Consider the following 41,656-nt stretch of genomic DNA (forward strand, 5'->3'; position numbering starts at 1 on the left):
AATCGTGGGTCTGGGCACAGGCTCGAAGCCCCGCAAAAGAAGTGATCACCTGCCGAAAAGGAATTCCTCTCACCGACTTTCCAGCTCTGTCTCTGATTGTCCGAAGACCTTCTTGCGTCGTGTTGACGGCCTCTTTTTCCTGCAGGTTCTGGGCTGTCGGCCCTACTAAAAGATTGCCGTGAACCGTGGGTGTCACAAGTACTCCTTTCCCCAGTTCATCGGGCAGCCGGAATATCGTATGAGATACATGTCCTCCCACGGTCTTGTCGAGCAGCATATATTCTCCCCTTCTCGGCGTGATGTTCATCTTTTCCTGACTGACCATATTGTGGAAGACATCGGCATACACCCCGGCGGCATTGACAACATAGTCGCTTACATATTCCCCTTGTGTCGTCTCCAAGAGGAAGCCGTCTGGCCGCCGTGTTATCCGTGTTACCTCGGTGTCAAAATAAAACTCCACTCCGTTCGTGTACGCATTTTCTGCCAGCGCAATATTCAGTCCAAAAGGACAGACGATTCCTCCTGTTGGCGCATACAGCACAGCCACGGTGTCCTCCGTAAGATTCGGCTCCATCGCCAATGCCTCTTCCCTTTCGAGAATACGCAGGTCCGGTACCCCGTTCTTTTCTCCCCGCTCTAACAGCTTTTGCAAATCCCCACGCTTTTCTTCCTCTGTACACACTACCATCGAACCGTTTCTCCGAAACTCAAAATCAAGTTCCTCCGACAGCGGCTCCATCAGTGCATTTCCCCGCACATTCAACTGTGCCATCAACGTCCCCGGCCAAGCGTCATGCCCCGCATGGACAATTCCGCTGTTGGCCTTCGACGTGCCGCAGCAGACATCTTCTTCCCGCTCCAGCACACAGGCCTTTACACGATAACGGGAAAGCTCTCTGGCAGTGGCACATCCCGATACCCCGCCTCCAATAATTATCACATCATATTTCATCCTATTTCCTCCTGCCTTGATAAATTTTTAAACCAAAGTGAAACAGTGCACTTTATGTGCCAAACAAAAAGCACGGACAAAAAACATACCTCTTCCGTATGTTTTCCGCCGTGCTCTCAACTCTGGCTTCTCTGATTCAATTATATCTCTTCTTTTGCCCAGCCGTATGCATATTTTACGGCTTTGTTCCATCCATGGATGCGCTTCTCCCGCTCTTTCTCCGCAATAGAAGGCTCAAACGTTCTGTCGATCGCCCAATTCTTGATGACATCTTCCTTTGTCCCCCAGTAGCCCACCGCGAGCCCCGCAAGATATGCCGCTCCCATGGCCGTCGTCTCCACGCATCGTGGACGTTTCACAGGTGCACTGCTCAAGTCCGCCTGCGTCTGCATTAAGAAATCATTGGCGCTGGCGCCTCCGTCTACTTTGAGCGCCTCCAGCTTGATTCCCGAGTCCGCCTGCATTGCCACTAGAACGTCATTGACCTGATATGCCAGCGACTCCAGCGTGGCCCGGATAATATGATACTTGTTGACTCCTCGGGTCAGCCCTACTATGGTACCTCTTGCATATTGATCCCAGTGGGGAGCACCTAAGCCTGTAAAAGCGGGCACAACATAACAGCCGTTCGTGTCTTTTACCTTTTTCGCCATATATTCTGAGTCCGCAGCCGAATCAATGAGCCGCATCTCGTCCCTCAGCCACTGGATGGCCGCGCCTGCCACAAAAATGGAGCCCTCCAGCGCATAAGTTACCTTCCCGTCCAATCCCCAAGCTATCGTGGTCACCAAACCATTCTCTGAAAATACCGGCGTATCTCCGGTATTCATCAGAAGAAAGCACCCGGTACCGTATGTATTTTTCGCCTCTCCTGCCGTGAAACAAGTCTGGCCGAACAGGGCCGCCTGCTGGTCACCCGCCGCCCCCGCAATGGGAATGGCCCCGCCAAAGAAGGAGGAATCCGCCTCGCCGTAAACACAGCTTGACGGTCTCGCCTCGGGCAGCATACACTCCGGGATATCCAGTTCATCCAATATCTCCTTATCCCACGTAAGCTCCCGAATGTTGAACAGCATCGTTCTCGAGGCGTTGGAATAATCCGTCACATGGACTCTGCCCTTGGTCAGCTTCCAAATCAGCCATGTCTCCACCGTACCGAAGAGGAGTTCTCCACGCTTGGCCCGTTCTCTCGCCCCCTCAACATGGTCGAGAATCCATTTTACCTTTGTGCCTGAAAAATAAGCATCTATGATTAATCCCGTTTTCTCCCTATAGATATCCGTAAGCCCTTTCGCCTTCAGGCTGTCACAATACTCGGATGTTCTCCTGCACTGCCAGACAATCGCGTGATAGATAGGTTCTCCCGTTTCCTTGTCCCAGACGATTGCCGTCTCCCGCTGATTCGTGATTCCAATAGCCGCAATGTCCTCCGCCGTCGCGCCAATTTTGCTCATTGCCTCCACCGCAACGCCCAGCTGGGTAGACCATATCTCATCCGCATCATGCTCTACCCAGCCCGGCTTCGGAAAATACTGGGTGAACTCCTTCTGTGCCACGCTGCACATTTCTCCCTTTTCATCGAACAGGATACAACGGTTGCTCGTCGTCCCCGCATCCAGTGCCATTACATACTTCGCCATTTGTATATCCCCCTTGATTATGTATAATAGTCTATGCAGATATCTGCAGCCGAGTTACATGAACCACACATCCCGGTTCGTCGTAGAGACAGAAATCGCCCCGGCGTCCAGCGCCGACACCACATCCTCTTTGTCCATAATCAGTCCCCCGGCAATAATGGGTATCCTGCTCTCCCTGCAGATTCTCCGAATGATCTTAGGCATCACACCGGGAAGAACCTCAATAAAATCTGGCCTTACACTGGCATACTGCTTATGGATATTAGAAAGGGCCATGGAATCTATGATGAAGAACCGCATCACGGTATATAACCCCAGCTCCTTTGCCCGCTTAATCATAGCAGGTCTGGTAGTGATAATCCCGTCCGCCTTCGTCTGATAGCAGATGTAATCTGCCGCAATCTCCTTGGCGCTCAATCCATTGATCAAGTCCATGTGAACCAATACCAGCTTTCCGGCTTCCTTGGCCCGCTCCACGATTCCTGATATACTCAATACGTCTCCATAAAGGATAAATAATACCTGTATATCTTCCGAGCTCAAAGCCGCCTCAAGCCCCGTCTCATCCTTCACCGCCGCAATCACCGGATTGCCTTCCACCGCGTCATAAAAACGTTGTTCCATGCCTGTCTCCTATGTTATAAGAAAAGCGCAACTATTGAACTGGCATCTCTGCCAATCAATCCTTGCGCTCTCCGTCTCAGCTACTATTTGTATCTATGTCAAGAATAACATAAATCCCCTTGTTTGACAATGAAAATTTATTCGGGGAAGGATACCTGTACCTGTATCATTCCGTTCTCATAGCCAGCTGTTATGATGCCACCCATCTGCTCTGTCAGGGACTTTGCTATAGAAAGTCCCAGCCCCGTAGATTTCTTTGCATTTTCCACCGTATAAAAGCGGTCGAACAATCTTCCCACCTGTACTTCATCCAGTCCGGAAGCATGGTTGGCAAATAGAATGCTTCCCGTCTCCGACAATGTAACCCGCAGATCACCGTCACTATATTTTACGGCATTGCTTATAATATTTGCAAAAATCCGTGACAAGGCGGCTTTATTTAGTGAACGTACAATTTTTTTCTCCGGCATTTCGATGGACGGCGTGATACAGCAGCCTTTCAAAACCGCATAATATGCGGAAATGCTCTCCTCCAATACCCGGTTCAGCTCCAACTCCTCGCGGCTCATATCCTCCGGCCCGGAAGCGGCAATGGAATAACGGAACAGTTCTTCCGCCAGTTGCTTTAGGGACTCCGTACGTTCTTCAATGATACCAAGATAACGCTCCACAGTTTCTGATTTCTCCTGCTTTGACAGTAATTCTAAGTAGCCGGAAATGGCGGTCAATGGGGTCCTAAGATCATGGGATATCCCCGTCACCGCCTCCTTCAGCTCCATGTCCCCCTGTTGAAAACGCCGGCGTTCCCCCCGGAGCAGACGCAGCTGGACATTGAGGCTTTCGGCCAGATTGCGCATACAGGCATCACGGCTGGAAATATCAATCACTACATTGGTGTCCTCCGTCAGCCTGTCGGAAAGCGCATTCCTTATTTCATCTGCCGCTTTACGCAGTAAATAAATCTTAACTTGTAAGATGACTATAATTGATAAGAGAACAACGGCAAGTCCCCAGAGCCATACATCCATATTCCGAACTCCTCTACTTTATATCTTTTCTTCTAAATATACTAATACCGATGACATTGGTTACTACTGTGACAAGTCCGGAATACGCTATCATCCTCAGTGGATGAATTTCGTTATGGTTCACAAGCATCATGGCCTGTCCGCTGGGCAGCAATTCCAGCATATTCTGATATATCTCTCTTTTAGTCCCCGACAGATAATTAGAATTTTTCACGGTCTCCAGCATACTTTCCCCATTCTTCATGACCAGATGTTCTACAAACTCCGGCTGTGACAATTGAGAGAAAAGCAGGATACCAATAAATACAATGGCGAAAGCTGCCAATATACAAAGAACTGCCCCGTTCGTCTTGTTGGAATTTATCATTGCAATCATATTGAAAATAGAAATATACGCGATGCCAAGACAGATTCCATTGAGCAGAGTGACTGCAAACTGTGCCGCTCCCATTTCCGGTGTGCCAAACAGCGGTATTCCAAGTCCAATATTCAATATATAAGCAGTTATAATAATAATCATACCGCCTGCAGTACAAATAATCAGGTTGGATAAATAGATTCCCGTTCTTGACATTCCCACAATCAACTTATTCCGTATTGTGCCATCGCCGTATTCCGTCCCCACATACAGGCCGATGAACACAGAAAAGACAACCCCTATCATGGTAAGAAAATTGAAAATCAATGGGTCAACCGTCAGCTCGTATCCATATTTTACCTTATTGAAATACTGGGTGGCATTTACAAAAATACAGTACAGCAAAACGCCTGCCAGACATACTGCGTAAATCCTACTTTTCTTAAATCTGTAAAATCCTGCATGTAATAGTTTATTCATGTGCATTACCTCCCACCAGACTGACATAATAACTCTCAAGACTTTCATCATGTTCCTGCACCGAGATAATATCACATTTCTCATCAGCCAGTGTGAGCACCAGCTGTGAAACATTAATTTTCGCATAAACATCCGCAAGCGTGTTGGACAAAACCTCATATTCTATATCCATACTGTCCAATACCCGGGACAGTATCTTTGTGTCGGATACCTGTATGCGCATACATTTGCGGCAGGCCGATTCCAGTTCTCTGGCGCTGATTTCTTTTACAATGTGTCCATTGTCAATAAATCCATAATGCGTCGCCAGTCTGGACAGCTCATCTAAAATATGGCTTGAAATCAAAACTGTTATCTGGCGCTCCCGATTCAGCTTCAGAATCAGTTCCCGCATCTCAATGATTCCCTGTGGATCCAGCCCGTTTACTGGTTCGTCCAGTACGAGAAAATCCGGCTCTCCCGCCAACGCGATGGCAATGCCCAGCCGCTGCTTCATGCCCAGCGAAAAATTTTTTGCTTTCTTGTTTCCGGTATTTTCTAACCCCACAAGTTTTAGGAGTTCTGGTATATTCTCAAAGGAAGGAATCCCTAAAATCTGATACTGTTCTTTCAGGTTCTCCTCCGCCGTCAAATCAGAATAAATAGATGGACTCTCAACTACAGCCCCCATCCTCCTTCTTGATTTAACAATCTTATCCTCTGTGTTTTTGATTCCATACAGGGAATACCCGCCTGCCGTCGGTTTCTGCAGTCCGCATATCAGCCGGATCAAAGTAGTCTTTCCTGCACCATTCTTTCCCACAAATCCATAAATGGAGCCCTTCGGCACATGCATAGAAAGATTGTGCAATGCTTTAAAATGCCCGTACTGCTTACACAGGGCATCCGTCGTTAAACAAAAGTCCATAATTTTCTGCCTCCTTTTTATACCTTTGCTGTCTCTATGATTGTATAAGTAAATGGTTAAGGAAGCGGTTAAGAAAACAGTTAAGAAAAGGTAAAGATTATTCTTCCTTCATCTTGAAACCGATGCCCCAAACGGACTCAATATAGTCTTTCCCCCCGGCGGCCCTCAGCTTCCTCCTCAGATTGCTGATATGCACCTTCAGAGAACCTTCCACACAATCCGGGGTGTCCTCACTGATACGGTCGAGTATGAGGGATTTCGTGACTACCTGAGAAGGATTCTGCATGAGCAGCTTTAAAATGGCATACTCCGTCTTCGTCAGCCTGACCGGCCGCCCCCCAACGCTGACATTCAGCGCAGAAATGTCGACTGCGATATCGGCAAAATGAAGTACGGTTCCCCCGCTTCCGCGATGGCAGTCTCTGAGCTGAACCGCTATCCTTGCAAGCAGTTCTTTTGGGGCAAAAGGTTTCGTGATATAGTCGGCGGCCCCATTCATGAGCAGCTCCACCTTATCGTCCACATCGACTTTAGCGCTCACTACAATAACAGGAATACCGCGGATTTCTTTCAGAACCTCTTCCCCATTCAATCCTGGCAGCATCAGGTCCAGCAGCACAAGGTCAGGCTTGGCAGACGCGAGTACAAGCAGCGCCTCCGTCCCCGAATATGCGCGCGTCACACGATACCCCTCCTCCGAAAGCAGTTCTTCCAGCATATTTCCTATATTCATATCGTCATCAATAATCATAATATTTTTCATTTTCTTTCTCCGGGGCTTCTATCATTTAAGTCTATCTATTGTAAAAATACAATAAATATTCTATTGTTGTCAAATACATATTGGGGACTGCCCTTAAAATAAGAACAAAGTGCGGCTGCGAAGCAGCTTTCCTCTGCACATTGTGTGCATCCCCCCGGAGGGTTTTTGTCATATAGGAAAGTTCAAAGGACTTTCCTATATGATAAAAACAGCCCCCGGCATTACTGCCAGAGGCTGTTCGGTAAACCTGACGGTTATCCTTCAATCGCTATATATTTTTGCTGTTCTACCTGCTTTGCGTCTGCTTTTGGTACTTTTAATCTGAGGATACCGTCTTCAAACTTCGCCTGTATATCCTCCTGCTTTACACCTTCCCCGACATAGAAGCTCCGTGTACACTGGCCGGTATAGCGCTCTCTGCGGATATATTTGTCCTGTTCCTTCTTTTCTTCCTTCTCTTCATTTCTAGAAGCATTGATAGTAAGATATCCATTGTCAAGCTTTGCGGAGACATCTTCCTTCTTAAATCCCGGCAGCTCAATGCTTAATTCATAGACTCCATCCGTCTCCCTTACATCCGTCTTCATCAACTCTGTTCTATTGTTTCCGCCAAATGGGCTGCGTCTTGTGAAGAACCGATCATTGAACGGGAAATCCATCATCTCATCAAATAAGTTTTCTCCAAAAATACTAGGCATTAACATAAGTCATTCCTCCATTCTTATATTTGACATTTTATAATGCTTTTCATTTGTTCTATATGTACTATAACACTTATAATTATCACTGTCAACCCCCGAGTGCTAATTTTTTTAATTTTTTTGAAGAAATTTTATAAACTCTGAAACTGTCCGCAGTAAATATACGCGTCCTCCAGCGTGGCCTCCGCCAGTGCACATTCCACCTCTGGTTTTTCTTCACTGAGCAGTTTCATCTGTAAGCCACCATCAACATACTGTTTTGCAGAAACGTGATATTTGGTTTCCAACTCTCTTGCCTGCGCTTCGTTCTTGACAGTACATATCCATACATGCCCCCTGACTTCACTTACCAAATCCCTGACAGCCCCGCTGTAGATCATGGCTCCCTTTTTCATAATGGCAATCTGATTACAGGTCGCCGCCAAATCCTCCACGACATGAGTGGAGAACAGCACGGTCCTGTCTCTTGAAAAGTCAACAAGAAGATTGCGGATACGGATGCGCTCCTCCGGATCCAGCCCGGTCGTCGGCTCATCTACAATCAGGAACTTCGGCTCATTCAAAAGAGCTTGAACAAGCCCAACACGCCTCTTCATCCCCCCCGACAGCTGACGGTTCTTTTTATGCTGGTGTTCTGCCAGACTTGTTTTTTCTAGATAAAAATCAATCCTCTTTCTGCATTCCCGTTTTTCAATGCCCGACAGCTCGCCCATATATTCCAGACATTCTCTCACCGTCAGGTTCGGATAGAGATTAAGCTCCTGCGGCAGATACCCTATTTTTTTCTGTAATCTTCTATAGTTCTGTTCCCCATATAAGACGCCATTCATTGTGATGCTTCCTGAGGTTGGCTTAAGAACCGTTACAAGCACACGCATCAAGGTCGTCTTTCCCGCGCCGTTTTCACCAAGCAGTCCATAAATACCTGAACCGATCGACAGGTTTACATGATCGACTGCCGTTACTTTGTTTTTAAAGGTCACCGTTAAATCATTGATATTAATCATCATTTTATCAGCCTCTTTTCTTCATAATATATGGAATCAATCCAATCATGAGCATCGCAGACAGCGCTCCAGCTAATTTACCGAACAGCCAGCTTACATCATGCACCTCCATAACATTTCTAAATCCATACGCAAAGATATTAAATTTCCCTAACACGTCTTGACCATACATAGAATTTACTACCATCCAAATAATAAGGCTGACCGCGATTCCGCCCCACTGGTTTCCAAAAAGATTAGAAATGGTCATAGACAACGTACTCCAGAATAAAATTGTCCCCGTTACCGCCAGCATATAAGTTCCATACTCATACCAAAACGATATCCCTATCATATTCTGAGGCCTCTGCCAAAAAAAGAAAAAGAACCCGATATAGGAGAGGAGATACAGATATAGATTCTGTATCAGCAGCCTCCTCCGTACTGCCTTTACTCTGTTCTTTACCGGAAATAATCTAAATATCTCTCCTCGTCCTCCGCTTTTTTCCATCACATATGTCTCTGCGCAAAATACAATTGCCAGCAGTGCGATATTCGAGTCCAGCGCTCCCCCTATTTCAAATACTGTCGAAATGCCCCGGACCAGACTCAAGATTATCAAAAACATAACTGAATACACTAATTTGTAAAGCGGAAGACATATTTTTATGTCCTGCTTCAATAGACTCTCCTCCTTCTCCATATTTCAGTCGTCAGTATCATAATCAGAAATGCCGCAAAAATAAGTGCAATCTGGTTAAGAAGTGCCATGGGCGGCGGTGAAGTGTCAAAGAATTTACCCGGAAAGCGCACCATAATGGCAAACGGCCTTCCATAATAGCCATATTCCCCGTCCGGTCCCCTGCTCCCCATATTAGAATAAATAATATAGAGAAATATGAGCGGCACGGCAGGCAGTGGATTTTTAAAAATTAATGCTGCCGCCGCATAAATACAAGTTATCATCAGCATGTTTGGCAGAATATAGCCAGCGGCTGTCTTCAGAAAATCCCACATGCTTACCGGAAATCCAGCCCTTCTTCCATAAAATTCACACAGTCCTCCAAAAATCATAACAAGAATTCCCCACACTACCATCATTGCTAAAAAGCCGCCCCCGATTTTCCCACATACATAACCTGCCGCGCTCACAGGCTTCGTGTGCAGCAGCTCATACATATCTTTCCTTGTATCACGGATGAACAAAAATGCCAGAAGTACCGCAGAAAAAAAGCCCATTAATAGTCCGCAGAAATCAGCAAATTTTCTGGAAAAATAGAAGGAAAATGAGTGTTCTTTCATATTCTCATCTATATACTGGTTGGCTTCTTCTACACTGGCTTTGCGGTACTCGGAAATTTGGAAATAATACTTAATGCCGTACTTCCCATAGAATTCATACTTATCAATGAGCTCTGCTTCTATCTCTTCGGCAGACATTTTCTTCTGCAGCATTGCATTCAAAATTTGTTCGGCTTCCTGCTCCTTCATCCCCAGCATTTTCACCATTTCTTTTTTTACGAGCCTGCAGGCCAGCTCCATCTGCTCTTCTTCTGTAGATTCCACGTATCCCTCACTGATATCCGCATCATCAATGTTTTTCGGATGAAGTCCTTCCATTTCCCGCTCTGACTGAAAATAATGAATCTTCAAGTATGGATTCAGCATCTGATACAACATGAGTATTACAACGATAAGTCCAAGCCATAAAACCGGATTCTTCAGATAATTTTTTAATTCACGCTTAATGACCGCTTTCATGTTCTCCCACCTTTCTTTCTATTCTAAAGACAGGATACATTCCAATTAACAACAAAAAAACAATGCAGGAATGTTTTATGAGCATTCCTGCATTGCTGTTGAAAATACGGCCTTCACGCTGGCCCCGCCGGCCCTGCCGTTGGATACCAGCAGTCTTCCGCCATGATTCTCACAATAAATCCGGCTGATATACATTCCCAGTCCAAAATGATGGAGATTATCCTGTGGATTGGAGTGATAATAAGCCTCCGTAACTTTGTCAGTGTCTCCTTTAAATCCACATCCATCGTCAGAAACGGAGATGGACAGTTCCCCTTCGTCTGCCGTAATGTCTACATACACCTCATGCGCGGCATAGCGGAAAGCATTAGACAGCAGGTTGTCCGCCACTTCAAGCACGGCTACCTTATCTGCCCAAAGTTTTCTATCCGGTGATTTTTGTCTCACGAAGCCTTTTTTCTGCGTATCCTTCTCAAATACTTTCATACTGCTTTCAATCTGTCTCGTCAAGAAATTAAGTGTAACTTCACTCCTATCCATAGTCCGCTCCTCCAGCCGGGGAAGTTTACGCATGCTTTCGATAAACTTTTCCATGCGCTCTATTTGGTTCCTTCCGGCATCTAGCATTTCTACGATTTTTTCCTTCTCAATTTGTCCTTCAGGGACAAATTCTATCAACATTTCCTGATAGCCTTTCAAAATCGCAAGGGGTGAACGAATATCGTGGGCAATGGCGGCACGCAGCGCCTTTTCTTCCTCGATCATCTTCCACATATGCCGGTTATTTTCGGCCAGCGCCGCCCGCATTTTATCGAATTCACCACACAATCTGCCCAACTCGTCACGATTCGAGTAAGTAACTTGAAATTCCAGTTCGTTCTTCGCAATCATTTCCGAGGCAGCAGATAATTCGGCCAGCGGTATTGCTATTTTGTTACGGTAGAACAATACAACCGCCACAATCATACTGATCACTGAAAGAACAAGAATGCTGTATGTCTGTAAAAAATCGCACAGCTCCGAAAAAAAGACATCTTGCTCCGTCATATCATACTGGCTGACGCGGGCTACCTTAACTTCATAATTATCATTTTCCGAGGCCATGGCCCTTTCATATTCTTCATCATCAATGTATTTATGCCAAATCATCTGCTGGGCATCCTCTGCTGCCCCCATGACCAACGCGCCGCATAAAAACCCGAATACCAAACTGACCGTTAAATATAGTATAATTGATTTTTTAATAGACAGGTTTCTTATTTTTTCCATCGATATCCCATCCCCCAAACAGTCTCTATATATTCAGTTTCTGTAAGATTCGCGATTTTCTTTCTTATCCGCCTGATTAGTTCCGTTATCACACGGCTGTCACCCTCTGCATCATATCCGCAGACTTTCTCATAGATACGCTCCTTGTCGAACACCTGCCCGGGATTCATGGAAAGAAACTCCAAAATATCATATTCCACTCTAGTCAACTGGATTTCTGTTCCCCCTAACTGCACTTTTTTTGCGCTGTAATCAATCATCAGGCCATCCCGGAATCTATATTCTACATTCCCCCGGTGACGCTCCTCCCGGTTCAAATGCGCAATGATTCTGGCTTCAAGTTCCTTCAGGCTGAACGGCTTCAAAATATAATCGTCTCCTCCGGACATAAGGCCGTTCACCTTATCTTCTTCCTCAGCCTTGGCCGTCAGAAATATGATAGGCGCAGATGTCTTGTCCCTTATCTGCCGGCACACCTCCAGTCCATCAATTTGGGGCATATTTACATCCAGAAGAATTATGTCAGGGCGCTCCCTGACTTTTTCTATAGCCTCTATACCATTTTCCGCCCTTGTTACCATATAACCTTTAATTTCAAAATAACTGCCAAGCATTTTCAACAATTCCAAATCATCGTCCACCATCAAAATTTTATACTGCATTGATTCTTCACCTCGATAATTATTATGCCACAAACGCAGAAAAGGAAGCGGCTTCTTGTATGTTCAACACATTCATGCTATTATTTTCAAAGATACCTTTCATTATCATTCATTTATTTGCAAAAGTAAAGGAAAATACATTATGACTCACTCCATATATACCGTACACGAAATAGAACCTGTCTATAACGAAGAATCCCGTATTCTAATTCTGGGAAGCTTTCCCTCCGTGAAATCACGGGAAGCCCAATTTTTCTACGGTCATCCTCAAAACCGTTTCTGGAAGGTACTGTCCACCCTCTTTCATGAACCGCTGCCCTTGACAGTGGAAGAGAAAAAGGCAATGCTGCGCTCCCACCACACGGCCGTGTGGGATGTGGTTGCCTCCTGCGAAATTACAGGTTCCAGCGACAGCAGCATACGCAATGTAGTACCGGCCGATTTAAAGCGCATTACAGACGCCTCGCCTATCCGCCAGATATTTACCAACGGTGGGACTGCGGATAAGCTATATAAAAAGTACTGTCTTCCTCAGACACAGCTTCCGGCAATCCGCCTCCCATCCACCAGCCCTGCCAACGCCGCATGGAACATGGACCGGCTTTTAAGTGAATGGACTAAAATATTAAATTTTTTATAACATATCGCTTGACATCCCGGACATGCTATTGTATAATAATTTTTGCTGTGGAACGAAAACAACTTCAGCAAAATTAATATGTGCGCTTAGCTCAGCTGGATAGAGCGTTTGGCTACGGACCAAAAGGTCGGGGGTTCGAATCCTCTAGCGCACGGCAAAAACCTGCAAGACATATGTCCTGCAGGTTTTTTTATTGCATAGGTAAGTTCTCTGAACTTACCTATGTAGCAAAAGTCTTTCAGGCAGGATGTGCACAATATTATAGCCATTTGCTCATTTCTTCCACCAGCTTACCGATCACTATCGGCTTTGCCACGTGCCCATTCATACCACACTCGGCTGCCTTGTTCACGTCCTCTGCAAAGGCATTTGCCGTCATGGCAATAATGGGGATTGTCCCGGCGTCCTTTTTCCCGGTATTCCGAATGGCCTGAGCCGCCTGATATCCATCCATGACAGGCATCTGGATATCCATTAATATCATGGCATAAGTCCCGTCCTCATCCTCCAAATACTTATCGACCGCCTCCTGACCGTTGAGCGCTACGACCGGACAGACCCCAAGCATATGAAGTATTTCTTGTGCAATTTCAATATTTAAGTCATTATCTTCCACGACCATAACCTTCTCACCATGAAAAATATTCTCATAATCTTTCTGATTCTCCGGCTGCTTATCTGCTTCTTTCCCATCTGCCACCTTTATATAGACAGTCACGCAAATAGTGGTTCCCTCACCCGGCTGGCTTTTAACAGTGATATTGCCTTTCATCATCTGTACAATATTCTTTACAATAGAAAGCCCGAGCCCTGTGCCTTCCACACGGTTGACGACCGTGCTCTCCCTGCTGAACGGTTCAAAGATTTTTTCTTGAAATTCGCTGCTCATCCCGATTCCATTGTCCTCTACCGTCAGATGAAAACCGGCATAATCACGGTGGGCTGACGGGATTTCTTCCAGAACAGCATGAACTCTTCCTCCCCTATGTGTATACTTTATCGCATTGCTTATGATATTAATCGCAATCTTCTGCAGCCGCACAAAATCTCCCGCAACCTGAGGATGTTTGATATTTTTCGCCTCCACCGTAAAATCCAGCGCTTTTTCCTCTGCCTGCTGGGACATCATGCTGCGCACTCCATCCATGAAAACTAACATGTTAAATTCCCTGAGCGCTAAATCTACCTTGCCGCTCTCAATACTGCTCATATCCAGCACCTCATTAATCAAGCTCATCAGATGCTGGTTGGCAATATTGATTTTTCCCAGACATTCCTCCACCTTTTTAGGATTATCCACATTGCGCTCCGCAATCTCGGTCATACCGATAATCGCATTCATAGGCGTCCGGATATCATGGCTCATCTTAGATAGAAATTCACTTTTTGCCTCGTTGGCGCTGTTCGCCGTCTGGAAGGCTTCGATGAGCACTTCACGGCTTTTATTTTCCACATATACTCTCTGCTCAATATCACGCACACAGGTAAACAGCTTAGTCTTTTCTTCGTTGTAAAAACGAGCGGTAAATTCTTTGTGGCGTCCGCCCCGTTCGGCCGGACTCTGGAAATAAGTATAAAACACCTTTTCTCCCGCTCTCAAATGCTCTAAAATATTGGCAACAGCAGTTTCCTTCTGGAATTCTTCTCTGTCCTCTTTCCCCACAAAGAAGTCAAGAAATACCTCGTTGATAATTCGTTCTTCCCCTTCAATAAAACCGCCATCTCCTCCAAAACGCTGAGACGGCTGCATCCTGCACCTTTGAGTACGTAAATCTGTAATCGCTACACAGTCATACTCATTCTGCACTGTAAATTTGTAGATAGACTGAAGTTCCTCATTCTGCTCTTCCATCTGTTTTCTGTCGTGTATATCCTGAATTGTCACGAGGGCAAGATCCGCTTCCCCTTCTCTCTTCATGAAATACGCGTCGACGGCCATCCAACGGTAACTACCGTTCAAAAGCCTGCGGTATTCTCCCATAAACTGGGCGTTTCCTTTTTTCCATTTCTTCCTAAATGTCTCTATAGAAAAATCTTGCTTTATTCTCTCCCGCTCTTGCTCCGGAAACAAAGTAGATATAGAAGCTATGAGCTCGTCCAACTGCATCGCGCTCCCTGTATCCAATGAAACATCGCCCGGCTTTTTCAACACTGTAATTCTGCCGTCCGCCATGTTGACCATGCCGACAGCAAAATAAAGCTTCTTGAGGGATTCAAGGAACATAGTGTTATATTCTTTGAGCATCTTTCTTTCCTGCACCAACATGACAGTCTGCGAAATGTCTTGATGATACCCCCTGAAACTGTGGCCGGCCTCATAATCTCTCTCCTCAATTCCGCCACAGCGCACAAAAATGCGCCCCATCACCGGATGATTCCATGCATATGACACTTCCGCATGTTCGTTATTCATCATTCTGGCAAGGGAATTCTCCACCATCTCATAATAAGGCTCCTCTATCCGGCTGTACCAAGCCTGATAACATTCCTCCGGCGTCGGTGTCTCTTCGATTCCCAGCAGTTCAAGCATTGTAGCATCTGCATACATACGCGGTTCTTTTCCCTCATCCAGCTGAATCCGCCAAAGCCCTATCCTTGTTTCACTTAAAACTTCACTAAAAATCTCTTTGCCGTCAAACATCCCATTTTTCATTGATCTACTCTCCCGGAATTCGTCTACATACTCATGTACAATTATTGTACCATACTCCAAGAAATAACAAAAGACCGGTGCAGTAAATACAACCGGTCTTTCCATATAATTACAGAAGATATTGTACCATATCCTCCAAAGTATAAAATACTTTATCCGCGCCCGCCTCTGTGAATCTATCCGCGGCCCTTTTGCATCTTGCTTCTCTTTCTTCTTCAGAAAGTTCCTCAAATTCAGCGAGGGAAAGTCCCAGTTCAGAACTCCCGACTACCACGCCCGCGGTCCATACACCTGCATTCTTCCCTTCTTTAATATCGGATACGGTATCGCCGATTTTTAACACATTGCGTACACTTTTGACGCCCAGCGCCTCCATATTCTTAAAAATCATATAAGGATACGGACGCCCTTTTCCACCTACCGCATCCGGACTGAACCAGATATCAGGTGCATATCCTTTTTCTTTAGCAATCGGCACGATAATGTCCATCATCTTATCCGTATATCCTGTTGTGGAGCCAATCTTAAATCCATGTTTGCGGAGCTTCGCCACTACCTCCTGAACTCCCGGTTTTGGCTCTGCGAACAGATGTAATATTTTTAAAAGCTTCTCTTCAAATATGTCGAACATAGCTTTTACCGTCTCCTCGGACGGCTCACTTCCGTATATCTCCAAATAGCTTTGACGAATCCTCGGCATTTCCAGCATAGTCCTGATATGATCGATCTTAAGCAGTCCCATGGGTTCACGAATCTCCTCAGAAGTAGGAGCAAGGTGGTAATGACGGAAAACTTCGGCGAATGCTTCAACCGGGGCAAAACAGCCATAATCGACAGTTGTCCCCGCCCAATCAAAGATTACTGCTTCTATTCTACTCATGGTTATACGCCTCCAAAAATTCTTTTACGATATTACAGAGCTGCTCAATATCTTCTTTATAGATTTCCCCTATATTTCCGATGCGGAAAGTCTCTGCCTCCGTCACTTTTCCCGGATAAATCGCATAGCCCCTTTCTTTTATATAATCATACATGTCTCGAAAAGAAAAATGACATTCGCTCGGATAAAAGAAGGTCGTAATAATGGGGCCTTGATGTACTCCTCCAATATACGGATATATTCCCATCTCCCCCATTTTTGCTGTCAGCAACTGGTTGTTTTCTGTATATCTTTTGCTTCTGGCTTCAATACCTCCTTCTTCCTTCATCTCCTTGAGGGCCTGTGCAAATGCCAGAACTACATGTGTAGGTGAAGTAAAACGCCATTTTCCGTCAATATCCATCGTTTTCCACTGGTCATACAAGTCAAGCGACAGGCTGCGTGCCTTCCCTTCACTTGCCGTCAGCAAATCTTTTCTTGCTATGATAAATGAAAATCCGGGAACACCCTGTATGCATTTGTTGGCACTGCTTACAAGAAAATCAATTCCCCATTCTTTGACCGGAATATCTACTCCTCCAAAGCTGCTCATAGCGTCAACAATAAATGCTTTTCCATGTCTCTTCACTGCTCTGCCCACTGCCTCGATATCATTGAGTATTCCGGAAGTAGTCTCAGAATGAACCATCGCCACATGCGTGATACTACTGTCACTTAGCAATAGCTCCTCCACTGCTGACGCATCCGGAACTTTATCATACTGCTCATGGTAACATTCAAAATCAAGCCCGGCATGGCGTGCAATGTCCTCCATACGTTCCCCGTACGCGCCGTTTGCCACAATCAGCAGCTTATCTGTACTTCCGATTACGCTGGTGAGAACGGCCTCCACCCCAAATGTGCCGCTTCCCTGCATGAGCACCACCGTATACTCCGCTTCCGTGACATGGGCAAGTTCCAGCAGCTCCCTGCGTATGTCCTGTGTAATTTGCTTGTAATCGTCATCCCAAGTGCAATGGTCGAACAGCATTTCCCGCTTTACTGTCTCTGTTGTCGTAAGCGGTCCCGGAGTCAATAACTTATATTTTTTCATAATCAGCTTTCCTCTCTTATCAATCCGTATTTTACGAGATTATTATAACAAGTTGATAAAAGTGGAACTATCACAGTAAGTTTAATCTTATGTAAAAAGCATGTTAACTGATTCAGCTATTTCTTTTTAATTGTTATATCACCGCTGACCGTATCAAAGCTAAAGGAGGCATCGCCATCCCTATATGTGCCTTTATCTTCACGTTGAGTAACTTCAAACTCACACTGCAGCGAGCCGCTGACCGTGTCTTTGTCGTAAGTAAATCCTTCGTTTTCCGGTATTATAAGCGTTACACTGCCGCTGACAGAATCTGTCACGACCTTTTCCGGGCATCTTTCACTGTCTAAGTTTAAATCTCCTGAGACTGTATCGAATTCCAGCTTCGCAACGCTGCCCTTCATCTTAAAGTTCCCGCTGGTCGTGCTTACTTCCAGCTCGTTCTCGACCACAAAGTCATCCGCCTCAAAAATCCCGCTGGTACTGTCCGCTGAGCAGTCGACCGCGCTGCACTGCATCAATATCAAATCGCCGGATGTCGAATCCAGCTCTATATCTTCCGCATGGACTCCACTTATTTTCACATCGCCAGAAACGGTATCTACGCTCAGTTCTCTGAGATTCTCCGCCAGTGATTCAGGAATCTCCACGACAAGTTTCTTATTTAAGCTTCTTCCGCCAAATGAAAAGAAAGTCCTGCCAGCTTTTTTATATTGGATTTTAAGCGTCCCCCTGTCATTATAGTACCGAAGCTGTTCTTCCTTCTTCAAGCTCTTGTCAGCCGTCTCAGTAAAACGCACGGAATCTCCCTCATAGGTCTGAACCGCCACTTCTCCGTCGAGCCAGTTAATCTCAAGAGCATTGATATTATCCGCGTCCACCTGTCCCGGCCCTGCCTCGTATTTATTCGCATTCATATAGCTAAAACTGCTCCCAAATGAAAAAGGAAAACTTCCCGACCACCAATTTATACGACCGTTAATTCCTAGAACCAGTAAACCGGCCAGTACCACCGCTACCACAGACCATGAGATAACTCTAATAATTGCCGACTGTCTTTTATTCATTGCCACCCCGCCTTTTCAATTCGAATACTGCCTTCATGATTTCCTGTACCGCACATCCTATCAGAAAGATTACCCATGTAATGTACCATGCCATCGTCATAAAGCTGACAATAAAATAGATTACCAGAGTAATGGACCACATTGCACTTATAATCGCTTTATATGCCCTTTTGTCCGAGTCGGTCTGATACTGCCACTCCTTAAATTCCTCCACAATGGAATCGTCCGCTTTCCTATAACGGGGACGGCTCATATGCCCATATACGATCAACCCTGTGGCTATAGCTATCATCGTGAACATCATGGCCGGCGCAACGTTATCACCAAATATAGTATCACTCAGCAGCACTGGCGGCAGTATGGATACGATATAAAGCGCCACTGCAATGGCGGTGAGCATCGCCGACTTCCGTCTTCCACGCTCTATCTCCTCAGATGTAACCGTCGAATACATGCCACTGTCCTTTAGTCCCCCCAACAGTTCTTCCGTATCACCGATACTTGCAATGGCAATATTATATGCCGCATCCGCCGACTTGCCCTCAGTCAGAAGGTCATTATACTTATCCGTCAGGTTCTGCAGAATCTCCTCTTTTAGCTCCACCGACTTTCTGCTCGGCTTTACCTCACAGAACAAATCATCCATATACATTCTCAACTTATCTTCCATCCTTGACCTCCTCATTCTCAATCAAAATATCAATCAAATACTTGGACTCTTCCCATTCCTTCTTCATTCTGATATAGGCGTCCTTTCCTTCAGCAGTAATTGTGTAATATCTTCTTCTCGCTCCCGTATTCTCATTCCCCCAGTAGGAACTGATATATCCATTCTCTTCCAGCCTTCGGAAAGCCGTATACAAGGTAGCTTCTTTCAATTCATATTTACTGTCTGTTTTAATCTGAATATCTTTATTAATCTTATACCCATAACTGTCTTCTCTTGTGAGATGGGCCAGAATAATTGTGTCCGTATGCCCCCGTATCAAATCAGATGCTATCGACATATATATACCTCCTTCTTATATTATACATTATTGCATATATTACCTCGCCTGTCAATGTATATATATTTTTCATATACTGCTTGTATTAATTTATTCTGTCTTCTCAGCCAAGCCATCCATAATAAAAAAAGAACCCTTCGTTCTTATTTACGAAAGGTTCTTTTACCTTGTCACTGCTCTGTCACAACATAACCTTTTGTGCGTTCGACAGCGCCTATCTCTTCTAGTGTCATCAGCGTGCGGTAGACAGTTGCCAGGCCAATGCCAGAATCAATTTTGGCCGCCTTATAGTACAGCTCCTTTGCATTACCGCACTGTTCCGTTGTTATAACGTCAATCATCGTCTCCCTCTGCTGAGTAATCCGTTTCCCTCTACTCTTCAACTCCCTGATAATATCTTCTTTTTCCCACATCAGCCCTGCCTCCTGCTTACTTTGTATCATTGCAGTGGCAGGCGCCTCCGCAGTGTCCGCAGTCACCGCCACAGCATTTACCGGTCTTTTTATCTTTATAGATGCTTCTTGCCGCAAGTCCAATTGCTGATAAAATAATAATACCTACAATTACAGTTCCCATTATGCTTTCGCCGCTCCTTTCATTTTCACCTTCAAAGGCTGTCCCTCTCTATACGGCCGGAACAACAGGAAAATAAATCCAATAACTAGTATGATTGCCATTCCAGTCCATACATTGAAACCGCCTCCTGTAAAGAAGGTTCCTAATTGATAAACACAAAGTGACACTACATATGCAAGCCCTGTCTGGTATCCAATCGCGAACCAAGTCCACTTCGCGTTATTCATCTCTCTCTTGATAGCTCCGATTGCCGCGAAACAAGGGGCGCATAGGAGATTGAAAACTAAGAATGAATATGCCGCGGCAGTGGTAAAGCTTGCCGCCAGTGTTCCCCAAATTTCCGCTCCATCTTCCGCAACTTCCGCAAAACCATAGAGAACGCCGAATGTTCCCACCACGTTTTCCTTGGCGATCAGACCGGTGATGGCTGCCACTGCCGCCTTCCAATCCCCCCATCCAAGAGGCGTAAATATCCAGGCAATACCATTGCCAAGTCCTGCAAGAAGAGAATGATTCATATCTTCCACCATACCAAAATTTCCACCCTCGAGTCCAAAGCTCTGAAGGAACCAAATCAATACGGTGGACAGAAGAATTACCGTCCCCGCTTTTTTAATAAAGGACGAAGCTCTTTCCCACATGCTTCTAAGTACATTCTTCACAGTAGGCATATGGTAAGCCGGAAGTTCCATGACAAATGGCGCCGGATCTCCCGCAAACATCTTAGTCTTTTTTAGAATAATCCCCGAGCAGATAATTGCGGCGATCCCTACAAAATAAGCACTTGGAGCCACCCATGACGCGCCGTCAAAAAGCGCGCCGGCAATCAAGGCAATAATCGGGAGCTTTGCACCGCATGGAATAAATGTGGTTGTCATGATTGTCATCTTGCGGTCTCTGTCATTCTCAATAGTTCTAGAGGCCATAACTCCCGGGACACCGCATCCCGTTCCAATCAACATCGGAATAAAAGATTTGCCAGAAAGACCAAACTTTCGGAAAATACGATCCATTATGAAAGCAATACGCGCCATGTAGCCGCACGCCTCCAAAAATGCTAAAAAGATGAACAGCACAAGCATTTGAGGTACAAATCCAAGCACGGCGCCGACACCGCCTACAATCCCATCTAATATCAGACTCTGAAGCCAGTCCGCGCAGCCAATTGTAGACAGCAGCCCTTCCAGCATCTGTGGAATGCCCGGAATATGGAGCGCACCGATGCCAAATAAATTCCAGCCTTCCCCAAACACACCGTCATTAGCCCAGTCCGTGGCCCATGTGCCCACTGTGGTCACAGACACATAATATACCGCGAACATGACCAACGCAAAAATCGGCAGCGCCAGCCATCGATTTGTAACAATCCGGTCAATTTTATCAGAGGCACTCATATCACCCTTATATTTTCTCTGATAGCAGCCGTCTATAATAGAAGTGATATAGCTGTAGCGTTCATTGGTGATAATACTTTCCGCATCATCATCCTCTTCCTTCTCAAGTCTGTCGATAATATGCTCCACATCTGGCGCGGCTGCCAGATTTCCCTTGATTTTGTCATCACGCTCAAAAAGCTTGATTGCGTAAAAGCGCCGCTGCTCCTCCTGTATTGCGGGGCTTAAATAAGTCTCTATCTCCTCCAGCCCACGCTCTACTGCTTCTGAAAATTTATGTACCGGCGCTTCCGCATACTTGCCGCGGGCAATTTTAACTGCTTTTTCTGCCGCCACATCAATACCCTCACCCTTAAGCGCAGATATCTCTACCACTTCACATCCAAGTTTTCTGCCGAGCTGTTTCATATGGATGATATCTCCGTTCTTTCTCACTACATCCATCATATTGACCGCCATAATGACAGGGATTCCTAATTCCATCAACTGCGTGCTAAGATACAGGTTCCTCTCCAGATTCGTTCCGTCCACAATATTTAAAATGGCATCCGGCCGTTCGTTAATTAAATAATTCCTTGCAACTACTTCTTCAAGTGTATACGGCGAAAGCGAATAGATTCCGGGCAAATCCATGATGACGACATCTTTGTGCCCTTTTAATTTCCCTTCTTTCTTTTCTACCGTTACCCCCGGCCAGTTCCCAACAAATTGATTAGAACCGGTCAGTGCATTAAACAATGTTGTCTTCCCGCTGTTCGGGTTGCCCGCAAGCGCAATTTTCACTGACATGTTGTATCCTCCTCCACATAGTTAGTTCTCTCTAACTCTCCAATAAAAAAATTAAGCATCCACCTCTATCATCTGAGCGTCTGCTTTTCGCAGTGATAGTTCATATCCTCTCACAGTCACTTCAATCGGGTCGCCAAGTGGCGCTACCTTTCTCACAAATATGTTCGTTCCCTTGGTGATTCCCATATCCATGATGCGGCGCCTGACCGCGCCTTCTCCATGAACCTTCACTACGGAAACACTCTGGCCGCAGCCAATCTCTCTTAAGCTCTGCATGGTATCCTGCTCCTTCCTCTATAGGCCTATACTTGAATTTTGTTGGCCATTTCCTTACTGATGGCAACTCTGGATTCCTTGATATTGACAATGACATTTCCATTATTCTCGGATATGACTTTTACATCTGACCCCTCTATAAAACCGAGGCTTTCCAGAAAACGTCTTACCTCGTCTTTACCGCCTACGCGTTTAATACAATTGACCTCGCCCGGCTTTAACATTGTTAACGGCATCATGTTTCCTCCTTTTTCTTCCAAATCAGTAAGTTTTTGCTAACTCAAAGTGATAAAAATTGGTTAGTTTTTTCTAACCGCTTTTAGGTTAGCACAAACTAACGTGCATTGTCAATATGTTTTTCAAGTTTTTATCTCATTTGTCTTTTTTAGTAAGATATGTTATCATACTCATGAGTTAAGGAAGTTGTTACTTTAGTTTTAATTAAAGGAGAATACAGAACATGCAGATAAAAGAATCCGCTGAGAATTATTTAGAAACCATTCTGGTACTGAATAAGCGTATGCCTTATGTGCGTTCTATCGATATAGCCGGTGAACTTGGTTTTTCCAAGCCAAGCGTGAGCGTGGCCATGAAGAATCTTCGCCAGAATGGCTATATAACGGTAGACGAAGAGGGGCATATCGCGCTTACCGACACCGGACGCCAGATAGCCGACACGATTTACGAGCGGCACACCCTCTTGTCCGGCTGGCTGACCTCCCTCGGAGTAGATGAGAAAACTGCTGCCGAAGACGCCTGCCGTATGGAACATGTCATAAGCCCCAAAAGTTTCGAGGCCATAAAGCAACATGTAGAACAGCGCAAAACGGGGATTTGATTGATGAAATCCCCGTTATTTTATGACATAGTAAACTTTGTTATTTTAAAAATCCATTGACAATTTCTTCCTCTGCCTCTTTTTCAGTGAGGCCTAACGTCATCAGCTTAATTATCTGTTCTCCGGCAATTTTTCCGATGGCCGCCTCGTGAATCAAGGCCGCGTCAGGATTATTTGCTGTGATTTCCGGTATCGCGCTGATATTTGCGTTGTCCATAATGATGGCGTCGCATTCTGTATGACCGCTGCATTTGGCATTTCCGTTGATTACAGACTTGAATATCTGTACAGACCGGTCTCTCGCCACTGCCCGGGATATTATATTTGCACTGGAGTCCTCTCCATCTAAGTTCACATCAAACTGGCTTTCCGCCTTCTGTTCTCCGTGCGTCATCAATCGCTCCGTGACCACCAGCTTAGCGCCTTCTGACAGCGATGCTTTTGTAGTACGAACAGTGGAATCCACTCCCTTTATCTGTACCATCTCCATCTCCGCCAGACTGCCCTCGCCCAGCTCTACTTCTGTCTGCGGATTCATGATGCGCCCTCCGCGCCCGTCACCACTTCCATAATGCTTTTCAATATATTTGACATGTGCGTTTCTGCCGATAAAAAACCGATGAATCCCATCATGGCGGCTGTCGGAATCTCCTTCATTGTGGATACCGCACCCGGCGATAATCGTCACATCACAGTCGTCCCCGATATAGAAATCATTGTACACCATTTCTTCCATCCCGCTCTGGCTCAGTACAACCGGAATGTGCACACTCTCATTCTTAGTCCCCGGTTTGATTTTAATATCTATTCCAGAGACCTCAGACTTTGATACGATTTCAATATGCTCTGTTGAATTTCTTGCCGTACTTTCCCCATTGGTACGAATATTATATGCCCCCTCCGGTATGGCATGAAGATCGGCCACCTGTTCCAGCAGCATTTTCTGTATAGTATCCATCCTTATTTCCTCCCGTCGCAAATATTTACCGCACTGGAACTTCCAAGAAGCTTTGGCAGAATTTCATCTTTGGGGCCATGGCTTGTCACTTCTCCGTCGGTGATGACAAGAATTTCATCGGCAATGTTCAAGATACGCTCCTGATGAGAAATGATAAGAATAGAGCCGTGCACTTCCCTGTGCATATTCTCAAATACTTGAATCAGATTCTGAAAGCTCCATAAATCGATTCCAGCCTCCGGCTCATCGAACACCGACAGCTTCGTTCCTCTTGCCAGAACCGTGGCTATCTCGATCCGCTTAAGCTCTCCTCCCGAGAGACTTGCATTCACTTCTCTGCTGATATAATCCTTTGCACACAGCCCGACCTGTGACAAATATTCACAGGCTCCGCTTATAGAAATATTTTCTCCTTTTGCGAGGCGTATCAAATCCAGCACGGTCACGCCTTTGAAACGCACCGGCTGTTGGAAAGCATAGCTGATTCCCCGTCTTGCCCTCTCTGTAATATCAAGCCCGGTTATATCCTGTCCATTCAGCAGAATCTGTCCGGAAGTCGGCTTTTGTATGCCCGCAATCAATTTGGCAAGCGTGGACTTGCCTCCCCCGTTTGGCCCTGTAATAACAGTAAACTTTCCTTCCGGTATTACAAAGCTGATATTTTTAATAATTTCTTTCTCCATTCCTTCTTCTGGAACCTCAAAAGACACGTTCTTCAACTCTAACATTTTTTCCCTCCAACAAATATTATGCCTAGTTCTTATCCTAACATAATTTCCATTTTTTACAAGAAAAATCCGGCTTTCTGTCAGATTGCACTGAAAAAAAGTCATAACCTGCTGAAACCAAAAACCGCAGGCAGAAAATTGCCTGCGGGATATTAATCGATTAGCCCAGTGCCACATCCAGAACCATCATAATTACAAAGCCAACCGCAAATCCTATGGTCGCAATGTTCGAATGCTCTCCCTCCGCTGATTCCGGTATCAATTCCTCCACTACTACGTAGAGCATCGCTCCTGCCGCAAAGGCCAGCAGATAGGGAAGCATAGGCTCGATGTATGATGCCAAAAGTATGGTGAGAAACGCGCCGATCGGCTCTACAATACCCGAAAGCGTCCCGTACACAAAGGATTTCTTCCTGCTCAATCCCGTCCCCTTCAGCGGCATCGAAATAATAGCCCCCTCCGGAAAATTCTGGATAGCTATTCCAATCGCAAGCGCAAAGGCCCCTGCCATAGTAATTCCCGAATTCCCATTCAACATACCCGCAAAAGCCACACCGACAGCCATCCCTTCCGGTATATTATGAAGCGTCACCGCAAAGAGAAGCATGCTCGTCTTCGAAGCTTTGCATTTCATTCCTTCTGGTTCATTACAGTCCAGATGCTGATGTGGAATCACCTTGTCCATAAAAAGAAGAAATGCGATTCCCAACAGAAAACCAACTGCTGCCGGAACAAACGCAAACTTTCCCATCCCCTCCGCCATATCCATCGACGGAATCAACAACGACCACACAGAAGCCGCCACCATAACACCCGACGCGAAGCCCAAAAGCGCCTTCTGCACAAATGGCTTCATTTCATTTTTCAAAAAGAACACACACGCGGCGCCCAGCGTAGTGCCCACAAATGGGATCATCACCCCGACAAATAAGCTCATAAAATCCTCCTGACACGCCTGCCACTTCGTGAATTTCACACATACGGCAGACCATTTATGTTATATCCCCCAAAGTATAACACCAGAAACTCTATTTCGCAACGGGTGACGTATATTTCTTTCCTTACTTTAGGCTCCTGATTCTTTGCTCAAAATTTCCGTAAGGGCCGCGCCGCTGCTCGTATGCGAGCGAACCACTTTCGTGTTATTGCGCTTCGCCTCATCTAACGCACATTTAATCATTTTATGTGATACCGTGTTCGTGAACAGCACGCATAGATCGGGCGAACCAATCTGCTTATTCAAATCTGCCGACATATGAGTAAAGACCTTTGCCTTACACCGAAACTGCTTACATATTTTTTTATATTGACAGACCATTCTGTCATGTCCTCCAACAATCACAACACTCATACTTTGACCTCCGTTCATTAAATTGGACATCCGCCTGTCCCAAAGCGGCTATCTTTAGTTAGTTTTAACTAACCAATACTTTACTATATTACTAGGTTTTTGTCCACTGTCTGAACAGAGAAAATTTCTCATTAGTAAGCCTGTCCTAACCCTTTACCGCTATGCTACACTTAAATTGTACAAATAATGGAGGTTATTACATATGCTAAATTATAAAAATATTATTTTCGATTTTGGAAACGTCATTGCAGAGTACAATGAGGACTACATCTTCCGCCAATTCTGCGCGGATGCCAAAGACTTACCAACTATGGCCCAAGCCATCTTACCCACTTGGCCCCAATTGGACTACGGAAGCCTAGATTATCAGGAAGTAAAAGAACAGGCTATGCAGTCAGTACCTTCACATCTGACAGAAGCCGTAGAGAATTTTTATGATAACTGGTACCGCTGCTTACTGCCTATTAAAGAAATTTGGAGCCTGATTGAAGAACTGCATAATTTACGCATTCCTTTATACATTCTCTCCAACGCCCCCACCCTCTTTGCCGCCAAAGCAGATTATTATGAAATCACGAAAAAGTTTACAGGTATACTATTTTCCGCCCCTCTAAAAATGGGCAAACCGAATCCTGATTTCTACAGATATTTATTTGACACTTACAGTCTCATACCTGAAGAATGCTTTTTTATCGACGACCGGAGCGACAATATCATGGCCGGCAGATCTCTAGGTATGGATGGTATCGTGTTCTCGGGAGATGTGCAGGCAGTCCGCAGGGCTATCGGCCTGCCCTAACTGCTCAAAAAAGATAGTGAGGCTTCTATACCTGCCTCACTATCTTATTCTGCTAGCAGTCTTCTGCTATTTTTAAAACAAGCCTCTCTGTATCCTCCCATCCGATGCACGGATCTGTTATAGACTTCCCATACTCCATATTGCCCCCAATATCCTGCCTGCCTTCTTTTAGGTAGCTTTCGATCATCACACCTTTGATCAGCACTTTTAGATCCGGATTGCAATGCCGCGTATGCATAATTTCACTTACAATGCGAATCTGTTCTTTGAACTGTTTGTTTGAGTTCGAGTGGTTCGCATCAATTACGACTGCCGGATTCTGCAGGTCTTTCTGTCTATACATATGATAGAGCCGGATTAAATCTTCGTAATGGTAATTGGGAATATTTGTCCCGTATTTGTCTACACCTCCCCGCAATATCACATGTGCCAGTTCATTCCCATTGGTAGTCACATCGTATCCCCGGTAAATGAACCGATGCCCCTTTTGAGCTGCCACCACGGAATTCAACATCACCGAAAAATCTCCGCTGGTAGGATTCTTCATGCCAATAGGGATATCCATACCACTGGCCGTCAGCCGGTGCTGCTGATTCTCCACGGAACGGGCGCCAATTGCTTCATAGGAAAGGATATCATCGAGGTAACTTCTATTTTCCGGGTACAGCATCTCATCACCAGCTGTCAGTCCGCTCTCCTCGATTGCTCTGATATGCATCTTTCGAATAGCGATAATACCTGCCAGAAGGTCTGGTTTTTTATCTGGATCAGGCTGATGCAGCATTCCTTTATACCCCTCCCCCGTAGTGCGGGGTTTATTGGTATAAATCCGGGGAATCAACATTACACGGTCAGAAACCTTTTCATTTAATTTCGCCAGCCTATTAACATATTCACACACCGAATCCTCGTTATCCGCAGAGCACGGGCCGATGATCACCGCAAATTTGTCTGATTTACCTGTGAAAATATCCTTGATTTCAGCATCTCTTGCCACCTTAATTTTCTGTAATTTCTCCGAAAGGGGGTATTCCGCTTTCAGCTCTGCCGGAAGCGGCAGTTCATTGTTGATTGTCATTGCCATAGTTGTCTCCTTCTTCCCATGATACGTTATCTTTCTAAAACAAAGATTAACAATAACGGACCATGTCTCTGGTGATATCCTTTAAGGTATGGGCGCCGCACATCTGCATCGTATCCTTAAGCTCACTTCCAAGCTTCTCAATATAGGCCGCCGCTCCTTCCTTTCCCCCGCCATAAATGGCAGTCACAAATGGTCTGGCAATAATCACACCGTCTGCCCCCAGCGCCAGCGCTTTAAAAATATCTGTCCCTGAACGTATTCCGCCATCAACTAAAATCTTCATGGAATCTCCCACTGCATCTGCTATTTCCTCCAGCACTTCCGCGGTGGCTGGGCACTGATCAAGCACGCGCCCGCCATGGTTGGACACTACGATAGCCGCCGCTCCTGCTTCTTTCGCCTTAAGAGCGCCTCCTACTGTCATAACGCCTTTCACGATAAACGGAACTCCTGCCATATGCACAACCTCCGCCAGCTCCTCTACCGTCTTGCTCCCCGCCGGTGGCGTCATATTTTTCAAAAACGGCAGACCTGCCGCATCCACATCCATCGCCACGGCAAAAGAACCTGACTCAGCCGCTAATGCTAATTTTTCCTGAATCGTTTCCAAATTCCAAGGCTTGATGGTAGGTACCCCCATCCCCTTGCTCTCTTTTATTGCAGCAGTCGCTCCTTCCATGACAAGCGGATTCACTCCGTCTCCTGTAAAGGCGGCTATCCCAGCTTCCGCACAGGCACTTACCAGCTCTTGATTATAAGAGATATCGTCATATTTTTCACTGTAATGCATGTTGACAGCCCCAACGGGTCCGGCAAAGAACGGATAGGCAAAAGTCTGTCCAAACAGCTCTAAGCTTGCATCAATTGGCCGGTTCTCACAGATAGTATCCATATTTACACGGATATCCTGCCATTTCTCATAATTACGGATGGCAGTGTCCCCAACCCCTTTGGCTCCCGGTCCCGGTATCTGGTTTCTACATGCTTTCCCGTTACATACGGGACAGGCTTTACAATATGTACCCATGCATTCTTTTGCGTTTTCTAAAACTTCCTGATATGTCATAATTTCATCCTCCATATTTACATTTAAACAGCTGTCCTTGCCCTGTCTTACTGTTTACCGTAAGGTTATCTTATCACTTTCTTTCCTCCCTGACAATAATTCCCCTCTTGTTTTCCTCGATAAAAATGGTATAATATGATAGTAACGTTTTTACTGCGTAGATTAAAGGAGTTTAAAGAACATGAGATGTCCCAAATGTGGAAATGAGGTTCGTCCAAGTAAGAAGTATCCGGGCTATTACCTCTGTGATACATGTAAAAAACGGTATGCGGCCTCTTCTGTTCTTGCGGACGAGGACGACTACGATGATTATGAAGACTATGAGCAGTCAGATAATACATCTCAGCCCGATAGCGCCAATTCTTATGACTACTATGATACACCAAAGAGCGTAAAAAGCGGCCCAAGCCCAAGGGCAAGATCGACTTCCAAAGCCAAAAAAGCACGGAAAGGGAGTCGAAAAAGTAACCGTTCCAAGAAGAAAGGCGGAATCTTAAAAGTTATCCTGCTGATACTGCTTGCCTTGATCATGCTGGGATTTGCCGCCAACGCTCTTGGCCTGATAGATTTAAAAAAAGACAACACGAAAAAAAATGACAAGACTACTGAGACTCAGCCTAAAGACAAAGATAATTCCGGCACAGATGCAAAGGATACTTATTCCGTAGGGGAAACTGCCGATTATAAGAACGTACAGATACAGCTGATAGGCTATGAAGAATCTGCAGGCAATGATTGGGGCGCTCCGGCAGAGGGCAACATATTTGTCTTTGTCAATTTGGAAGTGACCAATAATTCTGACAGCGAGATATCCGTGAGCAGCATGGCAAGCTTTACAAATTATTGCGGCGATTATAAGCTGGATTATAGTTCTAATGCCTTTACAGCCCTTGCCACCGATTCTGAAAAGCAACAGATGGACGGAAGCATCGCGAGCGGAAAGAAGCTGAACGGTTACCTGTGTCTGGAAGTACCGGCAGACTGGACTACTATAGAGATACACTATTCAGAAAGTATTTGGAGCGACAGCAACATTAAGTTTGTTATCAATAAATAAATGCCCCTTAATTATATGGGGCACATTATGCCGCAGTGCCAGAGCGGTCGAATGGCACGGCCTCGAAATCCGTTGGTCCCTTTACCGGGCACGGGGGTTCGAATCCCTCCTGCGGCGTTCACCGTATTTTAAAAAGTGCTGAAAAACAGTTCGAATCCATTGAACTGTTTTTCAGCACTTTTTAATTGTTAATTCCGTGATGAGGCACATATGTATCTCTGTCCAAAGCCCTGAACTCATACCCCAGTGATTGATAATGCTCTATGATTCTGGGCAGGGCTTCCACCGTCGTCTGCTTTGCCGCCGAATCATGGGAGAGCAGTATGATATTATTTTCGTTAAAACTTGTCGCATTATTCACCAGCTCCTCTGTGGACAGCACTCCCCCGTCACCGGAGCTTGCATTCCAATCGTAGTATTGGTATCCCCTGTTCTGTACTTCCTGCGCCAGAGCTGTCATGATGCCTGAAGTATATTTCCTTGATACGGTATTTGATGAACCTCCCGGAAAACGTATAAAGCAGGGGACGTATCCTATCTGCCCCTTCACGACCTCCCCAATCGCCTCCAAATCTTTAAAATAGGCATCCTGAGACGCGTAGACAACCGCATAATCATGGCTGTATGTGTGAAGGCCAATTGTATGGCCTCTGTCATAAGCCTCTTTAATCATATAACTGTATTCAGGCATTCCGTTGGTCACAAAAAAGGTGGCCTTGACCTGATATTTATCAAGAATATCCAGCACCGCCTGTGTGTTGGGTGACGGACCGTCATCCAATGTCAGATAGACCACTTTCTCCTGCGTCTGTTCCTGAACCCCCGGAACATCCCCCGGCTGAACCGCAAAATCTTCACGATTATTCTGCTTTTTTCTCGCTTCCTTTTCGGCGATGCGGTCCCGGACACTAACGTTGGTGTTGATAGCCGGTATCTCTCTCTTTTTATCCGATGAACTTGTATTTTTCTTGTCTGATTTCGGACTCTTTTTACCAAGCATACGATATCCCGTAAAAATTGCAGTTCCCGCTAAAATAAAAACTGCCACAGTAACAACAATTTTCCCACCGATACGCTTCCTTCTCCTTTGTGCCATATGCTCCTCCAAATCTACTTTCAAATGGTGTTTCCCCTGATGAAAGTCAATGGTATCCAGATGAATTAAATGCACATTATTTTCGTGCTTTAGTCGCTATATATGTTTTAATATTCAGCTCATGAAGCCGTCCTTCCCCATTCGTATCTTCATACAAATCCAGCAATGTAAATCCTGCCTTTAGCTGTGCACCGATCTGCTCCTCAAGAGTGTGAGAAAACTGCATACCACAGTCCGCCTCTATCACAAATTGCTTCGCCTTATCATCTGTCAAAGGGTCAAATGGCATTTTCCATACGATCTCTTTTTCTTCTCCGTCCACTATATAATTAATTCCGTTATCTAAACCGGACAAGAGAACCCCGCCTTTCTTAAGAACCCTATATGCTTCGCGAAAAACATGCTGGACATCTTTTACATAACAATTGGAAACAGGATGAAAAATAATATCGAATGTTTCATCTTCAAAGGGTAACGTTTTTGTCATATCCCCCTCAATGGCATGAATTTGATAATTTTCTCTTTCAGCCACATACAATTCTGAGGCAATTTGTTTAGGAGAATAATCCAACACGGTGCACTCTGCACCTAAAGCATTGAAGATAGGCATTTGTTGTCCGCCGCCTGAAGCAAGCCCAAGAACTTTTTTACCCTCTAATTCCCCCAGCCATTCGTGGGGAACATTACGGGTCGGCGTTAACAGCACATTCCATCTCCCTTTTCTAGCCTCCTCATATACCTCATGCGTGATCGGAATTCCCCATTCCCAGCCTTCTTCCACCCATCTGTCTATTGTTTCTTTATTTATATCCTGATAGTTATCCATAATTTTATTAGTCTCCTCTTTTACAAGTATCCATTAATTTCCCTATCTCTAGTATAGCTGAACTTCATGACTTATACAATGAAATCCCGCCATTCATATTTCCACCTTATAATACATCAGAAATATTTATGGTTCTAGCTGAAAAAACCTAAAATAAACGCGACTATTATAATAGCGATAGGTATATATACCGTATAATCACGTTCTACTGCTTTTAGGCTGGAATGTAGTTTTACAATTCGCAGCTTTGCAATCAGTCTAAAACAAAGATAGCCTATCATGGTCCCAATTACATTTGTAATTAAGTCATCTATATCTGTTGCCCTGTACAATGTGAATAACTGAACGATTTCGATGAAGAGGGATAGCCCCAAACCAATAAAAAATGTATTCCCCGCACGTTCCAAAGTCTTGCTCATAAGCGGGCACAAAAATCCTAACGGGATAAAAAGGAAAATGTTCAAAATAAAACCCAAACCCATTCCATCGCTTAACGGAATAACATTAATATTGGGATTGAAGAAAGCTTCGCCTAACCGTGACAGCCTTACAAATTCACTAAGAGTGGGAATACCTACAATATGTGTAAGCATGATGCATAAATAGTAATAAAATGCCAATGACAAGATAGACGTTTTAACTTTAGGAATACTGCTGTCCTTTCTAAAAATCACAATCAACAAAACGCAGATTAAGACAATCCCCAACAAAAGAAAAGGCTCAATCAATAGTAAGTCTATGATAGATTCAAATAACCCGATTTGAATTTCGGTACTTGATTGACTACTTGATACAACACCCATATAAAGCCTCCTCACAACCATTTAATCGCTCTGTAAACACAATATCAGACACCTCTTAATATCCTCCTATTAAAATCCTTAAAAATTTTTGAATATGATAAGACAAAAAAATAGAGGAAACGCTGTAAATTCAACTTTTCCTCTACTTTTAAAGAATGCTGCAGATTAAGATCTACTTCTCTAAAATAGTTATGACTAATTCTCTGAATTTAAGAGATAATTCTCTTTTATTACCTGTAAGTGATGATGCATGTTTCATAATAAGTTCTAATTTTTCAATATCATTGTTAATAAACAATTCACATAAGTAACGCTTCATTCTTCCATTATTATATTGCTCTAAAGCCAAATCAAGAAGTTCTGTTCTTCTTTGATATTCAGTATACCAATTCTCAAAAGTACTGGATTGTATTGTTGATACTGTTCTTAGCCACACACTACCTGTATCCAAGCAATTAAATTCTTTTAATGAGGTACACTTTTTACATGGGTATTCCGCACATATGGCACAATGTAATAAATCTTTACTTTTACAACATTTATAAATATTGCAAGCCCCATTAAAAAAGCCATCATGTGAACAACCTTTACATCGGCTTATTCCTTTCGTATGATAATAAGGACATAAAGCACATGGCATTCCACAGAAACCATAAGGTATATCTTTCAAAAATAGCACCTCTTTCATTTCTTATAACCTATGATGATTTAATCCCAGCAAGGCTATAGTCTTTTACTGATTAATCCCTCTCATTCCGCCATATTCCCTCTTTATTCTTTCAATATCTTGAATGACCGAACGAAAACATGATTGATCTGTTTTCATTTCAAAAGTAAATATATTTCCTAAATCCGGACGTTCTTGGAAGGTTCCAGCAACAACAGCATGACCACATCCGGTCATTGTAACCTCAAAAACCAAATCATTCTCTAATAAAAGTGTATATTTTGCACTACCCTCCAAACTATCATAACATCGTTTTAATTCATCCGCAAAACGATACAAGGCTCCTGTTGCAGAATAATATTTATCACATTGTACATGATAACAACCTACAACAATTTCTAAAGTGCAAACAATATCATATCCTCCTTCATAACAAGTTTTATCGGGAAATCCTAAAACTTCTTTTAATGTCAATGAAATATGTTCACCGTTATACCCGTTTAGACTAAATAATTCCATTTCTTCTCCTACAACTATTCATTTTCGACTCGATAAACTAAGAGTTAGCAAGCTTATCAATAGCCTCTACTCTAATTTGTCTAAGCCTCACTACTCACATTATAATTCAGCTTTATAAGAGACGCAATCAAAGAAAAAGGTATCTGTGAATTTAAAGTCCACTAGATACCCACCTTTTTATCTGTCTCATGCAGTACATTGACATACCATTATTCTCTTACATAAATAATCAACTCGCCAACTTCACATTATTGTAAAGAAGCAGAAGTTCCTTATTATTCCAGTCATAAAATCAGCTTCTACAATGGTTTAGCTGCCTTTGCTGGAAACACTGGAGAACTAATGTTTATGCTTATACAAAACAATCCCACCTATAGCCACTAAAATAATTCCAATTACAATAATATATACATCTACATTTAACCTACCTGCTATAAAAACAGAAGTTGGACCATCGGCCCCTCCTATAACAGATAGTACTGGATTTGCTTTCTGATTAAGAACACCTCCAATAGCAACAAGAGCAATCCCCAAAATTCCTGTTATGATTCCCAACTTTTTTTCCATTATCATCACCTCAAATTGAAATTCGTTTAGTTTGCTATTTATAGTATACTTCCATATTATATAATTTGCAATAAAAAAGGTATGCGTGACTTTCTTATCTCTGCATGCCTTGTATCTGAGGTAAAGGGGAAAATGACATACTCGCTTTTCAACAACTTGGCATTTCATAAAGTGTTCAAAGGTGTTCAAACATTTAAAGCAAAAAAGTGAGAGAAACGTTGATTTTACAGCGTTTCTCTCACTTTTAATTAATGCCGCAGACCGGAATCGAACCGGTACGGGAAGTTAATCCCACAGGATTTTAAGTCCTGGGCGTCTGCCAGTTCCGCCACTGCGGCAGATAAATGTTTTGCGCCAGTCCCAACAGGACTGTGTGCATCTGTGCTGAAGCACAGCGTCACATTTGCAGCTTATACAATTATCAGGTTTGCAACAATTACTTGCTGCAAATGGGACCAATAGGGCTCGAACCTATGACCCTCTGCTTGTAAGGCAGATGCTCTCCCAGCTGAGCTATGATCCCATATTTAACTGTGAGACATTGAACCTTCAATGTCAGCGACCCGAATGGGACTCGAACCCACGACCTCCGCCGTGACAGGGCGGCGCTCTAACCAACTGAGCCATCGGGCCATATAAACTTTTTAAAATGAGTGGACCTTCAGGGACTCGAACCCGGGACCGATCGGTTATGAGCCGATTGCTCTAACCAGCTGAGCTAAAGGTCCACACTCAATATGTTCCATAACCGGAACAAAGCCGATGATCGGACTCGAACCGATAACCTGCTGATTACAAATCAGCTGCTCTGCCAATTGAGCCACATCGGCACATTCATTCTGCCGTATATTTTATTAGAAGATACTGCAGAAATCTGGCATACTAGACAAATGACTCCTACGGGAATCGAACCCGTGTTACCGCCGTGAAAGGGCGATGTCTTAACCGCTTGACCAAGGAGCCTTATAACTTTTCGGCCAGCTTGTCTTCAACAGTGACCGAAAATTATAATAACATATTAATGCTGTTTTTGCAACACTTTTTTAGAATTTTCAGCAATTTTTTTCTCCGTACAACACACCTTCTCAAAAGATGCATTACAACTTGTGACGTCAAATAATTTTTCCTTTCCACGCCAAAACTGATACCGCATCGTGCATGACGGGTTTTCCTTTATCATCCGTGTCATTTGACCGCTGTCGGGCGCATGCAGCGAATAGGGGTGCCCGCCATTCTTTTTATTCGTAACGCACAATAAATATTTCCCCTGCTTTACTAAAACTTTTCCTGCCCCATACTTTAAAATACGGCACCCCTTGTAGGTAGCCAGCCTATACTCCTTCCTTTTATAATAAATGGAACAAATACAGCCACGGAAGTGGACGCCCCACAAAGGAATATCTGCTACAGACAGCATAATACTGTCTCCTCTGCTCTCATTTAGGATTGATTGTGTCCATAAATAACGTTTGGGAAAAGAGCATCCTCTGTCTCCCTCAATATATCCTACACCGTCCATCGGAAGCCTTTTGTCATTTATATAGAGTGCGCCCGCCGTCCTGTGATACATACTCAGCACACTATGCCTGCACTGCATAAACGGAACCCAGCAAAACGGCCCCATAATATCACCATGAATTTCTTCAAAACATCCATAGCTTATTTCCCCGGAAATGGATACCTCCTCATTTTCCAAATTGATATTTATTCCCTTCTTGGAAAAGCTATTTGCTCCAATCTTAACGCAGAACCTTTCTCTATCCACCTCAAAACTGTCTGCATGAAAAGGAAAATACCAAGCCCCTTTATCTGTTATTACTTGTACAGAAGCCGAGCATCTTCCCTTTTTATCTGTGTGCAGGGCCGGAATAAATGCAAGCGTATTATTTCCACACTGATGCTTGAAATACCAGCCTTCAAAGTATGGATATTTTACCTTTTTGCTCTGAAACTGTCTCACTTTTTTCTCCTTTTTTCTCCAAGGCCGCACTGTGCAGGGCCGTCAATCTTGTTACCGTTTTTATCGAATCTCGAGCCATGGCATGGACAGTCATAGCTCTCTTCCTCTGGATTCCACGTCAGGCGGCATCCGAGATGTGTACATCTAAGCTCGCCTGCAGCTTCAGGCTTCAATCCACTCAGTCCCCTCACTGCATGTCCTCCTTCATTCGCCAATGCCCCCATCTGCTTTATCTTCTTTCTTTGAGGCGAAAACACCTCCTGCCAAGGGTTATTTCGCCCACAAATCATGTCGGTCAGAATCATTGCTGACACCATGGAGGATGTCATTCCCCATTTTCCAAAACCGGTCGCTACATACCAGTGGCTTTTAGATTGTGCGTACCTTCCTATATATGGTACCTTATCTAAAGTCATACAGTCTTGCGCAGACCAGCAGGCTGTCATTTTACATCCATCCCAATAACGTTGTGCCGCACGGTACAGCCGCCTGTATTGGCCACCTTTTATGTTTTCTCCTGTACGGTGCCCTCCGCCTCCTATGAAAAGCATATCCTCGTAAGGCCTCACAGAAAGGCCGTCCTCGTCAATACCAAGATACATATTTTGAACTCTCCCAGCCCCCTTCACGGCAATGACATAGCTGCGTTCTTGATGCATCTTGAGAAAATAATACCCCGGAACATTGACAAAGGGATAATGACTGGCAAAAATCACTTTTTTTGCTTCTATATTTCCTCTGTTGGTCAACAATAGATTACCGTCCAGCTTTATCACCTTTGTATTTTCATAGACATTTATTTCGGCTGATAAAGCCTGCAAGAATTTCAGCGGGTGAAATCTGGCCTGTCCCTCAAAATATAGTGCCCCGCTGACTGGGAAGGGCAGTTCTGTATATTCAGAAAATCTTGTCGGAATCCCGAGACTTTCAGCTGCCCTGCCTTCCCTTTTCAATATTTCTGCCTGTTCCTTCGTATATAGGCAGGCATCACATTCGCTCCAATCACAATGAATATTCAACTTCTGTATCAGCGCACGGTATTGCTGGATAGCGCTCTGATTGGCATCCGCATATTGTTTCGCAATACGCTGTCCTCTTTCTTGTATTAGCGTATCATAAATACAGTTATGCTGAGAAGTAACTTTTGCCGTTGTGTTTTCCGTCTGCCCGCAGCCGATTCTGCCCTCTTCCAGAACAACACAGTTTATCCCTTCTTCCTTCAACAAATATGCAGTCAAAATTCCTGCCATTCCCCCTCCAATGATAGCAGTATCCGTCTTCAAATCTGCGTCAAGCTCCTTGCACTTTGCAATGGACGTATCTTTTCTCCATACTGATGTCCTGTCCATATTCCAACCTCCGCTCCACCTTGTCAGCCCGATATTGGCTTAATATATATAGCATGCTGCAAATATTGAATTTTATTCCAAATACTGCAGGAGAATAGAAAAAAGCCGGCTGATTTCCGTTTTCAGGAAACCAGCCAGCTTATTCTTCTCTATAGTTCTTTACCAATAACCCCCGATAGATATACCCTTCCTTTATATCCTCTTTTTCTGGAAACGGACGCGTATCAACCATATGGTAATTTTCGTATATCCTTTTTTCTATATTTGTAAACAGGATTGGGAGACCGAGGCTGGAATAAAAGCCAGCGCTGCTTTGCACCTGAAAATGAATGTGAGGCTCTGTTGTATTACCTGAATTTCCACATTTGGCAATGATGTCCCCCCTTTTTACCATCTGTCCTTTCCTTACAGATATACGCTCTGGCTTAAGATGACAAATAGTACTATATTCATTTGGAGAATGCTTTATGATAATACGGTTGCCACCAATATCCGGCGTATTGGGATCCGGCTGCCCATCACTCATAATACGACAGTCTGGAAAATGATTTTTAATCGAAACAACTACACCGTCTGCAGGAGCAAGAATGTTTTTTCCATAACAATAATAATTGCACAAATCATCTTTATCGCCGCTGTAACTCTTCCCTTCTTCATCCACAATAAAGAAATCATAGGCAAAACGCTGAGGAAGAATCTCCCACGAATGGGATGTATTCTTTGTAACACCTCCATTTGCCGTGTACCATTCCCCATCGAAAGGCAGTGTATACTCTACTTCGGGTATATAGCTGCTAATATTATCAATATCCTTCTTACCGGATTTGATTGTTGCATAGACCAAACCAATTACCTGTAATACAATCTGCCCCAGAAACCTTATATTCATATGCGATTACTCCTTCGTACTATTTAGACACTAATTTATCTGATTATAACATACTTAAAAATATAAATGTAAAGTATTTCATAGTATTCCGGAAAAACAAAAAAACCTACAAACTATCAAGTTTGCAGGCTTTCTCTCAGCTCCCCGAGTTGGGTTCGAACCAACGACCCTTCGGTTAACAGCCGAATGCTCTACCACTGAGCTATCGAGGATCACTTCTTATATTATATACATTTTTTCTGATTTTACAAGTATCTTCTTCTACTTTTTCCATGTACCTTCAAAACCGCATACAAACCTAATCATTCCATCCATTTTTCCCTTCCTACCTCTTGGTTATGCCCTCGACCGATTAGTGACAGTCAGCTCCGTACATTGCTGCACTTCCACCTCTGCCCTATCTACCTTGTCGTCTTCAAGGGGTCTTACTACTTTCGTAGGGATATCTCATCTTGAGGGGGGCTTCACGCTTAGATGCCTTCAGCGTTTATCCCTTCCCGGCTTGGCTACTCTGCCATGCTCTTGGTAGAACAACAGATACACCAGCGGCCAGTCCAACCCGGTCCTCTCGTACTAAGGTCAGCTCCTCTCAAATATCCTACGCCCACGCCGGATAGGGACCGAACTGTCTCACGACGTTCTGAACCCAGCTCGCGTACCGCTTTAATGGGCGAACAGCCCAACCCTTGGGACCTACTTCAGCCCCAGGATGCGATGAGCCGACATCGAGGTGCCAAACCACTCCGTCGATGTGAACTCTTGGGAGTGATAAGCCTGTTATCCCCAGGGTAGCTTTTATCCGTTGAGCGATGGCAATCCCACTTTATACCACCGGATCACTAAGTCCTACTTTCGTACCTGCTCCACCCGTCGGTGTCGCAGTCAAGCCCTCTTTTGCCTTTGCACTCTGCGAATGGTTTCCGACCATTCTGAGAGGACCTTTGAGCGCCTCCGATACCCTTTCGGAGGCGACCGCCCCAGTCAAACTCCCCACCTGACATTGTCCCCCAGCCGGGTCACGGCTGCTGGTTAGAAATCCAGTACTGCAAGGGTGGTATCCCAACAGCGGCTCCATGGCGACTGGCGTCACCACTTCTTAGCCTCCCACCTATCCTGTACATACAATACCGAATCCCAGTATCAAGCTGGAGTAAAGCTCCATGGGGTCTTTCCGTCCTGGCGCAGGTAACCAGCATCTTCACTGGTATTTCAATTTCACCGGGTGCATTGTCGAGACAGTGCCCAAATCATTACGCCTTTCGTGCGGGTCGGAACTTACCCGACAAGGAATTTCGCTACCTTAGGACCGTTATAGTTACGGCCGCCGTTTACTGGGGCTTAAGTTCAAAGCTTCAGGACGAGTCCTTAACCTCTCCCCTTAACCTTCCAGCACCGGGCAGGCGTCAGCCCATATACCTCACCTTTCGGTTTTGCATAGACCTGTGTTTTTGCTAAACAGTTGCTTGGGCCAATTCTCTGCGGCCAGCTCTCGCTGGCACTCCTTCTCCCGAAGTTACGGAGTCATTTTGCCGAGTTCCTTAACAATGCTTCTCCCGTCGGCCTTAGGATTCTCTCCTCACCTACCTGTGTCGGTTTACGGTACGGGTACAGTATGAACGATAGCGGCTTTTCTTGGCAGCTGGCTCACACACTTCCCTACTTATAGTTCGGTACGCGTCACGTCTTCGGATTGTGAAACGGATTTGCCAATTTCACTCCTACCCCGCTTGCCCCGGGATCCCATTCCCGGGTTGTGCTCTCCCTCTGCGTCCCCACAGTTCTGTCATACTGCAGTACAGGAATTTCAACCTGTTGTCCATCGGCTACGTCTTTCGACCTCGCCTTAGGCCCCGACTTACCCAGAGCAGATCAGCTTTACTCTGGAAACCTTGGGTATTCGGCCGGAAGGATTCCCACCTTCCTCTCGCTACTCATTCCGGCATTCTCTCTTCTTAGAAGTCCACAGCTCCTTACGGTACTGCTTCCTCCCTCTAAGAATGCTCCTCTACCAATTACATTCGTAATTCCTGAGCTTCGGTAGTGTGTTTCAGCCCCGGACATTTTCGGCGCAGGACCTCTCGACTAGTGAGCTATTACGCACTCTTTTAATGGATGGCTGCTTCTGAGCCAACATCCTAGTTGTCTTTGAAATCCCACATCCTTTTCCACTTAACACACATTTTGGGACCTTAGCTGCAGGTCTGGGCTCTTTCCCTTTCGACTACCCAACTTATCTCGTGTAGTCTGACTCCCATGACTATCTTTCCGGCATTCGGAGTTTGNCAAGCAAAATTGCTTTCTTATGTATTGGCATGTAATGCCATGACCGAAAGAACTTGTTCTTGAGGTGCAAAGGTCACATCTTGACTGAGGTTTATCAGTCATCAGAAATCAAAAGTTTTTTCAATCTCTGATCACTGGTAAAGGCCAGTTCTTATTTTTTAAATCCGGCGGCCACCTGCTCTCCCACACCGTCTCCAGTGCAGTACCATCGGCCGGTCAGGTCTTAACCATCGTGTTCGGGATGGGAACGGGTGTTGCCCCTGACCGCATCGCCACCGGAAATGGAGAATACGAGATTCGAACTCGTGAC

General features: G+C 44.7%; 44 protein-coding genes, 9 tRNA genes and 1 other annotated feature (1 of these 54 running past the window's edge). Of the genes, 6 read left to right on the plus strand and 47 right to left on the minus strand.

From position 1 onward, the window contains the following. From BN6465_RS01475 to BN6465_RS01535, 13 genes are all read right to left on the minus strand, one after another. Positions 1 to 955: the 5' portion of an NAD(P)/FAD-dependent oxidoreductase gene (locus tag BN6465_RS01475; protein ID WP_066731022.1), read on the minus strand. 497 nt of this gene lie to the left of the window's left edge; only the first 955 of its 1,452 coding nucleotides appear in the window; the start codon lies at positions 953 to 955; its stop codon lies beyond the left edge, outside the window. Positions 956 to 1,095: 140 nt separating this feature from the next. After that, entirely contained in the window at positions 1,096 to 2,595 is a 1,500-nt protein-coding gene (gene glpK / locus BN6465_RS01480) for a glycerol kinase GlpK (RefSeq protein ID WP_066731024.1), read from the minus strand. 54 nt (positions 2,596 to 2,649) lie between these two features. Then, positions 2,650 to 3,219: a glycerol-3-phosphate responsive antiterminator gene (locus BN6465_RS01485; protein WP_066731026.1), complete on the minus strand. Its 570-nt coding sequence runs from the start codon at positions 3,217 to 3,219 to the stop codon at positions 2,650 to 2,652. A gap of 137 nt (positions 3,220 to 3,356) precedes the next feature. Continuing rightward, a complete protein-coding gene (locus tag BN6465_RS01490; protein ID WP_066731028.1) occupies positions 3,357 to 4,247 on the minus strand; it encodes a sensor histidine kinase in 891 nt (296 codons plus the stop codon). 13 nt (positions 4,248 to 4,260) lie between these two features. Continuing rightward, complete coding sequence (locus BN6465_RS01495; RefSeq protein WP_066731029.1) at positions 4,261 to 5,085, minus strand: ABC transporter permease subunit; 825 nt, start codon at positions 5,083 to 5,085, stop codon at positions 4,261 to 4,263. Continuing rightward, positions 5,078 to 5,992 carry an ABC transporter ATP-binding protein gene (locus tag BN6465_RS01500; protein ID WP_066731033.1) on the minus strand — a complete coding sequence of 305 codons (915 nt, stop codon included), beginning with the start codon at positions 5,990 to 5,992 and terminating at the stop codon, positions 5,078 to 5,080. The genes BN6465_RS01495 and BN6465_RS01500 overlap by 8 nt, the downstream gene beginning before the upstream one ends. A gap of 97 nt (positions 5,993 to 6,089) precedes the next feature. After that, the gene (locus BN6465_RS01505; protein WP_066731035.1) at positions 6,090 to 6,755 is read right to left on the minus strand and encodes a response regulator transcription factor; all 666 of its coding nucleotides are present in this window, start codon (positions 6,753 to 6,755) and stop codon (positions 6,090 to 6,092) included. A 254-nt stretch (positions 6,756 to 7,009) separates the two neighbouring features. Further along, entirely contained in the window at positions 7,010 to 7,459 is a 450-nt protein-coding gene (locus tag BN6465_RS01510; RefSeq protein ID WP_066731037.1) for an Hsp20/alpha crystallin family protein, read from the minus strand. 128 nt (positions 7,460 to 7,587) lie between these two features. Next, positions 7,588 to 8,466 carry an ABC transporter ATP-binding protein gene (locus BN6465_RS01515; RefSeq protein ID WP_066731039.1) on the minus strand — a complete coding sequence of 293 codons (879 nt, stop codon included), beginning with the start codon at positions 8,464 to 8,466 and terminating at the stop codon, positions 7,588 to 7,590. Positions 8,467 to 8,470: 4 nt separating this feature from the next. Next, positions 8,471 to 9,124, minus strand: coding sequence for a hypothetical protein (locus BN6465_RS01520; RefSeq protein WP_066731041.1), 654 nt, complete (start codon positions 9,122 to 9,124; stop codon positions 8,471 to 8,473). Next, the gene (locus tag BN6465_RS01525; RefSeq protein WP_066731043.1) at positions 9,121 to 10,203 is read right to left on the minus strand and encodes an ABC transporter permease; all 1,083 of its coding nucleotides are present in this window, start codon (positions 10,201 to 10,203) and stop codon (positions 9,121 to 9,123) included. Before BN6465_RS01525 ends, BN6465_RS01520 begins: the two co-directional genes overlap by 4 nt. A gap of 75 nt (positions 10,204 to 10,278) precedes the next feature. Then, the gene (locus BN6465_RS01530; protein WP_066731044.1) at positions 10,279 to 11,472 is read right to left on the minus strand and encodes a HAMP domain-containing sensor histidine kinase; all 1,194 of its coding nucleotides are present in this window, start codon (positions 11,470 to 11,472) and stop codon (positions 10,279 to 10,281) included. Then, positions 11,460 to 12,134, minus strand: a complete 675-nt coding sequence (locus BN6465_RS01535) for a response regulator transcription factor (protein ID WP_066731046.1) — start codon at positions 12,132 to 12,134, stop codon at positions 11,460 to 11,462. The genes BN6465_RS01530 and BN6465_RS01535 overlap by 13 nt, the downstream gene beginning before the upstream one ends. Before the next feature lie 142 nt (positions 12,135 to 12,276). On the opposite strand from BN6465_RS01535, the gene BN6465_RS01540 reads away from it, so the two are divergent. Both BN6465_RS01540 and BN6465_RS01545 read left to right on the plus strand, forming a co-directional pair. Beyond that, positions 12,277 to 12,774: a DNA-deoxyinosine glycosylase gene (locus BN6465_RS01540; RefSeq protein WP_066731123.1), complete on the plus strand. Its 498-nt coding sequence runs from the start codon at positions 12,277 to 12,279 to the stop codon at positions 12,772 to 12,774. An 80-nt stretch (positions 12,775 to 12,854) separates the two neighbouring features. Further along, positions 12,855 to 12,928 (plus strand) — tRNA-Arg (locus BN6465_RS01545). Positions 12,929 to 13,033: 105 nt separating this feature from the next. Here BN6465_RS01545 and BN6465_RS01550 read toward each other — a convergent pair. From BN6465_RS01550 to BN6465_RS01595, 11 genes are all read right to left on the minus strand, one after another. Beyond that, positions 13,034 to 15,427: a PAS domain-containing hybrid sensor histidine kinase/response regulator gene (locus BN6465_RS01550; protein ID WP_199882774.1), complete on the minus strand. Its 2,394-nt coding sequence runs from the start codon at positions 15,425 to 15,427 to the stop codon at positions 13,034 to 13,036. A 109-nt stretch (positions 15,428 to 15,536) separates the two neighbouring features. After that, positions 15,537 to 16,307 carry a phosphonoacetaldehyde hydrolase gene (gene phnX / locus BN6465_RS01555; RefSeq protein ID WP_066731049.1) on the minus strand — a complete coding sequence of 257 codons (771 nt, stop codon included), beginning with the start codon at positions 16,305 to 16,307 and terminating at the stop codon, positions 15,537 to 15,539. Further along, entirely contained in the window at positions 16,300 to 17,400 is a 1,101-nt protein-coding gene (locus BN6465_RS01560) for a 2-aminoethylphosphonate--pyruvate transaminase (RefSeq protein ID WP_066731050.1), read from the minus strand. The genes phnX and BN6465_RS01560 overlap by 8 nt, the downstream gene beginning before the upstream one ends. A gap of 116 nt (positions 17,401 to 17,516) precedes the next feature. Further along, on the minus strand, positions 17,517 to 18,464 hold the full coding sequence (locus BN6465_RS01565; protein ID WP_066731051.1) for a DUF4097 family beta strand repeat-containing protein: 948 nt from the start codon (positions 18,462 to 18,464) through the stop codon (positions 17,517 to 17,519). After that, positions 18,457 to 19,134 carry a permease prefix domain 1-containing protein gene (locus BN6465_RS01570; protein ID WP_066731053.1) on the minus strand — a complete coding sequence of 226 codons (678 nt, stop codon included), beginning with the start codon at positions 19,132 to 19,134 and terminating at the stop codon, positions 18,457 to 18,459. The genes BN6465_RS01565 and BN6465_RS01570 overlap by 8 nt, the downstream gene beginning before the upstream one ends. Then, on the minus strand, positions 19,124 to 19,471 hold the full coding sequence (locus tag BN6465_RS01575; RefSeq protein ID WP_066731055.1) for a PadR family transcriptional regulator: 348 nt from the start codon (positions 19,469 to 19,471) through the stop codon (positions 19,124 to 19,126). Before BN6465_RS01575 ends, BN6465_RS01570 begins: the two co-directional genes overlap by 11 nt. 170 nt (positions 19,472 to 19,641) lie before the next feature. After that, positions 19,642 to 19,884 carry a Fur family transcriptional regulator gene (locus BN6465_RS01580; protein ID WP_066731057.1) on the minus strand — a complete coding sequence of 81 codons (243 nt, stop codon included), beginning with the start codon at positions 19,882 to 19,884 and terminating at the stop codon, positions 19,642 to 19,644. 16 nt (positions 19,885 to 19,900) lie between these two features. Further along, on the minus strand, positions 19,901 to 20,047 hold the full coding sequence (locus BN6465_RS20060) for a FeoB-associated Cys-rich membrane protein (protein ID WP_074017753.1): 147 nt from the start codon (positions 20,045 to 20,047) through the stop codon (positions 19,901 to 19,903). Then, positions 20,047 to 22,230: a ferrous iron transport protein B gene (gene feoB, locus BN6465_RS01585; protein ID WP_066731059.1), complete on the minus strand. Its 2,184-nt coding sequence runs from the start codon at positions 22,228 to 22,230 to the stop codon at positions 20,047 to 20,049. The genes BN6465_RS20060 and feoB overlap by 1 nt, the downstream gene beginning before the upstream one ends. A 51-nt stretch (positions 22,231 to 22,281) precedes the next feature. Beyond that, positions 22,282 to 22,506, minus strand: coding sequence for a FeoA family protein (locus BN6465_RS01590; RefSeq protein WP_066731061.1), 225 nt, complete (start codon positions 22,504 to 22,506; stop codon positions 22,282 to 22,284). Positions 22,507 to 22,532: 26 nt separating this feature from the next. After that, entirely contained in the window at positions 22,533 to 22,742 is a 210-nt protein-coding gene (locus BN6465_RS01595) for a FeoA family protein (protein ID WP_199882776.1), read from the minus strand. A 224-nt stretch (positions 22,743 to 22,966) separates the two neighbouring features. Between BN6465_RS01595 and BN6465_RS01600 the strand changes: the two genes are divergently transcribed. After that, on the plus strand, positions 22,967 to 23,344 hold the full coding sequence (locus tag BN6465_RS01600; RefSeq protein ID WP_066731065.1) for a metal-dependent transcriptional regulator: 378 nt from the start codon (positions 22,967 to 22,969) through the stop codon (positions 23,342 to 23,344). 40 nt (positions 23,345 to 23,384) lie between these two features. Here BN6465_RS01600 and BN6465_RS01605 read toward each other — a convergent pair whose 3' ends face one another. From BN6465_RS01605 to BN6465_RS01620, 4 genes are all read right to left on the minus strand, one after another. Next, entirely contained in the window at positions 23,385 to 24,302 is a 918-nt protein-coding gene (locus BN6465_RS01605) for a SufB/SufD family protein (RefSeq protein WP_066731069.1), read from the minus strand. Between the two features lie 2 nt (positions 24,303 to 24,304). Beyond that, a complete protein-coding gene (locus BN6465_RS01610) occupies positions 24,305 to 25,030 on the minus strand; it encodes an ABC transporter ATP-binding protein (protein WP_066731070.1) in 726 nt (241 codons plus the stop codon). Positions 25,031 to 25,190: 160 nt separating this feature from the next. Further along, positions 25,191 to 25,967 (minus strand): ZIP family metal transporter, encoded by a 777-nt coding sequence (locus BN6465_RS01615; protein ID WP_066731072.1) that lies wholly within the window; start codon positions 25,965 to 25,967, stop codon positions 25,191 to 25,193. 129 nt (positions 25,968 to 26,096) lie between these two features. Beyond that, positions 26,097 to 26,381, minus strand: coding sequence for a DUF2325 domain-containing protein (locus tag BN6465_RS01620; RefSeq protein ID WP_066731074.1), 285 nt, complete (start codon positions 26,379 to 26,381; stop codon positions 26,097 to 26,099). Positions 26,382 to 26,583: 202 nt separating this feature from the next. On the opposite strand from BN6465_RS01620, the gene BN6465_RS01625 reads away from it, so the two are divergent. After that, complete coding sequence (locus tag BN6465_RS01625) at positions 26,584 to 27,180, plus strand: HAD family hydrolase (RefSeq protein ID WP_066731075.1); 597 nt, start codon at positions 26,584 to 26,586, stop codon at positions 27,178 to 27,180. 52 nt (positions 27,181 to 27,232) lie between these two features. Here the strand turns inward: BN6465_RS01625 and BN6465_RS01630 are convergent, their stop codons facing one another. Beyond that, a complete protein-coding gene (locus BN6465_RS01630; RefSeq protein ID WP_066731076.1) occupies positions 27,233 to 28,264 on the minus strand; it encodes a 3-deoxy-7-phosphoheptulonate synthase in 1,032 nt (343 codons plus the stop codon). 46 nt (positions 28,265 to 28,310) lie between these two features. Next, positions 28,311 to 29,330, minus strand: a complete 1,020-nt coding sequence (locus BN6465_RS01635; RefSeq protein ID WP_066731077.1) for an alpha-hydroxy-acid oxidizing protein — start codon at positions 29,328 to 29,330, stop codon at positions 28,311 to 28,313. Between the two features lie 181 nt (positions 29,331 to 29,511). On the opposite strand from BN6465_RS01635, the gene BN6465_RS01640 reads away from it, so the two are divergent. Together BN6465_RS01640 and BN6465_RS01645 are read left to right on the plus strand one after the other, a co-directional pair. Beyond that, complete coding sequence (locus BN6465_RS01640) at positions 29,512 to 30,387, plus strand: DUF4352 domain-containing protein (RefSeq protein ID WP_082891558.1); 876 nt, start codon at positions 29,512 to 29,514, stop codon at positions 30,385 to 30,387. A 29-nt stretch (positions 30,388 to 30,416) separates the two neighbouring features. Further along, positions 30,417 to 30,504 (plus strand) — tRNA-Ser (locus tag BN6465_RS01645). 64 nt (positions 30,505 to 30,568) lie between these two features. On the opposite strand, the gene BN6465_RS01650 is transcribed toward BN6465_RS01645, so the two are convergent. The 17 genes from BN6465_RS01650 to BN6465_RS20895 form a co-directional block, all read right to left on the minus strand. Further along, entirely contained in the window at positions 30,569 to 31,507 is a 939-nt protein-coding gene (locus BN6465_RS01650; RefSeq protein ID WP_227183628.1) for a polysaccharide deacetylase family protein, read from the minus strand. A gap of 52 nt (positions 31,508 to 31,559) precedes the next feature. After that, positions 31,560 to 32,309 (minus strand): class I SAM-dependent methyltransferase, encoded by a 750-nt coding sequence (locus BN6465_RS01655; protein ID WP_066731078.1) that lies wholly within the window; start codon positions 32,307 to 32,309, stop codon positions 31,560 to 31,562. Between the two features lie 134 nt (positions 32,310 to 32,443). Further along, entirely contained in the window at positions 32,444 to 33,112 is a 669-nt protein-coding gene (locus tag BN6465_RS01660; protein WP_066731080.1) for a VanZ family protein, read from the minus strand. 172 nt (positions 33,113 to 33,284) lie between these two features. Continuing rightward, complete coding sequence (locus BN6465_RS20615; protein ID WP_154670173.1) at positions 33,285 to 33,782, minus strand: DUF3795 domain-containing protein; 498 nt, start codon at positions 33,780 to 33,782, stop codon at positions 33,285 to 33,287. Positions 33,783 to 33,845: 63 nt separating this feature from the next. Continuing rightward, positions 33,846 to 34,298: a WapI family immunity protein gene (locus tag BN6465_RS01665; protein WP_066731082.1), complete on the minus strand. Its 453-nt coding sequence runs from the start codon at positions 34,296 to 34,298 to the stop codon at positions 33,846 to 33,848. Between the two features lie 339 nt (positions 34,299 to 34,637). Next, the gene (locus tag BN6465_RS01670; protein WP_066731125.1) at positions 34,638 to 34,865 is read right to left on the minus strand and encodes an oxaloacetate decarboxylase; all 228 of its coding nucleotides are present in this window, start codon (positions 34,863 to 34,865) and stop codon (positions 34,638 to 34,640) included. A 252-nt stretch (positions 34,866 to 35,117) separates the two neighbouring features. Next, a tRNA-Leu gene (locus tag BN6465_RS01675) sits at positions 35,118 to 35,203 on the minus strand. A 112-nt stretch (positions 35,204 to 35,315) separates the two neighbouring features. Further along, positions 35,316 to 35,388, minus strand: a tRNA-Val gene (locus tag BN6465_RS01680). Positions 35,389 to 35,424: 36 nt separating this feature from the next. Beyond that, a tRNA-Asp gene (locus BN6465_RS01685) sits at positions 35,425 to 35,498 on the minus strand. Positions 35,499 to 35,519: 21 nt separating this feature from the next. Further along, positions 35,520 to 35,593, minus strand: a tRNA-Ile gene (locus BN6465_RS01690). Between the two features lie 29 nt (positions 35,594 to 35,622). Then, positions 35,623 to 35,695, minus strand: a tRNA-Thr gene (locus BN6465_RS01695). Positions 35,696 to 35,756: 61 nt separating this feature from the next. Further along, positions 35,757 to 35,828: transfer RNA gene (locus tag BN6465_RS01700), tRNA-Glu, on the minus strand. 55 nt (positions 35,829 to 35,883) lie between these two features. After that, entirely contained in the window at positions 35,884 to 36,825 is a 942-nt protein-coding gene (locus tag BN6465_RS01705) for a hypothetical protein (RefSeq protein ID WP_066731084.1), read from the minus strand. Continuing rightward, entirely contained in the window at positions 36,822 to 38,174 is a 1,353-nt protein-coding gene (locus BN6465_RS01710; RefSeq protein ID WP_066731086.1) for an FAD-dependent oxidoreductase, read from the minus strand. The genes BN6465_RS01705 and BN6465_RS01710 overlap by 4 nt, the downstream gene beginning before the upstream one ends. Before the next feature lie 139 nt (positions 38,175 to 38,313). Further along, a complete protein-coding gene (locus BN6465_RS01715; protein ID WP_066731088.1) occupies positions 38,314 to 39,063 on the minus strand; it encodes a M23 family metallopeptidase in 750 nt (249 codons plus the stop codon). A gap of 140 nt (positions 39,064 to 39,203) precedes the next feature. Next, positions 39,204 to 39,275, minus strand: a tRNA-Asn gene (locus BN6465_RS01720). A 120-nt stretch (positions 39,276 to 39,395) separates the two neighbouring features. Continuing rightward, positions 39,396 to 41,656: a sequence feature (most likely nonfunctional fraction of RNA operon), on the minus strand. Beyond that, a complete protein-coding gene (locus tag BN6465_RS20895) occupies positions 39,887 to 40,156 on the minus strand; it encodes a hypothetical protein (RefSeq protein ID WP_199882777.1) in 270 nt (89 codons plus the stop codon). It overlaps the preceding feature by 270 nt.

Source organism: Bariatricus massiliensis, assembly GCF_900086725.1.
In the GTDB taxonomy this organism is placed as follows: domain Bacteria; phylum Bacillota; class Clostridia; order Lachnospirales; family Lachnospiraceae; genus Allocoprococcus; species Allocoprococcus massiliensis.

Coding starts and splice junctions, on each gene's coding strand:
- BN6465_RS01575 (WP_066731055.1), bottom strand. CDS start 19,471: ATGTCGATAGCATCTGATTTGATACGGGGGCATACGGACACAATTATT.
- BN6465_RS01485 (WP_066731026.1), bottom strand. CDS start 3,219: ATGGAACAACGTTTTTATGACGCGGTGGAAGGCAATCCGGTGATTGCG.
- BN6465_RS01715 (WP_066731088.1), bottom strand. CDS start 39,063: ATGAATATAAGGTTTCTGGGGCAGATTGTATTACAGGTAATTGGTTTG.
- BN6465_RS01710 (WP_066731086.1), bottom strand. CDS start 38,174: ATGGACAGGACATCAGTATGGAGAAAAGATACGTCCATTGCAAAGTGC.
- BN6465_RS01560 (WP_066731050.1), bottom strand. CDS start 17,400: ATGAAAAAATATAAGTTATTGACTCCGGGACCGCTTACGACAACAGAG.
- BN6465_RS01505 (WP_066731035.1), bottom strand. CDS start 6,755: ATGAAAAATATTATGATTATTGATGACGATATGAATATAGGAAATATG.
- BN6465_RS01500 (WP_066731033.1), bottom strand. CDS start 5,992: ATGGACTTTTGTTTAACGACGGATGCCCTGTGTAAGCAGTACGGGCAT.
- BN6465_RS01615 (WP_066731072.1), bottom strand. CDS start 25,967: ATGAGCTTATTTGTCGGGGTGATGATCCCATTTGTGGGCACTACGCTG.
- BN6465_RS01635 (WP_066731077.1), bottom strand. CDS start 29,330: ATGACATATCAGGAAGTTTTAGAAAACGCAAAAGAATGCATGGGTACA.
- BN6465_RS01570 (WP_066731053.1), bottom strand. CDS start 19,134: ATGGAAGATAAGTTGAGAATGTATATGGATGATTTGTTCTGTGAGGTA.
- BN6465_RS01605 (WP_066731069.1), bottom strand. CDS start 24,302: ATGGATACTATACAGAAAATGCTGCTGGAACAGGTGGCCGATCTTCAT.
- BN6465_RS01495 (WP_066731029.1), bottom strand. CDS start 5,085: ATGAATAAACTATTACATGCAGGATTTTACAGATTTAAGAAAAGTAGG.
- BN6465_RS01610 (WP_066731070.1), bottom strand. CDS start 25,030: ATGTTAGAGTTGAAGAACGTGTCTTTTGAGGTTCCAGAAGAAGGAATG.
- BN6465_RS01630 (WP_066731076.1), bottom strand. CDS start 28,264: ATGGCAATGACAATCAACAATGAACTGCCGCTTCCGGCAGAGCTGAAA.
- BN6465_RS01595 (WP_199882776.1), bottom strand. CDS start 22,742: ATGCCGTTAACAATGTTAAAGCCGGGCGAGGTCAATTGTATTAAACGC.
- BN6465_RS01620 (WP_066731074.1), bottom strand. CDS start 26,381: ATGAGTGTTGTGATTGTTGGAGGACATGACAGAATGGTCTGTCAATAT.
- BN6465_RS01550 (WP_199882774.1), bottom strand. CDS start 15,427: ATGAAAAATGGGATGTTTGACGGCAAAGAGATTTTTAGTGAAGTTTTA.
- BN6465_RS01580 (WP_066731057.1), bottom strand. CDS start 19,884: ATGTGGGAAAAAGAAGATATTATCAGGGAGTTGAAGAGTAGAGGGAAA.
- BN6465_RS01510 (WP_066731037.1), bottom strand. CDS start 7,459: ATGTTAATGCCTAGTATTTTTGGAGAAAACTTATTTGATGAGATGATG.
- BN6465_RS01515 (WP_066731039.1), bottom strand. CDS start 8,466: ATGATGATTAATATCAATGATTTAACGGTGACCTTTAAAAACAAAGTA.
- BN6465_RS20060 (WP_074017753.1), bottom strand. CDS start 20,047: ATGGGAACTGTAATTGTAGGTATTATTATTTTATCAGCAATTGGACTT.
- feoB (WP_066731059.1), bottom strand. CDS start 22,230: ATGTCAGTGAAAATTGCGCTTGCGGGCAACCCGAACAGCGGGAAGACA.
- BN6465_RS01530 (WP_066731044.1), bottom strand. CDS start 11,472: ATGGAAAAAATAAGAAACCTGTCTATTAAAAAATCAATTATACTATAT.
- BN6465_RS01590 (WP_066731061.1), bottom strand. CDS start 22,506: ATGCAGAGCTTAAGAGAGATTGGCTGCGGCCAGAGTGTTTCCGTAGTG.
- BN6465_RS01640 (WP_082891558.1), top strand. CDS start 29,512: ATGAGATGTCCCAAATGTGGAAATGAGGTTCGTCCAAGTAAGAAGTAT.
- BN6465_RS01540 (WP_066731123.1), top strand. CDS start 12,277: ATGACTCACTCCATATATACCGTACACGAAATAGAACCTGTCTATAAC.
- BN6465_RS01665 (WP_066731082.1), bottom strand. CDS start 34,298: ATGGAATTATTTAGTCTAAACGGGTATAACGGTGAACATATTTCATTG.
- BN6465_RS01600 (WP_066731065.1), top strand. CDS start 22,967: ATGCAGATAAAAGAATCCGCTGAGAATTATTTAGAAACCATTCTGGTA.
- BN6465_RS01625 (WP_066731075.1), top strand. CDS start 26,584: ATGCTAAATTATAAAAATATTATTTTCGATTTTGGAAACGTCATTGCA.
- BN6465_RS01525 (WP_066731043.1), bottom strand. CDS start 10,203: ATGAAAGCGGTCATTAAGCGTGAATTAAAAAATTATCTGAAGAATCCG.
- glpK (WP_066731024.1), bottom strand. CDS start 2,595: ATGGCGAAGTATGTAATGGCACTGGATGCGGGGACGACGAGCAACCGT.
- BN6465_RS01490 (WP_066731028.1), bottom strand. CDS start 4,247: ATGGATGTATGGCTCTGGGGACTTGCCGTTGTTCTCTTATCAATTATA.
- phnX (WP_066731049.1), bottom strand. CDS start 16,307: ATGAGTAGAATAGAAGCAGTAATCTTTGATTGGGCGGGGACAACTGTC.
- BN6465_RS01655 (WP_066731078.1), bottom strand. CDS start 32,309: ATGGATAACTATCAGGATATAAATAAAGAAACAATAGACAGATGGGTG.
- BN6465_RS01535 (WP_066731046.1), bottom strand. CDS start 12,134: ATGCAGTATAAAATTTTGATGGTGGACGATGATTTGGAATTGTTGAAA.
- BN6465_RS01565 (WP_066731051.1), bottom strand. CDS start 18,464: ATGAATAAAAGACAGTCGGCAATTATTAGAGTTATCTCATGGTCTGTG.
- BN6465_RS01660 (WP_066731080.1), bottom strand. CDS start 33,112: ATGGGTGTTGTATCAAGTAGTCAATCAAGTACCGAAATTCAAATCGGG.
- BN6465_RS01670 (WP_066731125.1), bottom strand. CDS start 34,865: ATGGAAAAAAAGTTGGGAATCATAACAGGAATTTTGGGGATTGCTCTT.